The organism is Roseburia sp. AF42-8 (genome assembly GCF_003435965.1).
Lineage (GTDB): Bacteria > Bacillota > Clostridia > Lachnospirales > Lachnospiraceae > Roseburia_C > Roseburia_C amylophila.
Genome location: NZ_QTVB01000021.1, coordinates 1 through 44,894 on the forward strand (window position 1 = coordinate 1; position 44,894 = coordinate 44,894).

Here is a 44,894-nt window from a genome sequence, read left to right on the forward strand (position 1 = left end):
TTACTTTTGACTGAATAAGGATATATCTATTTAAGAAAAAAAACAACGGTAAATCTCGATAAAAATTTATTAATATTTCATTAAAAAGAATCCAAAATGTATAATAGAAGGGAAAGAAGTTGGCAAAAAAGCCATTTTGTGCTATCCTTTTTTTATAAAACCAGGTTCGCAGAGAGGCAGATAGGTGAATCTGATAGTAAGGTGAGGAAAGAGAAATGCTGGAATTAAAAGACATTAGTTTTCAGGTAAATGATGAAACAGCAGACAAGGAAATATTAAAAAATATCAATCTGAAGATAGAAGACCGGTTTGTGGCAATTACCGGACCAAACGGTGGAGGTAAATCCACGCTGGCGAAGCTGATTGCCGGAATAGTAACACCAACTTCCGGACAGATTTTATTGGATGGAGAGGATATTACAGGATTATCCATTACCGAACGGGCAAGAAAGGGAATCAGCTTTGCGTTTCAGCAGCCGGTAAGATTTAAGGGATTGACCGTAAAGGATTTGATTACACTGGCATCGGGAAAAGATATTTCCATCAGCCAGGCATGTTCCTATCTTTCAGAAGTAGGACTTTGCGCAAAGGATTATATTGGCAGGGAGGTAAATGACAGCCTTTCCGGTGGGGAGCTAAAGCGTATTGAGATTGCAATGATAATTGCAAGAGGAACCAAATTATCCATATTTGATGAGCCGGAGGCAGGAATTGACCTTTGGAGTTTTAACAATCTGATTCAGGTATTTGAGAATATGTATCAGAAAATCAATGGCTCGATTCTGATTATTTCACATCAGGAGAGAATCTTAAACATTGCAGACCGGATTATTGTAATTGCAGATGGAGAAGTAAGCACAGCCGGAAGCCGGGAAGAAGTGCTTCCAAAGCTGTTAGGCAGCAGTGAAGCCTGCTCTACTTTGATGGAAAAATTAGTCTAGGAAAAGGTGAGAAAATGGACAGTATAGAAAAGAATCTTTTAGCAGAGATATCAGATTTGCACAGCGTGCCGGAAGGTGCATATAACATCCGCAACAACGGAAAACTGGAGGCAAGAAATACAACTGCAAATATTGATATTGTAACTAAGAAGGACAAGCCGGGAATTGATATCTATGTAAAACCGGGAACAAAGAATGAGAGTATGCATATTCCGGTTATCTTAAGTGAAAGCGGCTTAAAGGACCTGGTGTATAATGATTTTTATATCGGGGAAGGTGCAGATGTGACAATCATTGCGGGATGCGGTATCCACAACTGCGGAGACCAGACATCACAGCATGATGGAATACACACCTTTTATATAGGAAAGAATGCAAAAGTAAAATATGTAGAAAAGCATTATGGTGAAGGGGATGGAAATGGAGCCAGAGTCTTAAATCCAACTACCGTGATCCACATGGAAGAAGGCGGATTCATGGATATGGACAGTGTTCAGATTAAAGGAGTAGACTCCACAATCCGTACAACCGAAGCAGATCTTAAAGAAGATGCGTCCCTTGTGATTCATGAACGTATTATGACTCATGGACAGCAGAAGGCAGAGACAGATTTTACGGTAGATTTAAATGGAGCACATTCCAGTGCAAATGTGGTATCGCGTTCGGTAGCAAAGGGAGATTCCCACCAGAAGTTTGTTTCTTATATTCGTGGTAATAATGCATGTAGCGGACATACAGAATGTGATGCCATCATCATGGACAATGGAAAGGTGGAGGCAATTCCGTCTCTTGCAGCAAATGATATCGATGCAGCATTGATTCATGAGGCAGCAATTGGAAAAATAGCAGGAGAACAGCTGATTAAGCTGATGACACTGGGACTGTCTGAAAAAGAGGCAGAGGAGCAGATTGTAAATGGATTTCTGAAATAGGATATGTATGGGGAATGAAGGGTGCAGGAAAGAACAAACAAGAGAAGAGGAATAAATATGTGGCTTGCATATGCATGTGGCTCTGCTTTTTTTGCAGGTATTACGGCAATATTGGCAAAAGTTGGAATTAAGAAAATAGACTCGAATCTTGCAACAGCAATCCGGACGGTTGTAGTATTGATTTTTGCATGGATTATGGTACGGCTTACCGGATCTTATACTCCAATCGGAAGTATAGGAATGCGGACGTTAATTTATCTTGCGTTATCAGGAATAGCGACCGGAGTATCCTGGCTTTGCTATTTTCGGGCATTGCAGCTAGGAGATGTAAATAAAGTAACACCGATTGATAAATCCAGTACAATCCTGACAATGATTCTGGCAGTCATTTTCTTAAATGAAGGACTGAACGAGAAGAAAATTATTGCCATGGTATTAATTGGCGTTGGAACGATGCTCATGATTACCAGAAAGAAAAGCGGTGGCACAAAGAGCCGGGCATGGCTTATCTATGCACTGCTGTCTGCAGTGTTTGCCAGCCTGACATCCATCCTTGCCAAGGTGGGAATAGATGGTGTGAATTCCAATCTCGGAACGGCATATCGTACTGGAGTGGTACTTGTTATGGCATGGGTGGTAGTATTTGTGACAAAGAAACAGAAGCAGGTCCGGAGTATGACCTTCCGGGATGGAATGTTTCTGATTTTATCCGGAATAGCGACCGGAGCATCCTGGCTTTGTTATTACCGGGCATTGCAGCTGGGCGAAGCCAGTGTAGTGGTGCCGATTGATAAACTAAGCATTGTAGTTACAATTGTATTTTCATCTGTGTTTTTAAATGAAAGACTACAGCCAAAGGCATTCTTTGGATTACTTATGATAGTGGGTGGCACATTGCTGCTGATATAAGCAAAAGCGGAGGAAAAAGTATGCTGGGAAAAAGAAAATCTTATTATGTGGAGAATGGAATCATTCATTTTGCATTTGAATATGGCAAGGGAAGTTTAGAGGTTCTGACAGATAACATTGTAAATGTGTTTGTTCCGTTCGAATGTGAGGAACATCGTTCAAAAGCCATCGAGGGAGAAAAGTCAAAGCATATACATTTTGATGTGCAGGAAGGAATTGACTATCTTGAGGTTCGGACTGCAAAATTAATCATACGCGTATATGATAATTTTATGGTGGATTTTTATGATGTGAATGGACAGCTTCTCTGTGCGGACTATCGTGGTGGAAGGAAATTTGCAACACAGATTAGTGAGAAATTTATCGAATTCTTAAAAGCAGAGGGACATGAGGTGCCACAGGCGACAGATAAGAATTATCATGTGCAGGCTGTAAAACGCATGGAAGGAGACGAAGCCTTCTATGGCTTTGGTGATAAAGCAGGGGTATTAAATAAGAAGAATTACGATTATGAGATGTGGAATACGGATAATCCGGCGGCGCATACGGAAGCCTTTAAAGCATTGTATAAATCGATCCCGTTCTTTATAACATTGCGTGAAAGCTGCGTATACGGAATCTTTTTTGATAATACCTGTAAGACTTATTTTGATCTGGCAAAAGAAAATAAGGAATACTATTTCTTTGGCTCAGACCGTGGCAATCTGGATTATTATTTTATTGCCGGGGATAATATGCCGGAGGTAGTAGCTGATTATACTTATCTGACCGGAAGAACACCGCTTCCGCAGCTTTATACATTAGGCTATCATCAGTCGCGCTGGGGATATGAGACTTCCGCAGAGATCCGCGCAATTGCGGATAAATACCGTGCATTAAAGATTCCGATTGATACGATTCATCTGGATATTGACTATATGGATGGCTACCGGGTCTTTACCTGGAATGAAAAGGACTTTGGCAGGCCTGGTGAAGTGATTGCAGATTTAAAGAAAAAAGGATTTAAAATTGTTACCATCATTGACCCGGGTGTCAAATTAGACCCAGGTTATGATATGTATGATGAAGGCATGGAGCAGGGATATTTTGCCAAGACACCGGAAGGGGATACCTATGTAAATGCAGTATGGCCTGGAGATGCGGTATACCCTGACTTTGGAAATCCGAAGGTAAGACAGTGGTGGGGAGAGAAACAGAAATATCTTGTGGACTTAGGAGTCCGCGGTGTATGGAATGATATGAATGAGCCGGCAAGCTTTCGTGGAGAACTGCCGGAAGATGTGGTATTTACAGACGAAGACAGACCATGTGACCATGGCCAGATGCACAATGTCTATGGACATCTGATGGCAAAGGCTACCTATGAAGGCTTGAAGAAGCAGGACGGCAGAAGACCATTTGTAATCACCCGTGCCTGTTACAGTGGTTCCCAAAAGTATACCACAGCATGGACAGGGGATAATCAGAGCCTGTGGGAGCACCTGCGGATGGCAATTCCGCAGATGTGCAATCTGGGATTATCCGGTATGGTATTTATCGGAACAGATGTAGGTGGATTCGGTGCAGATGTGACGCCGGAGCTGTTGTCAAGATGGGTACAGGTCGGCTGTTTTTCACCGTTGTTCCGGAATCATTCTTCCAAGGGTTCTACCAGACAGGAGCCGTGGCTTTTCGGAGAAGAGGCGTTAAATATTAACCGGAAATATATTGAACTTCGCTATAAATTACTGCCATACCTTTATGATTTATTCCATGAGACGGAGCAGAATGGTATGCCGGTAATCCGTCCACTGGTATTGCATTATGAGAAAGATAAAGAAACCTGGAATCTCAATGGAGAATTCCTGTTTGGAGAGCATATGCTGGTAGCCCCTGTAGTAGAGCAGGGAATGACGAAGAAGCTTTTGTATCTGCCGGAGGGAATCTGGTATGACTATGATACAAGGGAAAAATATACCGGAAAGCAGTATATTGTAAAAGATGCACCTCTTGATGTATGTCCGGTTTTTGTAAAAGCAGGAAGCATTATCCCATGTTTTGAACCGATGCAGTATGTGGGAGAGATTGAACTGGATACCCTGATTCTTGATGTATATCCGGGAGAAGGCCGTTATGTGCATTATCAGGATGACGGAGAAGATTTTACATATCAGGATGGTGAATATAATGAATATGAGATGACCGTCACAAAGGATGAGACATTAACGGTCCGGATGCTGCATAAAGGTTATGAAAAAGTATATAAGAAATTTGTGATATGTTACAAAGGGCGTAAAAATGAGTTCGCATTCAATGGCGAGAAACTGACAGTCTGGCTTTCTTAAAAGAAAGGCAGAAGCCGGGAGATAACCGGAGGAGGACTTATATGAAACGTGGAATTGCATTAAGTGGAGGCGGTACGAAAGGCTCTTATGAACTGGGAGTCTGGAAAGCATTAAATGAACTTGGCATTGATTATCAGATTGTAACCGGAACATCCATAGGTTCCATTAACGGAGCCTTAATGGCAACGGGAGATTATGACAGAGCGTATGAACTATGGAGCACCATAACCATGGAAGATATGATGGAGGATGGAATCAATCTGACGGATACCATAGAGGGCATGTATGACCAGAGAGAGACAATTGGTCCATTCCTGAAAAAATATATAAAGAATAAAGGTGCAGATATTTCACCTTTTACTGCTTTTATTGAAACACTGATAGAAGAGGATAAGATTCGGAAATCAAAGACAGACTTTGGATTGGTTACGGTGGAATTTCCGTCTTTAAAACCCTGTGAACTGACAAAGAGTGACATTCCGGAAGGACTTATGAAAGATTATATTCTGGCATCTTCTGCAATTTTTCCATTATTTCCGATGCATAAAATCGGAGAGACAACGTATCTGGATGGATGCTATTATGATAATCTTCCGATTGACCTTGCTATCCGAATGGGAGCACAGCAGATTATTGCTGTTGATTTACATACATCACCGGCACACGATGCCTATGCAAAGCGGCCGTATGTAACTTATATCAAGCCAAGCCGCTCCCTTGGAACCATGATGAATTTTGCCCATGCTCTTTTAATGGCAAATGCCAGAATGGGATACCAGGATACCATGAAGGTTTATGGAAAATATTATGGCTATGTATATACCTTTGAAAAGGAATCCATGGAGAAATACCGCAGGGCAATGGATCACTTTTTGTATCGGATGACAGAACTGGATTTACTGGTAAGGGATGAAATGCCGGTAAAACGTTTTGCTAAGAAAAGTGAATTTAATAAAGTACATACACTTCTGGCAGAACGAAGTGAAAAGGAGAAAATGTCACCGAGGGAATATTTCCTTGCAGCGGCAGAAATCTGTGGAGAGGTATTTGATGTAGATGCAGCAATTGAATATTCCATGGAACATTTTGTGGAAACACTTCATAAGAAGTTGGCAGATGCAGAGTTGAGACAGGTGACAGAATGTATCATTGCACATAAATTAAGGGAGCCGGCAGGACTGATTGCAGAGGTTAAAAACTTTGGAAAAGAAATGCTGGTAGCTGCGGCTGCATATTATGCGGCACAACAGGACACACTGACGTCAAAAGAAATTCTGAAACTGCATGCCATGTTCCCAAAGGAACTGACAGCGGTATTATTTCTGATGTCGTTGGAAACAAACAGATAACAGCATTTTTGCCGTCAACAAACAGTCTCTGCTGCATATATTATACTGATGAGAATCAGGAGAGAAGGAAACATTGGATTATAATCAGGATATTTTCTTTAAGATGCAACAGCAGCAGATGCCAGGCAAACAGCCCTTTTACATGACAAATCCAATCCAGAATCTTTACATGACGGAGTTAGAATATCAGAGGGATTTAGACCGCATGAAAGAGATGTATCCGCTGGAGATAAGAAAAGTGCAGGAGCTGGTGGAAGAAGAATGCGATAAGATGGAATATGAGGGAAGTCTCATGTTTGACGAGTATCCGGACCGGCTGATGTTGCGGCAGATTTGTAAGAGAATCCGTGATAAGGCGGGACTTGGGGAAAGCCGGGAAGGAATGGATGCTCCGGAAATTCTTCTGTTTCATGAGATGTTTTACCGCAGATGCCGTTACAGACGCTGCCGCAGATGCTGGTAGCGGATAATAAAATAGAGGTTGAGCTTTTGCAAAAAAGGAATTACAATATAGCTGTCGTTTTTTGATGGCTATATTGTTTGTTTACGTGAGTAGCGAGAAAAATCGCATGCCTGCATGCAGATTTGACGAGCACCGCGATAACTCGAGAAACTCGCAAAGCGTGTTTTTCGTAGTTTAGGAAGATGAGGAATACAGATGAATAAAGGAATGATTCGGGCACTGGTGTTAGCAGGTGTGTTTCTGGTATCAACCGTAGTGTTTAGCTTTTTGACAAATAAAACAAATCCCGATATGACAACAGAACTGGAGGAGGCAACGCTGCCGACTGTCCAGCTTTATTATAAAGAGCAGAAAATCAATGAACTCTACGGGTATGTAGATGAAATGAATGCAGTTTACATGAGGGACAGCATTACGCCGATTGATACGGACAGGCTGCTTCCAATCCGCGTTCAGAATGGAAGCTATGCAGTGGATGAACTTTCCTATGAGATCCGGAGTATGGATACTAAGCGTCTTATTGCAGATGCGAAGGTAGATAGTTATTCCCAGAAGAATGGAGTGATTACAGCAGACCTTCCGATTCAGAATCTTCTGGATTCCAATGCAGAATATCTGTTGATTATACATTTACTGCATGGGGATGATACTTTAAATTATTATACAAGGATTATTGAACCGCAGGATTGTTATGTGAAGGAAAGCATTGATTTTGCAAAAGATTTCCATGAAAAAACATTTCAGGAGGATGGAAGCGGCTCTCTGGCAACTTATATGGAACCGGATTCTTCTGCGGATAATACCACACTTGCCAATGTCAGTATTCATTCCACACTGCGACAGGTAACATGGGATAAATTCAATGGGACCGTTCTGACGGACCCATCGGTAAGCATCAAAGAAATCAATAATTCCTATAATGTAATTCTATTGGATTATGTAGTGACGGCAACCGGAGATAATGGGGAACTGGAATATTATAATGTAGAAGAATATTACCGTGTCCGTTATACCAATGACCGGATGTATCTATTGAATTTTGAGAGAACCATGGATGAAATTTTCCGGGCAGAGAATGATGATTTTTATGAGAATTATTTACAGCTTGGAATATGTTCGTCCGATATGGAATATAAGAGTAATGAGACAGGAAGTATTCTCTGTTTTGTAAAAGAAGGAGAACTCTGGTGTTACAATGCGACAGAAAAAAAGCTTTCCCAGGTGTTCAGCTTCCGTGGTTATGAGGGGATTGATTCCAGGGAAAATCATAAGGAACATGATATCCGGATTATTAAGGTGGATGAAACAGGAAGTGCTGATTTTGTTGTGTATGGTTATATGAACAGGGGAAACCACGAAGGTCAGGTGGGTGTAGGTGTTTATCATTATGACAGCGTGGCAAATACAGTAGAAGAGGAACTGTTTATACCATCCACCCACTCTTACGAAGTGCTGAAATCAGAACTGGGACAGCTGATGTATGAAAATGAAAGTGGAATGTTCTACATTATGATGGGTGGGACACTGTATGAGATTAATCTTGCTACTACCAAAGAAAAGGAAGTAGTCAGCGGATTTGAAACAGGAAATTATGCGGTATCAGAGAATAACCAGTTTGTTGCTTATATTGCAGATGGCAACAGTGACAGCGGTTCGAAAATTACTGTTCTGAATCTGGAGAATTCGAAAAGCTTTGAAGTGGCAGCGGCAGCAGGAACGTATATCCGGCCACTGGCATTTATGGAAGATGATTTTATCTATGGAGAGGCAGATGACAGTGATGTGTATACAGATTCTGCCGGAAATGTACAGTTCCCGATGAATCATATTTATATTGTAGATACGGATGATGAAGAACACGGAGTGTTAAAAGATTATCATAAGGATGGATATTATGTAGCGTCTGTAGAAGTTGTGGATTATACTATTTATCTGAACCGGGAACAATATAACGGTATGGCTTATGTTCCGGCAGAACAGGATACGATTATGAATCGTGAGGGAGATTCTGCAGAAGTAGTCAGCATTCACAGTACGGTAACGGAACGAAAACAGACGCAGCTGCAGCTGCAATTATTACAGGAAGAAGAGATAAGCTCGGATCGTCTTCTGACTCCGAAACGGATTGTATTGGAGTCACCGAGAAATGTGAATCTGAAAGAGCCGGAAGAGACAGATTATTATTATGCTTATTCTGCCGGAAGAGTAGTGCTGGCAACAGATAATGCGGCAAAAGCCATTGCAGTGGCAAATGATAATGTGGGCGTTGTGGTAGGAAGCAGACAGCAGTATATCTGGAAGAGGGCAAGAAAATCTTCCCAGTCACCACTGACGATTACAATAGGTGATGCAGACGCATCCGGAACAACGATAGCAAAAGCAATCAATGGTATGCTTTCGATGCAGGGATTAAATGTTGGTGTAGGAGAATTGATGACATCCGGAAATACACCAAAACAAATTTTAAAGGATACCCTGCAGGACTCTGTAGTCATTGATTTGACCGGAAGCGATCTGGATGCAGTGTTATATTATGTCAATCTGGGAACACCGGTATTTGCCATGAACAGTGGAAGCGAAGCTGTATTGATTACAGGCTATGATAACGCAGGAGTCTATATTTATAATCCGGCAACCGGTGCAACAGAGAAGATGTCAATGACGGATGCACAGAATTTATTTGATACAGCAGGTAATGTATATTTTGCTTATATGAAAATGGCAGAATAGGGATGCAGGCAGAGACAGGCGTGAAAAAGACGCAAAAAACGTATAAAATTGCCTAAAAAAAGCCGAAGTTTTTTGGCAGTTTCGGTATTAGTGCTGTATTTTCACAAAGTCTATTGCAAAATCTGTTCGTGTAGGATATATTAACTTTTGTACTAATTGTACTACTTAGAAGCGAGGAAGATAACATGAGTAGAAAAGAAGTTACAGTTTCAAACGTTTCAAAAAAACACGATAATCCAATTGCAGAGTTGGTTCAGGTTGCCTGCCAGTTTGACAGCAATATTACTCTGGAAAGTGATAACCGTAAAATTAATGCCAAGAGCATCATGGGAATTATGGCATTTAATCCGTCCAAAGGAATGACGGTTAACATTGTTGCAGAGGGAAATGATGAAGAAGAAGCCCTATTAGCAATGGAGAAGTTTTTAGTGTGTGATTAATTTTCAGGGAGGGAATTATAATGCAGAAGAGACCAGTTGAAAAAGCAGCCGAAGTAAAGGCAGCAGTAAAAGCTACAGAGACAAAGGCAGTAGTTAAGGCAGAAGAGGTTAAGGCAGAAGCAAAAGAAGTTGTAGCGAAGAAAGCAGAAACCGTAGTAAAGAAAGCGGAAGAGACAGTTAAGAAGGCAGAGGAGACAGCAAAGAAAGCAGAGACAACTGTAAAAGCAGCAGCAAAGACTACCGCAAAGAAAGCAACCAAGAAAGCAGCGGCTAAGAAAACTACTAAGGTAGAGAAGAAAGAACTTGTACCGGAAGTATTTGTTCAGTTTGATGGTAATGAAGATGTTGTTGCAAACGTGATTGAGAGAGCAAAAGAAGCTTTCACAGCAGACGGACACAGAGCATCCAGCATCAAGTCTTTAAAGGTTTATTTAAAACCGGAAGAATATGCAGCATACTATGTTATAAACGATACATATGCAGGCAAGGTTAACTTATTCTAGTTTTATTTTGCCCATGATATTAAAATGGCTTCGGAATTCCGAAGCCATTTTTGCTGTTGTTATTTATTTCTTTTTCTGATTAGCTTTATATTTCTTTATAAGCTTCTGGATACGCTCGTTTGGATCTAAGAGCTCGCTGATAGAAGCATCATGATTCAATGTATCAATAATATAAGCAATATATTTGCTCATGTCACAGTTGATATAATATGGACGGCTTAAAAGCTCCGGAGTCTGATAAGTCAGGTTGGTGGTAACTACACGGTAGATAGTTCCATCTTCTACAGCTTTATCGAATTTTTCCAGACCATTGGTGAAAAGTCCGAAGGTTGCAACGACAAAGATTCTGTTTGCTTTTCTCTTCTTTAGTTCGGTTGCAACGTCAATCATGCTTTCTCCGGAAGAAATCATATCATCGATAATCAGAACATCTTTTCCTTCTACGGAAGAACCTAAAAATTCATGTGCGACAATAGGGTTACGTCCGTCAACAATTCTGCTGTAATCACGACGTTTGTAGAACATACCCATATCCAGACCAAGTACACTGGAAAGATAAATTGCACGTCCGGTACCACCCTCATCCGGGCTGATAATCATCATGTGGTCAGAATCAATCTGTAAGTCAGGAACGTTTTTGCAGATACCTTTGATAAACTGGTATGCAGGCTGAACAGTTTCAAAACCACCCTTTAAAGGAATTGCATTCTGGACACGAGGGTCATGTGCATCAAATGTAATAATGTTGTCAACGCCCATGGCAACCAGTTCCTGTAAAGCCAGTGCACAGTCTAAAGATTCCCTGGTGCTTCTTCTATGCTGGCGGCTTTCATAAAGGAATGGGATGATAACAGTAATTCTTCTTGCCTTGCCGCCAATTGCAGCAATAATTCTCTTTAAATCCTGATAATGATCGTCTGGGGACATATGGTTTGTCTGACCGCACAGAGAATAAGTAAGGCTGTAGTTGGTGACATCAACCATAAGATAAAGGTCATAACCACGAACCGTTTCTTTGATCATTCCCTTTGCCTCGCCTGAACCAAAACGAGGGGTAACTGCTTCAATGATATAAGAATCACGTTTGTAGCCCATAAAAGCTGCATCATTCTGGTGCTGATGCTGTCTTTCGTCTCTCCATTTGACAAGGTATTTGTCAACTTTTTCTCCTAATTCCTGGCAGCTCTGTAATGGAATAATTCCAAGAGAACCAGTAGGAAGGGTTTCTAAGTTTCTTTCACTGTTTGACATGAATAGGTTCCTCCATAGAAATAATTTATCTTATATAGTTCAATAGATATAGCATCTAATTGAATGCGTAATTAATGCAGCTTTTTCTTAAGACGGATATCGTCCCCAAAAAGCTTAATCATCGTATAGCTGCTGAAGATGCGGGAGCAGATACGCTCGGAATATACATCAGCAAGCTGGTCGATACTTAAATTCGTAGAATCAATGTTGATTTCTGACGCAGCATACGTTCGTTCAGACACAGGAAAAGCCGGGATGCCGTAAAGGAGTTGGCAAGCTCGGTTCCAAGGTCATCAATGATTAAAAGATCACAGTCGAAGATATTCTGTCCGGCAGCAGAAGCTGCAGCGTCCTTCTGGAAAGTGTCCTTTTCAAATATATCAAATAATTGGAAGGCTGTAAAATAAATAACGGAATGTCCTTTATCTAAAAGCTCTTTGGCAACGCAGTTTGAAAGAAAAGTCTTACCGACACCGGTTGCTCCATAGAAAAAGAGATTTTCAAAAGAGGTATCGAAATGCTCAATAAAGGACTTACAGTCTGCAACAGCTTTTTTTGCAGTATCATAAGCAGATAATCCGGTTGTGGGATTTATCTGCTCTTTGGAATAGTATGCATAAGAGAAATTCGAAAAATTCTCTTTGGCTAAAATATCTTTTACATTAGACTGCGTATAGACTAAATCAATGGCAGCCTGTACAAAACAATGACAGCGTTCATTCCCAATATAACCGGTATCCTTACAGTCCTTACAGGTGTAAACCGGTTCCAGATAATCAGCCGGATAACCCAGAGAAGCAATCAGATTCTGTTTCTCCCTGCGAAGAGCAGCAAGCTGTTCTTTTAATGAAGAGAGAACAGAGGAATCTTCTGCTCCATCATCAGATAAAAGCTGTTTTGCACTTGCTACTGAGATGGAAGAAATCTCGTTGTCTATTTCTGTAAGGCGCGGACATTTTCCGTAGACTTCCTGAATGCGTTCATCCAGAAGATGCTGATTGTGAAACTGTCTGGCATTATATTGCCGGATTAAAGTATCGTATTGTGAATTATTAAGAGACATGAAATGCTCCTTTAGTATTCCTGAAAAAAGTGTCTTAATTATTTAAGAGCTGTTTTTCAAGCTGTTCAAAATTATAGGTACGCTGTGAAAAATTGTTAAACCGGTTGGCGGCAGTCTTGTTTACGGTGACATTGCGGGAAGAAGATGCCTTGCTTTTTTTGTAAGCAGTGTCTAATATAGCAATATCCTCTAAATGGTGGATATTGCATTTATGCCAGTTCTCTAAGATGGTATCGGCATACTGGAAGCTTGGCTGATTTGTCGCCTGCAGTGTCCGTTTGCATGCCTCGGAAATGATATCCAGTGTAAATCCAAACTGGCTGGTCCATTTATCTACCAGTTCAAGTTCGTATTCAGCCAGTTTTCTGCCGCTGATTCCAAATGCCTTCATGACACCATAATGTGTCTGCTTATAGGCACTGGAAGAACGTCTGGCATCCTCCGCAGTACGGATAGAAGAAGCAGACCAGGAAAGGGCAATCTTGTCCATATAGCGGATGCTCTTATGACCGTTGTCCACACAGGATTCTACCAGATATTCAATCAGGTCTGTGGAGAATTTCAATTCATCTGACCAGTAAAGAATGGTTTCATAATCCTTGATGGACAAAGGATGTCCGATATAGCGTTCAATAATGAATAATAAATCACTGGAAGCCTCATCGTTCTGGAAAGACAGAATCTGGTCTTTCGTATAGGATGGACGGATATCTACAGAAGATACTTCCGTAGGCTTTTCCACATGTTCAGAATCCTGCGTAACCGCAGAAACAGGCTCACACAGGCAGATGCCGGTAAGCTGTTCGCCGGAATTATATTCTAACTGGAGTAAGTGTTTCTTCTCCCAGTATTTTAAGGCACGTTTAATATCCTTTTCTGTATGGTCAAATTTATCAGCCATCTTAGAAATGGAAAAATTCTCAGCTGCGTTGATGCAGCGGAGTAAATATAAATAAATTTTTACAAATTCTCCATTGGCATCTGCCATATACTCATCAATAAAGGTATTGGATACGCAGGTAACCGTGGATTTGCTTTTCGTATGTAATGTTATGTCTGTCATAAGAACTCCCTCTTTCACCGACCACATTATAGCATATGAATCTAAAATTGAGAAGTCTTATTTTAACCAAAAATCCAGTAAAATCAAGGGTTTCCACATTTGCACAGAATTGTGAATAATGTGGATAACTTTCTTTTGAAAGTGCATTATGGTAACTGAAATGGGAGCAGTTTGGCGGTTAATGCAGATAGAATGGCGATTTTCAAAAATACATTATGTAAACAAAAAAATCCACATCCATAATTCACAAAAATGTGAATTACGATGTGGATAATGTGGATAACTACTGCTGAAGCAGGTGTTCTCCTATAAGATACACGTCTCCGGCCCCCATAGTTATCAACAAATCATTGTTTATGCATTTTTCCGATAAAAATTTTTCAATCTCATCAAAAGACGGGAAGTAATAACTTTCCTGACCGTTTTTCTGAAGCTCTGCCAAAAGGTCTTTGGAAGAAATTCCGATCGTATTTTTCTCTCTGGCTGCATAGATGTCTGCAAGGACTACAATATCTGCCATGGAAAGTACCCGGGCAAAATCACTTAAGAATGCCTTGGTTCTGGAATAAGTGTGTGGCTGGAAAACGCAGATAATCCGTCCGTGTGGATAATTCCGGGCTGCGGTTAATGTAGCAGCTACTTCAGTCGGATGATGGGCATAATCATCGATAACGGTGATACCGTTTTTTGTTCCTTTGTATTCAAAACGACGTTTGGTGCCGCCAAACTGAAGCAGTCCCTTTTTGATAACATCCAAAGGAAGACCGAGATTTAAGCAAAGTGCAATGGCAGCCAGCGAATTGGAGACATTATGCCTGCCTGGAACGCTTAAGGAAACGGTTCCTAAGTCTTCGGTTTTGTGCATCAGAGTATATGTGCCGCAGGCATGGTCATTATAAGTAATATTTTTAGCATAAAAGTCATCGTTTTCGCATAAACCATAAGTAGTGACGCTACAGGACAAATTGTTGGTAATCTGATCTAAAGCTGCAATCTGACCGTTGATGATTAATACACCATCATGTGCAGTATTTCCGGCAAATTCATGGAAAGAACGGCGGATATCATCGATATCTTTGAAGAAGTCGAGATGCTCAGCTTCCACACTGGTGATGATACTGTATTTCGGATGAAAATGCAGGAAACTGTTGGTATATTCGCAGGCCTCGGTAATGAATACTTCTGAACCACCTACGCGGATATTTCCGCCGATTGCTTCTAAGATACCGCCAACACTGATTGTAGGGTCAGCCTTTGCAACAAGAAGAATCTGTGAAATCATGGATGTGGTAGTGGTTTTTCCATGGGTACCGGCAACTGCAATGGATTTCTCATAGTTATCCATAATCTGTCCAAGCAGTTCTGCACGGGAAAGCATTGGAATACCGGCATCTACGGCTGCTTTAAATTCCTCATTGTCCTCGCGGATGGCAGCAGTATAGACAACCAGTGCAGGACGGATGGATAAGTTAGATGCTTTCTGGCCAATGTAAATGGTTGCGCCTTTTTGGGCAAGGCTGTCGGTAAGCGCAGACTGCTTTGCATCAGAACCGGAAATGGTAAAACCTTCTTCCAGCAAGATTTCTGCAAGACCACTCATACTGATACCGCCAATACCGATAAAATGTACATGAATAGGTTCTTCAAAATTTAATGAATACATAATTCTTTACCTGCCTGACTTATAATTTCGTTTCTTGAGAAAAGATTTCTTCCTAATATTATAACCATATGCAGGGAATTTGCAAATCTATTTTGTCTGTCAGGAAAAAAGAATGCAAAATAATGGAGGTGATTTTGTAAAAATGACAAGAAATGTTCAAAAATTGTCTAAAATGACTAAAATATGCGAAAAAAGATAAAATAATTATACAGAATGCTGTACAACATATGGGCAGTGTGTTATACTTTTGTTATACCAAAATGACCTGATTTTATGACGAGAGGTGAATGACGTGATTAAGAAAGAAATGATAGCCATGCTTTTGGCGGGCGGACAAGGAAGCCGTCTTGGAGTATTAACTTCCGGTGTAGCAAAGCCTGCAGTCGCATTTGGAGGAAAGTATCGTATTATCGACTTCCCATTGAGCAACTGCATCAACTCAGGTATTGATACCGTTGGAGTGCTGACACAGTATCAGCCATTGAGATTAAACAGACATATTGGAATTGGAATTCCGTGGGACTTAGACCGTAATAACGGAGGAGTAACGGTTCTTCCACCATATGAGAGAAGTGATAACAGTGAATGGTATACTGGTACAGCAAATGCGATTTACCAGAACCTGAAATATATGGAGACTTATAATCCGGATTATGTGCTGATTTTATCAGGCGACCATATTTATAAGATGGATTATGAAGTAATGCTTGATTTCCATAAGGAAAATAATGCAGACGTAACAATTGCAGCAATGCCTGTTCCAATAGAAGAAGCAAGCCGTTTTGGTGTAGTTATAACAGACGAAAATAAAAAAATTAAAGAGTTCGAGGAAAAACCGGAACATCCGAGAAGTAACCTCGCATCCATGGGAATATACATATTCAACTGGAAAGTATTGCGTGACAGTTTAATTGCTATGAAGGATCAGAGTAATTGTGACTTCGGAAAGCATATTATTCCATACTGCCATGAGAATGGAAAGCGTTTATTTGCTTATGAATTCAATGGTTACTGGAAGGATGTTGGAACACTTTCCTCCTATTGGGAAGCAAATATGGAATTGATTGATCTGATTCCGGAATTTAACCTTTATGAAGAATACTGGAAGATTTATACCAAGAGCGATAATGTAGCTCCGCAGTATCTTGCAGCAGAGTCCAAGGTTGATACCAGCATTATCGGAGAAGGTGCTGAAATTTATGGAGAAGTGCAGAATTCTGTAATTGGTGCAGGAGTCCGGATTGAAAAGGGTGCGGTGGTACACAATTCCATTATCATGAAAGAATGTGTGATTGGAGAGAATACTGTGGTGGAGAAATCCATTATTGCAGATAAGACCATTGTTGGAGCAAACTGCCACTTAGGCGTAGGAGAGTATGCACCAAGCACATTGAATGAAAAAGTATATGCATCTGATCTGGTTACTATCGGAGAAGATTCTGTAATACCAGACGGAGTTTCAATTGGAAAAAATACAGCGATTTCCGGAGTGACGGAACCGTCAGATTATCCAGATGGAATGTTAGCAGGCGGTGGAGCTATTATTAAGGAAGGTGACAGAATATGAAGGCATTAGGATTAATTTTAGCAGGTGGAAACAATCATCGTATGCAGGAACTTTCCAGCAAGCGTGCAATTGCAGCAATGCCAATCGGTGGAAGTTACCGATGCATTGATTTTGCATTGAGTAATATGAGCAACTCACATGTTCAGACCGTTGCAGTGCTGACTCAGTATAATGCACGTTCTTTAAATGAACATTTAAGCTCATCCAAATGGTGGGATTTCGGGAGAAAACAGGGAGGTCTTTATACCTTCACTCCTACTGTAACCGCTGACAACAGCTGGTGGTACAGAGGAACTGCAGATGCAATGTACCAGAACATTGATTTCTTGAAAAAACGTCATGAGCCATATGTAATTATTACAGGTGGTGATTGTGTATACAAGCTGGATTACAATAAGGTATTGGATTACCATATTGAGAAGAAAGCTGATATAACTGTTGTGTGCAAGGATATGCCGGAAGGCGCAGATATCAGCCGCTTTGGTGTAATCCGCATGAATGAAGAATCCAGAATCACAGAGTTTGAAGAGAAACCTATGGTATCCAGCTCTAATACAATTTCTACCGGTATTTATATCATCCGCAGAAGACAGCTGATTGAAATGTTAGAGCGGAGCGGTCAGGAAGACAGATGGGATTTCGTTACAGATATTCTGATTCGTTATAAGAATATGAAACGAATTTATGGATATAAAATGGAAGATTACTGGAGCAATATTGCAACAGTAGATTCATATTACAATACAAATATGGATTTCCTGAAACCGGATGTGAGAAATTACTTCTTCCGTGAGACACCGCATATCTATTCGAAAGTAGATGATTATCCACCAGCAAAATACAATGCAGGTTCTGATGTGAAGAATAGCCTGATTTCCAGTGGATGTATCATCAACAGTAAAATAGAAAATTCTGTATTGTTTAAAAATGTGTTTGTAGGAAAGAATTGTGTAATCAAGAATTCCATTATTCTCAATGACGTATACATTGGAGATAATACGCATATTGAAAACTGTATCGTGGAAAGCCGTGGAACGCTGAAAGCCAACACGTATTATTGCGGTGACGACGGAGTAAAGGTTGTACTTGAGCGCAATGACAGATATGCACTGTAGGCAGAAGACTTAAGAGAAAGGCGTGAAGGGGGTAACATAATGCAGATTACAGATGTAAGAATACGTAAAGTTGAAAAAGAAGGTAAAATGAAAGCTGTGGTATCTATTACCATAGATGAAGAATTTGTTGTACATGATATCAAGGTGATTGACGGAGAGAAGGGGCTATTCATTGCAATGCCAAGCCGCAAGGCTGCTGATGGGGAATACAGAGACATTGCACATCCAATTAACTCAGATACCAGAAATAAGATACAGCAGATTATTTTAGAAAAGTACGAAAGTGAAATCGCAGCTGAGGAGGCGTAACACGTACATAGAATAAGGAAGACGAGCAGGCTGTCACAGAAATGTGGCAGCCTGTTTTTCACACTTCTTTTTTTGAACAATTGATAGAATGAAGTATAAATATGCCGTGGGGCAAATGAGAAAGCATGAAAAAGACTGTTAGGAGCACTTGGAATTTCGGGCGAAAACAGACAACGCCGGCACAGGGAAGTGCCGGCGAGGCGCAAGCAACATGGATGTTGATTTGCGCCGGTTGTCAGAACTGATAAAAATTTTTTCAAAATTCTTAGTGCTCCTTATAGTCTTTTTCGCTTTTCCATTTGCCCCACGGCAGATTTACATTGTCATCTATTTCATATTGTGGAAAAAAGGATGACAAATTTCTGAGAAAGAAGTATACTAAAATGTAACAGTATTTTCGGCAGAAAGCCGGAGAGGAATAAAGAGGATAAAAATATGGAAGCATTAAAAGCGGTAATATTGGCAGCTGGAAAGGGAACCAGAATGCAGTCAGACCTTCCGAAAGTAGTGCATACAATAGACGGAAAGTGTCTGGTAGATTATGTAATTGAAGCGGCAGAAGGAGCAGGAGCGGAGGATATCTGTCTGGTGGTAGGATATAAGCATGAAGAGGTAGAGAATACCATTTCACATAAAGATGATGTAACATTTGTACTGCAGGAGCAGCAGCTTGGAACTGGTCATGCGGTAAAATGTGCCAAGGATTTCCTGGGAAAAGAAGGAAATACACTGATTCTTTTTGGAGATGCACCACTGATTACATCTGCAACCTTAAAGCAGCTTTTGGAGCATCATATCCAGCATAAAAATGCAGTAACCGTATTGTCAGCAACGATAGATGACCCGACCGGATACGGAAGAATTATCCGCAATGAATCAGGAGAATTTATAAAGAGCGTAGAACATAAGGATGCAAACGAGGAAGAGTTGAAATCCCATGAGATTAATTCCGGAATGTATGTGTTTAATACCTGGGAATTATCACAGGCATTGGATAAGATTCAGCCGAATAATGCACAGGGTGAATATTATCTGCCGGATACGCTTACGATATTAAAGGATAAAGGACTTCGTGTAGATGCATTTGCACTGGAAAGCCCGGAAGACATCAATGGAGTAAATGACCAGAAGCAGTTAGAATCAGCTGCAGAAATCATCAGAAGAAGGAAGAAAGAATGTACATTATAGCGGGACTTGGAAATCCTGGAAAGAAATATGAACATACCAGACATAATGTTGGCTTTGATGTCATGGATGTACTGGCAGAAAAATATAATATAAGGATGGACGAAAAAAAGTATAAAGCAATCTGCGGCAAAGGAATGATCGGAAGTGAAAAAGTTGTTCTGGTGAAGCCACAGACTTTTATGAACTTAAGCGGAGAAAGCATCGCTGAAGCAGTAAATTTCTATAAAGTGGATCCGGCCAGTGAATTGTTAGTGATTTTTGATGATATCAGCCTGGCACCGGGAAGAATACGGATTCGTAAAAAAGGCAGTGCCGGCGGACACAATGGAATTAAAAATATCATTGCGCAGGTGGGAACAGAGCAGTTTGCTAGGATCAAGGTAGGTGTCGGTGAGAAACCACAGGGCTGGGATTTGGCAGACCATGTCCTTGGCCATATGGATAAGGCAGACCGGAAACTGGCAGAGGAAGCATTTTTAGATGCGGTATCTGCGGTAGAACTGATTGTCGATGGAAAAATCGAACAGGCAATGAATGACTATAATTAAAGGAAGAACATTATGAATGTATTTTTGCAGCCCCTTTCGGAACTGGAAGAATTGCAAAATGCCTTAAAGCAGCTAAAGAGCAGTCCGGGTATCGTTCAGATATCCGGATGCATGGATGCGCAGAAGGCACATATGGTATTTGCGGCGAACGATGGTTTTAGAAATAAAATCATCGTTACTTTTAACGAACAAAAAGCAAGGGAAATCTTAGAAGATTATCGTTTTTTCGACAGGGAGACTCTCTATTTCCCAGCGAAGGATATTTTATTTTATCAGTCGGATATCAGAAGTAATCAGCTTACCGGAGAGCGGATTGCCCTGTTAAAACGTTTATCCGAAAAGAAGCCGGTTACAGTGGTATTGACTTTTGACGGACTGATGAACCGGATGGCAGGACTGGAAGCCTTTAAAGAAGCGGTGCGTACTTATAAGGTGGAAGACGAATTAGACTTTGAGGCAGAGACAAAGCGGCTTTTGCAGATGGGGTATGTGCGCAATTATCAGGTGGAAATGCCGGGAGAATTTGCGGTGCGTGGAGGAATCCTTGATATATATCCTCTGACGGAAGAAAATCCGCTGCGTATTGAAATGTGGGGAGATACCATTGATTCCCTGCGAAGCTTTGAGGCTGAGAGCCAGCGTTCCATAGAGAATTTGGAAGAAATTACGTTGTATCCTGCAACGGAACTGGTGCTGACGGAAGAACGGAAGCAGGCGGGCTTGAAGAAAATTCGACAGGAAGCGGTAAAAGCAGAAAAGAAGTTCCGCGACCAGATGAAAAATGAAGAAGGCCATCGCATCAAACAGACGGCGGCTGCTTTGGAAGAAGAGATAGAAGAATTAGGTGGTGCAGCTAATTTGGACAGCAGCCTTGCATATTTCTTCCCGGAGGCGGTAAGCCTTTTGGATTATTTTGGCAAAGACGAGACTCTTTTAGTCCTGGATGAACCTGCCCGGCTGATGGAAAAGGGCAGAGTGACAGAGCAGGAATTTGAAGAGAGCATGAAGCAGCGCTTGGAGAAGGGTTATATCCTGCCGGGACAGGCAGAAACGCTCTTTACCGGAAAGGAAATTACTGCGAAGATGCAGAGTTTCCACGGACTTGCACTGGCAGCACTGGATATGAAGGTGCGGGAGTTAGACATTACGAACCGTTACCATATTCAGGTGCAGGGTGTGAATTCCTATAATAACAGCTTTGCAACGCTGGTGAAGGATTTAAAGAATTATAAGAAAAACGGATACCGGGTCGTTGTATTATCCGCATCTAAGACAAGGGCAGAGCATCTGGCGAAGGATTTACAGGAAGAAGAGGTAAGCTGTTATTATGCCAAAGATTTTGAACGGGAATTGCAGCCGGGAGAAATCTTAACTGCCTATGGAAAAGTAAAACGTGGATACGAATACCCGCTGATTAAATTTGCGGTTATCACAGAAAGTGATATATTCGGGCAGGAAAAGAAGAAACGGAAGAAACACCGCCTCTATGAGGGAGAAAAGATACAGAGCTTTCGTGACCTTCATGTAGGTGATTATGTGGTACATGAAAATCACGGCCTTGGCATTTATCGTGGAATCGAGAAAATCGAAGTCGATAAAAAAGTCAAGGATTATATCAAGATTGAATATGCCAGGGGAGGCAATCTTTATATTCTTGCAACCCAGCTGGAACTGATTCAGAAATATGCCGGTTCCGATGCCAAGAAACCAAAACTAAACCGGCTGGGCAGCCCGGACTGGGATAAGACAAAAACCAGAGTGCGTGGTGCGGTAAAAGAAATTGCCCACGAACTGGTGGAACTCTATGCTATCCGGCAGAACAAAGAAGGCTATGTCTATGGTCCGGATACTGTATGGCAGAAGGAATTTGAAGAGATGTTTCCATTTGAGGAGACAGAAGATCAGGAGCTTGCCATTGAAGCAACCAAGAAGGACATGGAAAGCACCAAGATTATGGATCGTCTGATTTGCGGAGACGTAGGATATGGCAAGACGGAGGTGGCAATCCGTGCTGCCTTTAAGGCGGTGCAGGAGGGAAAACAGGTAGTTTATTTAGTACCGACCACAATCCTGGCGCAGCAGCACTATAATACCTTTGCCCAGCGGATGAAAGATTTCCCGGTAAGAGTAGATTTGCTTTGCCGTTTCCGCAGCCCAAAAGAGCAGAAGAAAACCATCGAAGATTTGAAAAAAGGCATGGTGGATATTATTATCGGAACCCACAGAGTGCTTTCTGAGGATGTGAAATTTAAGGATTTGGGACTTCTCATTATCGATGAGGAGCAGCGTTTTGGTGTGGCTCATAAAGAGAAAATCAAGCAGATGAAAAAGGATGTGGATGTGCTGACTTTAACGGCAACACCAATTCCAAGGACATTGCATATGAGCCTTATCGGAATCCGTGATATGAGTGTTTTAGAGGAGCCGCCGATGGATCGTGTGGCAATCCAGACTTATGTCATGGAATATAATGAAGAAATGGTGCGGGAGGCAATCTGCCGGGAATTAGCAAGAGACGGACAGGTTTATTATGTATTTAACCGGGTAAACCAGATTGCAGAAATGGCAGCGAAAATTTCAGAACTGGTGCCGGATGCCAATGTGGCATTTGCCCACGGACAGATGAAGGAACGGGAACTTGAGGATATTATGTATCAGTTTATCAACGGAGAGATTGATGTGCTGGTATCCACAACGATTATCGAGACGGGGCTTGATATTTCCAATGTAAATACCATGATTATTCATGATGCGGATAATATGGGACTGTCACAGCTCTATCAGCTTCGCGGAAGAGTAGGACGTTCCAACCGGACGGCATATGCGTTCTTAATGTACCGCCGGGATAAAATGTTAAAAGAAATCGCAGAGAAACGTCTGGCTGCAATCAAGGAATATACAGACTTAGGAAGCGGCTTTAAGATTGCCATGCGGGATTTGGAAATCCGTGGAGCCGGAAACCTGCTGGGTGCCCAGCAGAGCGGACACATGGAGGCAGTCGGTTATGACCTTTACTGCAAGATGCTCAATGAGGCTGTCAAACAGGAGAAGGGAATCGGAGTGGAAGAAAGCTTCGATACAACAGTAGATGTGGAAATGGATGCATTTATCCCGCCATCCTATATTCCAAACGAGACACAGAAACTGGATATTTACAAACGAATTGCAGCCATTGAAAATGATTCGGAAAGTGATGAGATGCTTGATGAGCTGACAGACCGTTTTGGAGACCCGCCAAAATCAGTGACAAACCTTCTTTCCATTGCATTGATAAAAGTGCTGGCGCATCAGGCGTATATGAAGGAAGTGGTAGAGCGTGGCAATACGGTGCGTTTTGTCATGTATGAAAAAGCTGCGGTGAATCCGGCAAAAATACCGGAACTTCTGTCAAAATATGATCATGCGTTGAAATTTATCCCGGATCAGAAAGGACCGTATTTTGTGCTGAACCGGGGAACTAACAGCCGGATAGCATCAGGCAGCAGTATCGACTATATCCGCCAGTTTGTGTTGGATGTGCAGACGATTCTGGTAGAAAAAACCATAAAAAAGGATGCTTAACTGCATAAAAATCTTGCGGCATGTACGAAAAAGCACTATAATAGAACGATGATAAATATTTTGGAGGAACGTGATATGAGATTTAAGAAATTCACAGCACTTGCATTGGCGGTTGTTACTGCAGCTTCCGTAGCTATGACAGGATGTGGCAGCAGAATCGATGAAGATGCAGTTGTTGCTACATTAGGAGATAAAGAGATTTCACTTGGACTTGCCAACTTTATGGCACAGTATACAGCAGTATCCTATGACAGCTATATTACCATGGGATATGCTAAGGAAAATATGTGGTCACAGGATTTATCCGGAAACGGTAAGACTATGCAGGATAATGTAAAAGATGGAATCCTGACACAGATTCAGACCAATTATCTCTTAGAAGACCATATGAAAGACTATGGTGTGGAAATAACGGATGAGGAGCTTTCTGATATTGATACTGCAGCACGGCAGTTCATGGATGACAATAGCAAGGAAGCAATCAAGACCATGGGTGCCAAGAAAGAATATGTAGCAGAAATGCTTCGACTGAACCTGATTCAGAAGAAGATGCATAATGCAATCATTGCAACTGTAGATACCGAAGTTTCTGATGAAGAAGCGGCACAGAGAACCTTCAGTTATATCAAGGTTTCTACCGAGGCACATTATGATGACAGCAAGAATTATGTGGAATATACCGATGATGAGAAGGCAGAATTAGAAAAAACTGCAGAGAAAATCGCAGAAGAAGCGAAAACCGATTTTGATGCAGCAGCAACAGACAACGGATATACTGTAAGCACTTATTCATACGGCAGTGATGAAATCGGTGAAGATGGAACAGCAACCGGAAGTATGGATGCATCCATTATTACAGCAGCAGATGCGTTAAAAGAGGGAGAAGTTTCTTCCATGATTTCCGTAGATGGAAAAGGATATTATGTTATCCGCTTAGACAGTGAATTTGACCGTGATGCAACCGACAAAGAGAAAGAAACAATTGTTTCCCAGCGTCAGTCCGATAAATATACTGAAGTATGCGACAGCTACAAGGAAGAAAAAGAATGGACGGTAAATGATGATGTATGGGCAGCTGTTAATTTTGATAAGCTCTATACCATCAAGAAAACAGATACAGAAACAGAATCTGTAAGTGAGACAGAGACAGCATCAGAGGCAGCAACAGAATAATTGCAGAAATTACAAAGTGACAAGAACATAGAGAAGCAGAAAATTTATTTTTCTGCTTCTTTTCTATCACATAGATACAGGAGTATGGAATGAAAGACAATATCGTATTAATCGGAATGCCGGGCGTAGGAAAAAGTACTGTAGGTGTCGTATTGGCGAAGGCATTAGGCTATAATTTTGTGGATGCAGATTTAGTCATCCAGCAGCAGACTGGAAAGCTTTTGTGTGAGCTGATTGCAGAGCATGGAACAGAAGGATTTCTTGAGATTGAGGATGAGGTAAACAGCAGAATAGAAGGACATAAAGCAGTCATTGCCACGGGAGGCAGTGCAGTATATTGTGCAAATGCCATGGAGCATTATAAAGAAATTGCAACCGTACTTTATCTGAGCGTATCTTATGAGACATTAGAAGAGCGTCTTGGTGATTTGAAAAACCGCGGTGTGGTATTGAATGATGGCCAGACGCTGAAAGATTTGTATGATGAGAGAACTGCATACTATGAAAAATATGCGGATGTAACAGTAAACGAAGAGGGATTGTCAATTCGTGAAACAATCGATGCAGTAAAAGAAAAACTCGGGATGGAATAAAAGATGCAGATACCAGGGAATGCACAGGAACCTGTGAAGATACAGGAATCAGATAAAATGAAGAAGTCAGATAAGATGCAGGAGCAGAAAAAGAAATCAACAACTTTAAATAGAATTGGAAAAGTCGATAAAAAGATTCGTATCCGCATGTGGGCAGCAGGCATATTTTTCGTCTGTCTGGTACTGGTGGTACTTTTACAGAAATTTTCGCTGGGACAGAATTATTTTGTGGTAACCGTAAATAATAAAGTGGTAGGCTGTGTCAGCAGCAAGACAGATGTGGAAAAGGCAGTACATGAAAGCCGGCGGCAGATGGCAAAAGAGAGTGAAGGCTATCTGATGCAGGAGATTTTTTATGAGACAACAGAAAGCCATAAGCCATTTCAGAAGCTGTTAAGTGAAACTGCATTAAAAGAAAAGATTACAAAGGAGCTTAAGAAAGACAATTCCGGAGAAATCTTTGCATATACGGTAAGTGCCGGTGAAAACCAGCTTTCTTTTGCAACTTTAGATGAAGTAGAAACGTTTTTAGGACGTTTGAAGGAAGAACAGGATACGGACAATCGGTTTGAGATAGAGTTCAAAAAGGAAGCGGATCATCAGGAGGGAATGCTTCTTGCAAACTTAAAAGAGGCAGGCGTTTCAGAAAAAACAGAAGATTCTGCGGATGCCGGTATTGTGCAGCAGCTTGGGACCTATCTTTCCGATGCACAGGAGAATCCCGGGGAAAATAATTATGAAACCGGAATTCTTTCGATGGAATTTGCACAGGATGTGGAAGTGTTTACCAATCTGGTAGCAGCGGACACTCTGACGGATATAGATGCCGCGGTGGAAGAAGTAACAAAAGAGAAAGAAACGAATAAAATATATGAGATACAGCCGGGAGACTGTCTGTCGGTCATTGCACAGGAGCATGATACATCGGTGGCAGCAATTATCGCACTCAATGGATTGTCCGGGGAAGATGCAGTAATCAGTGCCGGTGAAGAACTGATTCTGTCGGTTCCTCAGCCGGACATCAGCTTACGGATTAGCGAAGGCGTAGTATATGAAGAGGATTATACCGCAGAGCCGGAGATTGTACCGAATGATTCCTGGTATACGACCGACGAAGTGGTGCTTGCAGAGGGAACTACCGGACATCGCGAGGTTAATATGGTGGTGACAACAGAGAATGGAATTGAGACGGAGCGGAGTATGATCCACCAGATCATACTGACAGAGTCAACGCCGGCAGTTATTGAGCGTGGAACCAAGATACCGCCAACTTACATTAAACCGCTGATTGGCGGAAGAGTTTCTTCCGGTTTTGGAAGAAGATGGGGCAGAATGCATAAAGGAATTGACTGGGCATGTCCGACCGGAACCAAGGTATTTGCATCCAGCAATGGTGTAGTGGTCAGTGCCGGCTATGTTTCCGGATATGGCAACTGCGTCTTAATCAGCCATCCGGATGGAAGAATGACACGATATGCGCATAACAGTAAATTACTGGTAAAAGCAGGACAGAGCGTATCGCAGGGTGAAGTTATCGCATTAAGCGGAAGTACGGGGCGTTCTACAGGTCCGCATGTGCATTTTGAGATATTAATTAATGGCTCCCAGGTAAATCCGGTGAACTATCTGAATTAATTTCGATTTACAAGTTAGTGAATATATAATATAATAATACTATTGTAGATAATTCTTTTGAGGTACGAGAAATACTTGACAAAAGAGGAAATAAGTTACTATAATATTTTGTTTGCAATTTTGTAGGGAATCTAAGCATAGAGGTGCGAGATGGAACAGTATGTGATTAAAGGTGGAAATCCTTTGGTTGGCGAAGTTGAGATTGGTGGAGCTAAGAATGCTGCACTGGGAATTCTTGCGGCAGCAATTATGACGGATGAGACCGTAATAATAGATAATTTACCAAACGTTCGTGATATTAATGTGTTATTAAGTGCCATGGAGGGAATTGGTGCTAAGATAGAGCGTCTTGGAGAACATAAGGTAAAGATTAACGGTTCACTGATTCATGACTTGAGCGTGGACTATGAATATATTAATAAAATCAGAGCTTCTTACTATCTGTTAGGAGCATTACTTGGTAAATATAAGAAAGCAGAAGTAGCTTTTCCGGGTGGCTGTGCAATCGGAACCCGTCCGATTGACCTTCATCTGAAAGGTTTCCGTGCGTTAGGAGCCGATGTTGATATTCAGCATGGGTTAATTTCTGCTACTGCAGAACATCTGGTGGGAAACCATATTTATTTAGATAAAGTTTCTGTAGGAGCAACCATTAACATTATGATGGCGGCATCCATGGCAGAGGGAAAGACAATTATTGAAAATGCAGCTAAGGAGCCACATGTCGTAGACGTAGCAAACTTCTTAAACAGCATGGGAGCAAATATCCGTGGTGCAGGAACAGATGTCATCCGTATTGTGGGTGTAGAGAAGCTCATAAAACAGAATATTCTATTATTCCGGATCAGATTGAAGCAGGAACTTTTATGTTTGCAGCGGCTGCAACCAAAGGTGATGTAACTGTTAAAAATGTTATTCCCAAGCATTTAGAGGCAACCACAGCAAAATTAATTGAAATTGGTTGTGAAGTGGAAGAATTTGATGATGCAGTACGTGTGGTATCCAGCAAGCCATTGCATCATACCCAGGTAACTACTTTGCCGTATCCTGGCTTTCCAACAGATATGCAGCCACAGATGTCGGTGCTTTTAGCATTAGCAGAAGGAACAAGTACCGTAACGGAGAGTATTTTTGAAAACCGTTTCAAATATGTAGATGAACTGACCCGTATGGGTGCACAGGTGAAAGTAGAGAGCAATATTGCAATTATTACCGGTGTTGAAAAATACACAGGTGCAAGAGTCAGTGCTCCGGATTTAAGAGCAGGTGCAGCCCTTGTAATTGCAGGTCTTGCAGCAGAAGGCATCACCATTGTAGATGATATTTATTATATTGAACGTGGATATGAACATTTTGAAGAGAAATTAGCTTCCCTTGGTGCAATGATTGAAAAAGTAAGCTCCGAGAAAGAAATCCAGAAATTCACATTGAAAGTATCATAAGATAAGAGCATCACAATATAGAAAGTTCTGAATATAAATACTAATATGAATATTGCAATGAGACAGAAGTGTTAAAAAGCGTTATCATAACCAAAAAAGAATATCTGGTAAATATGCTGCAAATGAGGCATAGTTATCAGATATCTTTTATACTTTACAGGAAATTGCTTTCCTGTAAAGTATAAAACGCTCCGCGAGGATGCGCACTGCGGCGTATAAGGCAGATGTCGCAAGCGACCGCCGCAGGCGCTAGAATGTGCCAAGGCACATTCTTTTTATATGATTGCTTTGATATATAAAGGACTTTTCTCAAGGTCGATACAGGCTCCATCATCTAACTGAACCAGTGGCTTGGAAAGACGACGATGATTCAATAAAACAATGCGGGCGGAAGTACCATCACTTAACATAACCCGGTTGTTCTGGTATGCATTGGCAATATTCTCTAAGAAGGTCAGAATATACTTTGGCTTATATTTCTGCAGACCATCTTTTTCAAATTCGGCGATTACCTCAAACGGACAAAGGGGAGCACGATAGGAGCGTGCTGCTGTCATGGCATCGTAAACATCGGCAATCGCAATGATGAGTGCATAGTCATCGATTTCTTCCATGGTAAGCCCCATTGGATAACCGGAACCATCGCAACGTTCATGGTGCATGAGAGCTGCCTTTTTAATATGGGAATTTAATGGCTGGGATTTTAAAATATCATAGCCATATTTCGGATGATTACGAATCATCTGGAATTCTTCATCTGTTAATTTTCCGTCTTTATTTAAGACCTCATCCGGAATTTTTGTCTTACCGATGTCATGAAGCAGACCGGCAAGGGTGAGAGTGTCTAATTCTTCATTGGAAAAATGCAGCCATTTTCCGATAATACGGGAGATGATGGCAACATTCAGACTGTGTGCATAGGTGCTGTCGTTGACCTGACGCATATTATGTAACATATCAAAGACATCCAGAGTGGTCTGCTTTGGACTTACTAAAGAAATGGTCTTTGATAAAAGCTCTTCTTTGTTTACGGTTCCTCCATCGGAAAGGTAAGCATCAAAACAGTTCTTTAAATCCTGGGAACGCAGGGTGAAATCCACCTGAAAACGCTGGAATTCCGGAGAACTTTTGAGCTTCTGTGAGTAAGAAGCATCAGAAACCGGACTTGGTGCAGAAACCGGGCTTTTGGCAGGAAAATATGCCGGATCTTTTGGCTCTTCCATTGGAGCAGTGGTCTGTTTATTTTCTGTAATCTGCACACTGGCGATGCCATAAAATTCCAGTCTGGAAATCAGGGTACGCGTAAGTTCTACATTCGGATTAATAATAAGCTGTCCACGCTTGGTGCGGACAGGAATTGCTGTAACCATACCTGGTAACAAATCTTTTGTCTGATATTCTTTCATGCATGTGGTCCTCGTTCTGGATGGATTTTATAATTATGATAGAACAAATCACAATTATATTCCTATTTAAGTATATTCTTTTTGCCAAAAATGTCAATCTTAACAGTAAAAACCGTTAAAATTTGTCAAAAGGATACAAAAAGTAATAAGGAATGTTTTCTCTGTTGATGAGAAAATATGGTGCTTGACATTTCGATATAATAGGTGTATTCTCTCCCATAGAGATTTGAAAATTCAATATTGTAATTTCTCTTATTCAGAGTGATGGAGATACATAGGATCAATGAAGTCACGGCAACCCCACAGCATAAGGAAGGTGCCAACCTGAGCGAGCAAGTCGAACAATAAGAGGATTTGATTATCTTTACCGTTATCGGGTCCGCTTATGATGTAAGCGGTTTTTTTTTATTTTATGTGAGCAGCGAAAAAAGGTCTGGAAGAAAGAGGAGCCAAGCGCACCCACCAGATACTTAATAAGGGAATCAACAAAACGAGAGGAGAAAACGATGGAAAAAAGATTATTCACATCAGAGTCCGTAACAGAAGGACATCCAGACAAAATGTGTGATGCGATTTCAGATGCAATTCTTGACGCATGTATGGCAGAGGATCCAATGAGCCGTGTTGCCTGTGAGACAGCAAGCTGTACCGGATTTGTACTTGTAACAGGAGAGATTACTACAAAGGCAAAATTAGACATTCCTGCAATTGTAAGAAATACTGTAAATGAAATCGGTTATGACCATGCAGAAACCGGATTTGACGGACATACCTGTGCTGTTATGGTAGCATTAGACCAGCAGTCACCGGATATTGCAATGGGTGTTGACAAGGCTTTGGAAGCAAAAGAAAATAAAATGACTGATGAGGAGATTGAAGCAATCGGTGCCGGAGATCAGGGTATGATGTTTGGTTATGCAACTAACGAGACACCGGAATATATGCCATATCCGATTTCTTTAGCCCACAAACTGGCATTACAGTTAACCAAAGTTCGTAAAGATGGTACTTTAAAATACTTAAGACCAGACGGAAAATCACAGGTTTCTGTAGAGTATGATGAGGCTGGAAAACCAAAGAGATTAGAGGCAGTTGTACTTTCTACACAGCATGACGAGGATGTAACCCAGGAACAGATTCATGAGGATATTAAGAAATATGTTTTTGACCCAGTCCTTCCAAAGGAATTAGTTGATGAGAATACTAAATTTTTCATCAACCCAACCGGACGTTTCGTAATCGGTGGACCACACGGTGATGCAGGTCTTACCGGACGTAAAATTATCGTAGATACATACGGTGGATACGCCCGTCACGGCGGCGGAGCATTCTCCGGTAAGGATTGCACCAAGGTTGATCGTTCAGCAGCATATGCAGCACGTTACGTTGCTAAGAACTTAGTAGCAGCAGGTCTTGCAGAGCGTTGTGAGATTCAGTTATCTTATGCAATCGGTGTAGCACAGCCTACTTCTGTTATGGTTGATACTTTTGGTACCGGAAAAGTTTCTGATGAGAAATTAGTAGAAATTATCCGTGAGAACTTTGACCTTCGTCCGGCAGGAATTATCAAGATGCTTGATTTACGCAGACCGATTTATCGCCCGACAGCAGCATATGGTCACTTTGGAAGAACCGATGTTGCACTTCCATGGGAAGCGTTGGACAAAGTTGATGAATTAAAGAAACACTTATAATATTGGAATAGATTCCAGAATAGTATAAAGAAGAAAGACCTCTTTTCGGAAAAGATTTATTTCTTAAGGGAAATGATTGAAATGCCGGAAAGAGGTCTTTTGGCATTTTAATGAGAAAACCAGCAAAGAGTTTTGGGTGGTTGGAAAATAATTTATAAATTCTTTAGAATAATTCTCAGAATTTTCATGGGAAAAGAGACTGCATGTGGTATACTATGATTATGAAAAACTGGAGGCTTGAGAATGAAACTAAGGACAAAGCTGATTATATCATTTTGTATTATCATATTTGTGCCGGTGACATTGGCCGCGTTGGCAATGTGCGGATTCCGTTATTTTCAGTTAAGAGATATTGCCAACACCTATCAGGTGGAAGATGGAAATATTAGTTATCTGACCAATACGGTGCAGATGTGGAACCGGGTGACAAAGGACAGTTGTCAGAAGTTACTGGATACAGCGGAAAGCGACCCGGACAAATTCCTGGACATGAAATATTTAATGCAGGTTAATGAGACTCTGCAGGGGAAAAACTCCTACCTGATTGTCATGAGGGATAATGAAGAAGTCTATGTGGGAACGAATGATTTGAATACGGTTCCGGAAAATCTGCCGGATTACATGGATACAAAGACAGGGGGAGAGACCGGCTATTTCATTGACAGTGATAAACAGGAAATGATTAAGCGGATTGACTTTGATTTTTCGGATGGTTCGGAAGGAACGTTGTTTGTAATTACATCTATTAAATCACTCGTGCCGGAAATGAAGGAACTTCTGATAGATATTATTATTTCTGTGTTATTGATACTTTTGTTGACGGCAGGTATGCTTACCATATGGAATTACCGGAGCATCATTACTCCGATTAAGAAGTTAGAGATGGCAACCCAGAATATCAAAGAGGGAAACCTTGATTTTACTTTGGAAATAGACAGCAATGATGAAATTGGCGAGCTGTGCCGGAACTTCGAAGAGATGCGGCAGAGACTGAAAGATTCTGCAGAAGAGAAGCTGGCATCAGAGAAAGAAAACCGTGTTTTAATCAGTAATATTGCCCACGATTTAAAGACCCCGATTACTGCTGTGAAAGGTTATTCGGAAGGTCTGATGGATGGTGTGGCAGATACGCCGGAAAAAAGGGATAAATATATCAAGACCATTTATAATAAAGCCAATGAGATGGATTTACTATTAAATGAGCTGACACTTTATTCAAAGATTGATACTAATCGAATTCCATATAATTTTAGCAAGATAAATGTAATGGAATATTTCGATGACTGCGTAGAAGAAATCGGCCTGGATTTAGAGGCAAAAAATATTGGTTTATCGTATTTTAATTACGCCGGGGATGATGTGCAGATTATTGCAGACCCGGAGCAGTTAAAGCGTGTCATTCATAATATTATTAATAATTCCATCAAATATCTGGATAAGCCGAAGGGCTTTATCAATATTCGTGTAAAGGATGTGGGTGATTTTATCCAGGTAGAGATAGAAGATAATGGAAAAGGAATTGCAAAGAAAGACCTGCCATATATCTTTGACCGGTTCTTCCGGGCAGATACTTCAAGAAATTCTGCAACCGGCGGAAGTGGTATCGGTTTATCCATTGTCCGTAAAATTATTGAAGACCATGGCGGAAAGATATGGGCAACCAGTAAAGAAGAAACAGGTACAATCATGTATTTTGTACTGAGAAAATATCAGGAGGTTCCAAATGAGTAAAGTATTGATTATTGAAGATGAGGTTTCAATTGCAGAACTGGAGAAGGATTATTTAGAGTTAAGCGGTTTCGATGTCGAAATCGAAAGTGATGGAGCAAGGGGCTTAGAGAAAGCACTGGCATCTGATTTTGACATGTATATCTTAGACCTGATGCTTCCGGGCATGGACGGCTTCGAAATCTGCAAACGTATTCGTGAAGTAAAGAATACACCGATTCTTATGGTATCTGCCAAGAAGGACGATATTGACAAGATTCGCGGACTGGGACTAGGTGCAGATGATTATATCACAAAACCATTCTCCCCAAGCGAGCTGGTAGCAAGAGTAAAGGCACACCTTGCCCGTTATGAAAGACTGATTGGCAGCAATGTGCAGGAAAATGATATTATTGAGATTCGTGGAATCAAGATTGATAAGACAGCACGCCGCGTCTGGGTAAATGGCGAGGAAAAAGCATTTACCACAAAGGAATTTGATTTACTGGTATTCTTAGCACAGAATCCGAATCATGTATTTACCAAGGAAGAACTGTTTAAAGAAATCTGGGATATGGAATCCGTTGGTGATATCGCAACCGTAACGGTACATATCAAAAAGATTCGTGAGAAAATTGAAATGGATACCGCAAAGCCTCAGTATATCGAGACAATCTGGGGGGTAGGTTACCGTTTCAAATTATAGGAAAAACATATGTATAAGATTGCAGAACATATTTTATATGAGGATGATAAGCTGCTTGTCTGTGTAAAACCGGCAGGGATTGCAGTGCAGACGAAGCGTATGGGCGAGCAGGATATGGAGAGCCTGCTTCGGAATTATCTTGCTGCAAAAGGAGAGACTCCCTTTATTGGAATCATCCATCGCTTAGACCAGCCGGTGGAAGGCGTAATGGTCTTTGGAAAGACCAAAGAAGCCACAGCAGAGCTGAACCGGCAGATGCAGAAAAACGGTTTTGGAAAATATTATCTGACAGTGGTATATGGAAAAGCAGAACCGAAAGAAGGACAGCTTATTGACTTTCTTAAGAAGGATGGCAGAAGTAATACTTCTTCTGTCGTAAAACAGGGAACCGCAGATGCAAAGCGGGCGGCGTTAACCTATCGGGTGCTGGAATGTAGTACGCTTGATGATAGAGATAGCAGAGATGGAAAAGCTGCTTCAGGAGCGGGTACAGCGGATGGAACATCGGAAAAAACTGAAGCTGCGGAAGAAATCAGTCTTCTTGAAGTAAAATTAGAGACCGGGCGGCATCACCAGATCCGTGTGCAGATGTCGCATCATGGCTGGCCATTGGTGGGAGATAGAAAGTATGGAAGGAAGAATGAAAGTCTGCCGGGAATGAGGCAGATGCCACTGGCACTTTGTTCTTATCGGCTGGAATTTCTGCATCCCACTAGCAAAAAGAAGATGCAGTTTCAGATAACACCGGAAGGTCAGGCATTTCATTTATTTTCAGATTTATAATACATAAAAAAGTCCGGGATGCCACATACTGATGGTATGACTGGAAAAACAAGACAACTTATAAAAAAGATTATATATTTAGCAGGGATTACAGTTGCAGTATATTTGGGAATGCGTTTCGCACTGCCGATTGTAATTCCTTTTTTACTGGCAATCCTTATTGCAAGAACATTATGTAAACCAGTAGCTTTTCTGTCAGAGAAAACAAAGCTTCCCAAAGGAATTGTAAGTACGGCGGCAGTGCTGTTGCTGCTGGCAGTGATTTTTCTGCCGATGGGCTATCTTGTATACAAGGGAATCTGCGAACTTGCATCATTGATAACGAATTATCCGGAATTATTTGGAAAAGCAGATACGCTCTGGTGCAGTTGCTGTGAGCGGGTTGCGGAAATCACCGGCATGAAAGCAGAGACAATGGTGCAGTGGGGAAAAAACTGCGCGGCATATGTCAGCAGTCAGGCAGAAACGAAGCTGATTCCGGCAATGATGAATGGCTCGCTGGCATCTTTGCGGGGACTGGCAGCATTCTTTGGTATCTGCATTGTAACTGTTGTGGCGGCAGTATTGATACTCTGTGATTATGATAATCTGGTGCAGCGTTGGAGAAAAAGCAGCTTTTATTCCTGGGGTGGACGGATATTTCAAAATATGTGTCATGCCGGCGGAACGTATCTTAAAGCACAGTTTACTATTCTGGCACTGATTAGTGGCGTATGTATAGCAGGTCTGTTCCTTACCGGAAATTCTTATGCCATTCTGGTGGGAGTGCTGATTGGAGTAAGTGATGCACTGCCTTTTATTGGCACAGGACTTGTCTTTATTCCATGGCTGATTATCGATTTGTTTCGTGGAAAGTATTTTGCGGCAGTGATATATGGTATACTGTTTATATTGAGTACCTTTATCCGGGAATTTATGGAGCCAAGGCTTATGGGAAGAGGGCTGGGCGTGCATCCGCTGGCGGTTATCATCAGTATTTATGCAGGTCTGAAAATATATGGAACAGCCGGTGTTATTTTAGGTCCACTTTCCGGATTTTTAATCTGGGAAATTTATCGCAGTATCTGTGGAAGAGAGGAAAAAGAGATAACATGAAAATTGTGTGCATTTATGGACAGAATCATAAGGGTTCCACCTATCATATTGCAAAAATCCCATGGGATAATCCCATGGGATTTTTAAAAGTTACGTGGTTATTTGTTGCTTCTTCTCCAGATATGCATTTTCTCTGCATCAGCAATTAATTCATCACGGAAGTCCGGATGTGCGACAGAGATAATTGCTTCACATTTCTGCCAGGTAGAAAGTCCCTTTAAGTTGACTTTACCATATTCTGTTACCAGATAGTGGATGTTGGCACGGGTATCGGTTACGATAGATCCTGGATCTAAGGTAGGAAGGATACGGGATTTTAACTGACCATCCCGGGTTGTAAAGGTAGAAGAACAGCAGATGAAGCTCTTACCACCATTAGAAAGGTACGCACCCAGAACGAAGTCTAACTGTCCGCCGGCACCACTGATGTGTTTGATTCCAGCAGACTCTGCATTTACCTGACCGAAGAGGTCTACATTTACTGCATTGTTAATGGAAATAAAGTTATCCAGTGCGGAAATGGAACGGATATCATTGGTATAGCTTACCGGAGCACTCATAAGTTCCGGGTTTTCATCTAAGTAGTCATACATTTTCTGAGTTCCTGCACCGAAACCATAGGTCTGACGGAAACGGTCGATGTTTTTCTTGGAACCGTTGATTTTTCCTGCTCTTGCAATATCAACGAATGCATCAACGTACATTTCGGTATGTACACCTAAATCTTTCAAATCAGATTCTGCAATCATGGAACCAACAGCATTTGGCATTCCACCGATACCAAGCTGGAGACATGCACCATTTGGAATCTCATCTACGATTAATTTTGCAACTGCCTGATCGATTTCAGTAGCAGCTCCGCCACCACCTAATTCACCGATAGCCGGATTCTCGCCTTCTACGATGAAATCAACATCGGAAATATGGATGCTGTTTTCAAATCCGCCTAAGCAGCGAGGCATATTTTTATTTACTTCAACGATAATTTTCTTGGAAGTCTCGCAAACTGCCATCATATGAGAAGCGTTTGGTCCAAAGTTAAAATATCCATGTTTGTCCATTGGAGCAACCTGGAACATTGCTACATCATCCGGAGTAGCGGAGTCACGATAGTATCTTGGAAGCTCGGAATAACGGATTGGAGCGTAGTAAGAAAAACCGCGGTTGATATATTTACGCTCGATTCCGGACATATGCCAGGAGTTCCAGGTAAAGTGTTCGCCGGCATCTTCACGTTCGAAGACAGCTAACGGTTTTAACAGAATACCACCTCTTAAGTTGACATCCTTTAATTCATCCGTACGTTTTGCAAGGGCTTTATCCAGTGCATCCGGAGTTCCGGTACACCATCCATAATCTACCCAGTCACCGGATTTGATGACTTTGACAGCCTCATCTGCGGAGACTAATTTCTGTTTATATTCCTGTGTGTAATCCATGAAAAACCTCCTGTATATTTTGTTTGTTAAATTATTATCATAGTACACTTCGTACATGATTATTCAAGTCGAAGGGACTAAGAATTATCGTCTGGGAGCTGCCATTGTCTGGCTGCATTTCTATATTCTTCCGCCTGGGCTGCATTTCCGGATTTTTCGTAGCAGTCAGCCAGTCCGTTCAGCGGAATATTTCCACTGGTATGGACATCAAGAATGCTGGCAGTTTCAAAGGCAGCGTTGTAGTACCATACGGCTGCTTCATCATAATCTTCTGCGTCAAAAAAATAATTTCCCAATTCGCAGCAGATTTCTGCACAAGGGGTAGTAATCATATCCTTCAGTGCCAGCTTGAAAAATTCATTGACATTTCCGGTAATCCGGTAGCAGCGGCTTAAGATACAGCCGGCTTCCTTGCGGGCATCCCCAGAAGCGGTTTCATCCTGCAGGGTAGCAAGAAATACTTTTGCGGCGGCAATGAAATCTTCTTTCTCCCCGGTCATGAGGAGCTCTTTGGCATACATCCGCTGCAATTTTTCGGAAAGCCGTCCGTCCCGGTCAAATGCCAGTAAGAAGCCTTTGAAATCACGGCTGCTGTGCAGGGACTGCGGAAGATGCGTAATAGCAATATCACTGTCAAAGACAACCGGGTCTAAGCGAACCGTTTCGTGAATCGGGTCAATCCAGGTAAAGGTACGGAGTCTCCGGTAGAGCTTCGGACGGTATTCTTCTTTAAAGTTAAGCACCGTATTAAATTCATTTTTGGTCACATATTTCATCTGTACAATTTCGACCTCCGGAACCATGGCTTCTTTTAAAAGCCGGAACTGTTCCCGGTTCTCATCATCTAAGACTTCATCTGCATCTGCGGTATAAATGTATTCCATGGAAGCTTTGGAAAAAGCAAAATTTCTGGCATCTGCAAAGTCATCCTTCCAGATATAGTCATAGATTTTATCGGTATAGCGGGCAGCAATTTCCCTGGTGCGGTCGCAAGAGCCGGTATCCACGATAATGATTTCGTCCATCAGACCGGCGAGTGAATCCAGACAGCGGGAGAGAACCTGCTCCTCGTTTTTTACAATCATGCAAAGGCTTATTGTTATCATCAAATGATCTCCTTTCGCAAGCACCTATACAAACATATTTATTATCGCATATTTCAGGGAAAAAGTATATCTGTAGGGACAGAATTTATTTGACAGAGCCGGCACTGGTGTCTATGATGAAATGAGACAAGAATGAGAAGAAAAGCGAAAGCTTGAGAAAAGGATGAAAGCAATGGAAACAAAAGAAAAATTCATGCAGAAAACCATAGTAGTCTGGCTGGGAGCATTGGTGTGCTGCCTGTTGTGGGGCAGTGCATTTCCGTGCATTAAAATTGGCTATCAGATGATGCACATTGCATCGGATGAGGTGGTGTCCCAGATTCTGTATGCTGGCTATCGGTTTACGCTGGCGGGAATTTTAACAATATTATTGGGAAGTATTGGAAACAGACGGTTTCTGCGTCCGACAAAGGGCTCCATTGGAAAAGTTTTTAAATTAAGCAGTCTGCAGACTGTGGGACAGTACCTGCTTTTCTATATCGGACTTGCGCACACCTCCGGGGTAAAAGCATCCATTATTGAAGCATTAAATGTATTCGTGGCAATTCTGGTGGCAAGCCTTTTATTCCATCAGGAAAAATTATCGGCGCGGAAAATAGCAGGCTGTATCATTGGATTTGCAGGCGTGGCACTGGTAAATATGGGAAGCAGCGGATTTGATTTTCATATGAGCGTGACCGGAGAAGGATTTATTTTCCTGTCAACGGTAGCGTATGCATTTTCTTCCGTGTTGTTAAAGCGGTATTCCAAATCTGAAAATCCTGTCATGCTGAGTGGATACCAGTTCCTGGTGGGTGGAATTATTATGGCATTGTGCGGCTTTGCAGCAGGTGGACGGGTGAGCGGATTTACGGCGTCATCCTTTGGACTGCTGTTTTACATGGCATGCATTTCTGCCGTCGCATACACGCTGTGGGGCATTTTATTAAAATACAATCCGATTTCCCGTGTAGCGGTATTTGGATTTATGAACCCGGTGTTTGGTGTGATTCTTTCTGCATGGCTTCTGGGAGAAAAAGAGCAGGCAGCAGGCATCAAAAGTGTGATTGCCCTGATACTGGTATGCATTGGTATATTTGTGGTAAATTATAAGAAAGAGGTTACGAAGGAGGACTAACATGAGTGCAGTTGTAACATTGAAAAAAGGCGAAGGAAGAATGGTAAAATCCGGCGGCATGTGGATTTTCGATAATGAAATAGAAAGTATCATGGGAACATTTGAAAACGGAGATCTGGTGCTGGTACACGATTTGACGGATATCCGATGGGCATTGGATTTATCAACCGCAATTCCAAAATCCGGGTGCGCCTTTTCAGCAGAAAGGAAGATACAGTTATTGATGAAGCATTTTTCCGGACACGATTGCAGCAGGCATGGGAATACCGGAAAAAGACGGTAGACACCTCATCCTGTCGCGTGGTGTTTGGAGAGGCAGATTTCCTGCCGGGACTGGTTATTGATAAGTTTTCGGATGTGCTGGTAGTGCAGTCCTTAGCACTTGGCATCGACCGTTACAAAGAGCTTATTGTAAAGCTTTTAAAGGAAATTTTAGCAGAGGATGGCATTACAATCCGCGGTGTATATGAGCGGAGTGATGCAAAAGTCCGCAAGCAGGAAGGTATGGAGCTTAAGAAGGGGTTTATCGGAGAAGCATTTGATACCAATGTGGAAATCGTAGAAAATGGTGTGCATTATATCGTAGATGTAAAGGATGGTCAGAAAACCGGATTTTTCTTAGATCAGAAATATAACCGTCTTGCCATTCAGAAATTATGTAAGGATGCAAGAGTGTTAGACTGCTTTACCCATACCGGCTCCTTTGCATTGAACGCCGGAATTGCCGGAGCAAAAGAAGTCACCGGAGTGGATGCTTCGGAACTTGCCGTACATCAGGCAGAAGAAAATGCAGCATTGAACGGTCTTTCCGGCACGGTAAAATTCCTGTGCAGGGATGTCTTTGAACTGCTGCCGGAATTAGAGGAAGCAGGCGAAAAATATGATGTGGTAATCTTAGACCCACCGGCATTTACCAAGTCCAGAAATTCTGTTAAAAATGCCATCAAGGGCTATCGCGAGATTAATCTTCGTGCCATGAAGCTTGTGAAAAATGGCGGATTTCTTGCGACCTGCTCCTGCTCCCATTTTATGACGTATGAGTTGTTTACCAAGACAATCGGACAGGCAGCTCACAGCGTCCACAAGCGTCTGCGTCAGGTGGAATTCCGCACCCAGGCACCGGATCATCCGATTCTCTGGGCGGCGGACGAATCCTATTATCTGAAGTTCTATGTGTTCCAGGTTGTTGATGAGATGTAAAAATTTTTGAAAGTGGCAGGTCCTAAGTGGATTGCCACTTTTTTGTGTGTAAAAACACGTTGATTCGTACGGAAAAATGTAATATAATACATTAAAAGATGCGATGATATTTTAAAGAAGGGAGAGAGCACACACATGAAGCGTAAAATAACTGCTAAATTATATGAATGGAAAAATATGAAAAAAGGCAGAATGCCGTTACTTATTTATGGTGCAAGACAAGTTGGAAAAACGTTTGAAATGCGTGAATTTGGAGCATTATATTATAAAAATACAGTCTATGTAAATTTTGAAACGGACGAAAGAATTGGGAAGTATTTTGATACAGATATTCATGCAGATTATATCATCGCCATATTAGAAAAATATTATCAGGTAAAGATTGTACCGGAAAATACGCTCATTATTTTTGACGAGATACAGATGTGTGAAAGAGCATTAACTTCTTTAAAATATTTTTCAGAAGAGACACCGGAATACCATGTAATAGCTGCCGGAAGTTTGCTGGGTGTAGCAGTCAACCGTGAAAAATATTCATTTCCGGTAGGAAAAGTTCAGATGGTTACCATGTACCCGATGGATTTGGAAGAGGTATTGTGGGCTAAGGGAAAGCAGATGCTTTCAGATACCATACGGGAACATTATGAAAATAATCAGCCGTTAGATGAGATATTGCACGAGGAAGCTTTGCAGGAATTTTATCATTATTGCGTCGTGGGAGGAATGCCGGCAGCAGTAAAGGCAGACCTTGCAAAAGACAGTCCATTGGAGCAGACGGAAATTCGTCAGATGCTGTTAAATTCTTATATTGCAGACATGACAAAATATGCAAATCAGACGGACACCGTGCGTATTTTTGAAGCGTATGATTCCCTGCCGGCACAGTTGGCAAAAGATGCAAAAAAATTTCAATACAAGCTGATAAAATCAGGAGCACGGGCATCTCAATATGGAGATGCAATTGATTGGCTGATTCGGGCTGGAATTGTGAATAAATGCATGAAGTGCAGTCAGGGATTTTATCCGGTTGCGGCATATCAGGATGTAAGTGCATTCAAATTATATTACAGTGATATGGGTATTATGTCTGCAAGAATAGGAATGACGTTGGAAGCATTACAAAGCATGGAAACAGAGCATTTTCGTGGCATACTGACAGAAAACTATGTTGCAATTGCTTTGAAAACAAATGGTTATGATCTTCATTATTGGGAGTCTGATAATACGGCGGAAGTGGATTTCCTGATACAAAAAGAAAGTCACGTTATTCCGGTAGAGTGTAAGGCTGGTAACCATGTAAAAGCCAAAAGCATGATGGTTTATATGGAAAAATATAATCCTTCGTATGCAATCCGGATTTCAACAAGAAATTTTGGGATGGCAAAAGGAATAAAATCAGTTCCGCTATATAGTGTATTTTGCATCTAAAGTTTTAGTTGCCTTATCGTACAGCAACAGTAAGTTGCTTTTCTGAAACTGAATTTACCGGTATGATATGGATGAATTAATCGACATATGCGTTAAAAACATGGTAAGCGATGATTTTACAGAGGAGCAGGCGCGCGCATATATGAAAGAAATGCTCCCAAAGTTAGATTATTGGAAAAGATATGATGAGCTTAGCGACTATGGAGAGTTTGAGGAGTTTAAGAAACAGCTAATAAAGGAAATAAATGAACTTCACATAGACGGGCTTCCTAAGGTTGAAAAATTAAATGCACTGGTAGGAAAATGGCGAAAATCCGGAATTACTTCTTTACAAAAAGAGATGATTGCAGTTTGATTGCAAAAATTAAATAGTGTGAAGTGTTGAAGGAACGTCGGTACAGCCTGTATCGGCGTTTTTGTGTATTTGTAAGAAGCTGCAAGTAGCAGGCTCGGCAGGTGCCATTATTTCGCATTTTATTTTAATTCATTTATGAAAATATTTCTGCAATAACCATAGAAAAAGGCTGCTAAATGCGTTAAACTAAAAAATAGTATAGTATTTGAAAAATAAGGAACGGTACAGAAAATGAGAAAGCCAGGAGAGAACAATAAATTTAGAAAAAAGGAAAATGCAAAAAAGCAGCATGGTTCGAAATCGGAACGTCCGGAAAAACACATCTGCCCACCGGGAGAATGTGACCTTGCAAAAAAATGTGGCGGCTGCCAGTATCAGGGAATGGATTATGAAAAGCAGCTCAACAAGAAACATCGGGAAGTAAAAGAGCTTTTAGGCAGCTTTGGAAAAGTGGAGCCGGTTATCGGAATGCAGGAGCCATTTCATTATCGGAACAAGGTCAATGCTACATTTCAGCGGCTCAAAAACGGAACAGTGATTTCAGGGGCATATCAGCAGGGAACACATTCAGTGGTAAAGATTGATGAATGTCAGATTGAGGATAAGATTGCAGACAGCATCATTTATGATATTCGTGGAATGCTTCGCTCTTTTAAAATAAAAGTATATGACGAGGACAGCGGGTATGGATTACTGCGCCATGTTCTGGTAAGAAGAGGTTTCCGTACCGGCGAAGTTATGGTTGTTCTGGTGCTGGCATCCCCAATTCTGCCGTCAAAAAACAATTTTGTAAAAGCACTTCGTGAAAAGCATCCGGAAGTTACAACGGTGGTGGTAAATGTGAATGACCGGCGCACCAGCGTTGTCTTAGGGGAGCGGAATATTACTATTTATGGAAAAGGATTTATCGAGGACGAGCTGTGCGGACTTCGTTTCCGCATTTCTCCATCCTCATTCTACCAGATAAATCCGGTGCAGACAGAAATCCTTTATGGCAAAGCCATTGAGTTTGCCGGACTGACCGGAAAAGAAAAGGTAATTGATGCGTATTGCGGCATTGGTACCATTGGCATGGCAGCAGCAGGCAAAGCCGGCTCTGTCATTGGCGTGGAAGTGAACCGGGATGCGGTGCGTGATGCTATCACCAACGCAAAGCGCAATAACATGAAAAATATCACATTTTACAATGAGGATGCCGGAGAATTCATGGTCAAGATGGCAACGCAGGGCGAGACTGCAGATGTGGTATTCATGGATCCACCTCGTGCCGGAAGTGATGAGGCATTCTTATCCTCACTGCTGCAGCTTTCCCCAAAGCGTGTGGTCTATATTTCCTGCAATCCAGTCACCCAGGCACGGGATTTGAAGTATCTTACAAGCCATGGCTACCGGGTGGAGCGGTGCCAGCCGGTGGATATGTTCCCGTGGACGTATCATATAGAAGTTGTGTGTGTGCTTTCAAAACTTAAATCAGGACATCATATATCGACAGAAGTTAACTAGATGATATGAACATGATTTGTGCAGAGAAAAAAGCAATATATGAAGAGCAGATTTAACGTAATTATTAAAATAAATTTTAGTGAGAGGAAACTTTAAAATTTTGTGGGAGGGATGGAATTATGCCATTTGAAAAAGGTGGAAGAGCAGACAAACAAGGGAATAGATATGAGATAAACTGTATAATTTATGAACTTCTCAAAATTTTGAATGAAACAAATTATAGTGTTATTGTTGAAGCACTTGGTATAGATGAAGTTGGTACTGATATATTAGTAACGACTTTTGATGGAAAGAAAGAGCATCAACAATGTAAAGCACGGAATGCAAGTAAAGAGTATTGGGATATTTCGGATTTAAAAGGGAAAGGTATATTTTTTTCGTGGAAGACTCAGTTAAATAGGGATAACAATAGAAGAGTGTCATTAGTTAGTCCTATGACGTGTTCCTTTTTGTTTGATTTACATAATCGAGCATGCAATACTAGTGGTAATGCAGAAGATTTTTATGATATAACAAATCATGAAAGTAGTAAAGAATTTCGAAAATTCTACAAAAGTAGTAAAGAATTTCGAAAATTCTACAAAAGTTTTTGC

Annotated in this window: 34 protein-coding genes, 3 pseudogenes and 1 riboswitch; of the genes and pseudogenes, 30 read left to right on the forward strand and 7 right to left on the reverse strand. The window is 41.4% G+C overall.

Annotation, left to right across the window (positions count from 1 at the left end; translation table 11 throughout):
• Positions 1–215: 215 nt before the first annotated feature.
• The 9 genes from DW059_RS09755 to DW059_RS09795 all read left to right on the forward strand — a co-directional run bounded on the left by DW059_RS09755 (position 216) and on the right by DW059_RS09795 (position 10,591).
• Positions 216–941 (forward strand): ABC transporter ATP-binding protein, encoded by a 726-nt coding sequence (locus tag DW059_RS09755; protein ID WP_117698644.1) that lies wholly within the window; start codon positions 216–218, stop codon positions 939–941.
• 14 nt (positions 942–955) lie between these two features.
• The gene (locus tag DW059_RS09760) at positions 956–1,873 is read left to right on the forward strand and encodes a SufB/SufD family protein (protein ID WP_117698645.1); all 918 of its coding nucleotides are present in this window, start codon (positions 956–958) and stop codon (positions 1,871–1,873) included.
• A gap of 57 nt (positions 1,874–1,930) precedes the next feature.
• A complete protein-coding gene (locus tag DW059_RS09765; protein WP_117698646.1) occupies positions 1,931–2,782 on the forward strand; it encodes an EamA family transporter in 852 nt (283 codons plus the stop codon).
• A gap of 20 nt (positions 2,783–2,802) precedes the next feature.
• Positions 2,803–5,106 (forward strand): glycoside hydrolase family 31 protein, encoded by a 2,304-nt coding sequence (locus DW059_RS09770; protein ID WP_117698647.1) that lies wholly within the window; start codon positions 2,803–2,805, stop codon positions 5,104–5,106.
• Between the two features lie 41 nt (positions 5,107–5,147).
• Positions 5,148–6,455 (forward strand): patatin-like phospholipase family protein, encoded by a 1,308-nt coding sequence (locus DW059_RS09775; protein ID WP_117698648.1) that lies wholly within the window; start codon positions 5,148–5,150, stop codon positions 6,453–6,455.
• Between the two features lie 73 nt (positions 6,456–6,528).
• Positions 6,529–6,918 carry a hypothetical protein gene (locus DW059_RS09780; protein ID WP_117698649.1) on the forward strand — a complete coding sequence of 130 codons (390 nt, stop codon included), beginning with the start codon at positions 6,529–6,531 and terminating at the stop codon, positions 6,916–6,918.
• Between the two features lie 195 nt (positions 6,919–7,113).
• The gene (locus DW059_RS09785) at positions 7,114–9,648 is read left to right on the forward strand and encodes a hypothetical protein (RefSeq protein WP_117698650.1); all 2,535 of its coding nucleotides are present in this window, start codon (positions 7,114–7,116) and stop codon (positions 9,646–9,648) included.
• 185 nt (positions 9,649–9,833) lie between these two features.
• Positions 9,834–10,088, forward strand: coding sequence for an HPr family phosphocarrier protein (locus DW059_RS09790; RefSeq protein WP_117698651.1), 255 nt, complete (start codon positions 9,834–9,836; stop codon positions 10,086–10,088).
• A gap of 20 nt (positions 10,089–10,108) precedes the next feature.
• Positions 10,109–10,591: a DUF6465 family protein gene (locus tag DW059_RS09795; protein WP_117698652.1), complete on the forward strand. Its 483-nt coding sequence runs from the start codon at positions 10,109–10,111 to the stop codon at positions 10,589–10,591.
• Positions 10,592–10,654: 63 nt separating this feature from the next.
• Here the strand turns inward: DW059_RS09795 and DW059_RS09800 are convergent, their stop codons facing one another.
• The 4 genes and pseudogenes from DW059_RS09800 to murC all read right to left on the reverse strand — a co-directional run bounded on the left by DW059_RS09800 (position 10,655) and on the right by murC (position 15,631).
• Positions 10,655–11,842: a ribose-phosphate pyrophosphokinase gene (locus DW059_RS09800; RefSeq protein WP_022243630.1), complete on the reverse strand. Its 1,188-nt coding sequence runs from the start codon at positions 11,840–11,842 to the stop codon at positions 10,655–10,657.
• A 71-nt stretch (positions 11,843–11,913) separates the two neighbouring features.
• Positions 11,914–12,905, reverse strand: a pseudogene (locus tag DW059_RS09805) (ATP-binding protein).
• Positions 12,906–12,939: 34 nt separating this feature from the next.
• On the reverse strand, positions 12,940–13,968 hold the full coding sequence (locus DW059_RS09810) for a DnaD domain protein (protein ID WP_117698653.1): 1,029 nt from the start codon (positions 13,966–13,968) through the stop codon (positions 12,940–12,942).
• Positions 13,969–14,251: 283 nt separating this feature from the next.
• Positions 14,252–15,631 carry a UDP-N-acetylmuramate--L-alanine ligase gene (gene murC, locus DW059_RS09815; protein ID WP_022243627.1) on the reverse strand — a complete coding sequence of 460 codons (1,380 nt, stop codon included), beginning with the start codon at positions 15,629–15,631 and terminating at the stop codon, positions 14,252–14,254.
• A gap of 292 nt (positions 15,632–15,923) precedes the next feature.
• Here murC and DW059_RS09820 point away from each other — a divergent pair, with 292 nt between their 5' ends.
• The 10 genes and pseudogenes from DW059_RS09820 to DW059_RS09865 all read left to right on the forward strand — a co-directional run bounded on the left by DW059_RS09820 (position 15,924) and on the right by DW059_RS09865 (position 28,762).
• Positions 15,924–17,198 carry a glucose-1-phosphate adenylyltransferase gene (locus DW059_RS09820; protein ID WP_022243626.1) on the forward strand — a complete coding sequence of 425 codons (1,275 nt, stop codon included), beginning with the start codon at positions 15,924–15,926 and terminating at the stop codon, positions 17,196–17,198.
• Positions 17,195–18,313 carry a glucose-1-phosphate adenylyltransferase subunit GlgD gene (gene glgD, locus DW059_RS09825; protein WP_117698654.1) on the forward strand — a complete coding sequence of 373 codons (1,119 nt, stop codon included), beginning with the start codon at positions 17,195–17,197 and terminating at the stop codon, positions 18,311–18,313. The genes DW059_RS09820 and glgD overlap by 4 nt, the downstream gene beginning before the upstream one ends.
• 39 nt (positions 18,314–18,352) lie before the next feature.
• The gene (gene spoVG, locus DW059_RS09830) at positions 18,353–18,622 is read left to right on the forward strand and encodes a septation regulator SpoVG (RefSeq protein ID WP_117698655.1); all 270 of its coding nucleotides are present in this window, start codon (positions 18,353–18,355) and stop codon (positions 18,620–18,622) included.
• Positions 18,623–19,057: 435 nt separating this feature from the next.
• Positions 19,058–19,810 carry a sugar phosphate nucleotidyltransferase gene (locus tag DW059_RS09835; protein WP_117698656.1) on the forward strand — a complete coding sequence of 251 codons (753 nt, stop codon included), beginning with the start codon at positions 19,058–19,060 and terminating at the stop codon, positions 19,808–19,810.
• Entirely contained in the window at positions 19,798–20,358 is a 561-nt protein-coding gene (pth, locus tag DW059_RS09840; protein ID WP_117698657.1) for an aminoacyl-tRNA hydrolase, read from the forward strand. The genes DW059_RS09835 and pth overlap by 13 nt, the downstream gene beginning before the upstream one ends.
• Positions 20,359–20,370: 12 nt before the next feature.
• Positions 20,371–23,919, forward strand: a complete 3,549-nt coding sequence (gene mfd / locus DW059_RS09845; RefSeq protein ID WP_117698658.1) for a transcription-repair coupling factor — start codon at positions 20,371–20,373, stop codon at positions 23,917–23,919.
• 75 nt (positions 23,920–23,994) lie between these two features.
• On the forward strand, positions 23,995–25,092 hold the full coding sequence (locus DW059_RS09850) for a peptidyl-prolyl cis-trans isomerase (protein WP_158552099.1): 1,098 nt from the start codon (positions 23,995–23,997) through the stop codon (positions 25,090–25,092).
• Positions 25,093–25,181: 89 nt separating this feature from the next.
• Positions 25,182–25,685, forward strand: coding sequence for a shikimate kinase (locus DW059_RS09855; protein WP_117698660.1), 504 nt, complete (start codon positions 25,182–25,184; stop codon positions 25,683–25,685).
• Between the two features lie 3 nt (positions 25,686–25,688).
• Positions 25,689–27,320 (forward strand): M23 family metallopeptidase, encoded by a 1,632-nt coding sequence (locus tag DW059_RS09860; RefSeq protein ID WP_242986199.1) that lies wholly within the window; start codon positions 25,689–25,691, stop codon positions 27,318–27,320.
• Between the two features lie 150 nt (positions 27,321–27,470).
• A pseudogene (locus DW059_RS09865) lies at positions 27,471–28,762 on the forward strand (UDP-N-acetylglucosamine 1-carboxyvinyltransferase).
• Between the two features lie 275 nt (positions 28,763–29,037).
• Here DW059_RS09865 and DW059_RS09870 read toward each other — a convergent pair.
• Positions 29,038–30,168 carry an HD-GYP domain-containing protein gene (locus DW059_RS09870; protein ID WP_117698661.1) on the reverse strand — a complete coding sequence of 377 codons (1,131 nt, stop codon included), beginning with the start codon at positions 30,166–30,168 and terminating at the stop codon, positions 29,038–29,040.
• A gap of 249 nt (positions 30,169–30,417) precedes the next feature.
• Positions 30,418–30,519, forward strand: a riboswitch (SAM riboswitch).
• Between the two features lie 155 nt (positions 30,520–30,674).
• On the opposite strand from DW059_RS09870, the gene metK reads away from it, so the two are divergent.
• The 5 genes from metK (at position 30,675) to DW059_RS09895 (ending at position 36,153) form a co-directional block, all read left to right on the forward strand.
• Complete coding sequence (gene metK, locus DW059_RS09875) at positions 30,675–31,862, forward strand: methionine adenosyltransferase (protein ID WP_022243616.1); 1,188 nt, start codon at positions 30,675–30,677, stop codon at positions 31,860–31,862.
• Between the two features lie 243 nt (positions 31,863–32,105).
• Positions 32,106–33,593, forward strand: coding sequence for a sensor histidine kinase (locus DW059_RS09880; protein ID WP_117698662.1), 1,488 nt, complete (start codon positions 32,106–32,108; stop codon positions 33,591–33,593).
• Complete coding sequence (locus DW059_RS09885; protein ID WP_022243614.1) at positions 33,586–34,275, forward strand: response regulator transcription factor; 690 nt, start codon at positions 33,586–33,588, stop codon at positions 34,273–34,275. Before DW059_RS09880 ends, DW059_RS09885 begins: the two co-directional genes overlap by 8 nt.
• A gap of 9 nt (positions 34,276–34,284) precedes the next feature.
• A complete protein-coding gene (locus tag DW059_RS09890) occupies positions 34,285–35,058 on the forward strand; it encodes an RluA family pseudouridine synthase (RefSeq protein WP_117698663.1) in 774 nt (257 codons plus the stop codon).
• A gap of 18 nt (positions 35,059–35,076) precedes the next feature.
• On the forward strand, positions 35,077–36,153 hold the full coding sequence (locus tag DW059_RS09895) for an AI-2E family transporter (RefSeq protein WP_117698664.1): 1,077 nt from the start codon (positions 35,077–35,079) through the stop codon (positions 36,151–36,153).
• Positions 36,154–36,251: 98 nt separating this feature from the next.
• Here DW059_RS09895 and DW059_RS09900 read toward each other — a convergent pair whose 3' ends face one another.
• The gene (locus tag DW059_RS09900; protein WP_117698665.1) at positions 36,252–37,592 is read right to left on the reverse strand and encodes a butyryl-CoA:acetate CoA-transferase; all 1,341 of its coding nucleotides are present in this window, start codon (positions 37,590–37,592) and stop codon (positions 36,252–36,254) included.
• A 77-nt stretch (positions 37,593–37,669) separates the two neighbouring features.
• Positions 37,670–38,698 (reverse strand): glycosyltransferase family 2 protein, encoded by a 1,029-nt coding sequence (locus DW059_RS09905; protein WP_117698666.1) that lies wholly within the window; start codon positions 38,696–38,698, stop codon positions 37,670–37,672.
• Between the two features lie 163 nt (positions 38,699–38,861).
• On the opposite strand from DW059_RS09905, the gene DW059_RS09910 reads away from it, so the two are divergent.
• The 6 genes and pseudogenes from DW059_RS09910 to DW059_RS09935 form a co-directional block, all read left to right on the forward strand.
• On the forward strand, positions 38,862–39,815 hold the full coding sequence (locus DW059_RS09910) for a DMT family transporter (RefSeq protein ID WP_117698667.1): 954 nt from the start codon (positions 38,862–38,864) through the stop codon (positions 39,813–39,815).
• Between the two features lies 1 nt (position 39,816).
• Positions 39,817–41,015 (forward strand): annotated as a pseudogene (locus DW059_RS09915) (class I SAM-dependent rRNA methyltransferase).
• 135 nt (positions 41,016–41,150) lie between these two features.
• Positions 41,151–42,443 carry an ATP-binding protein gene (locus DW059_RS09920; RefSeq protein ID WP_117698668.1) on the forward strand — a complete coding sequence of 431 codons (1,293 nt, stop codon included), beginning with the start codon at positions 41,151–41,153 and terminating at the stop codon, positions 42,441–42,443.
• 67 nt (positions 42,444–42,510) lie between these two features.
• A complete protein-coding gene (locus DW059_RS09925) occupies positions 42,511–42,798 on the forward strand; it encodes a zinc ribbon domain-containing protein (protein WP_256385513.1) in 288 nt (95 codons plus the stop codon).
• 231 nt (positions 42,799–43,029) lie between these two features.
• Positions 43,030–44,301: a 23S rRNA (uracil(1939)-C(5))-methyltransferase RlmD gene (rlmD, locus tag DW059_RS09930; protein WP_117698669.1), complete on the forward strand. Its 1,272-nt coding sequence runs from the start codon at positions 43,030–43,032 to the stop codon at positions 44,299–44,301.
• A 119-nt stretch (positions 44,302–44,420) separates the two neighbouring features.
• A partial coding sequence (locus DW059_RS09935; protein ID WP_147326040.1) for a hypothetical protein occupies positions 44,421–44,894 on the forward strand: 474 nt, incomplete at its 3' end.

Coding starts and splice junctions, on each gene's coding strand:
- DW059_RS09880 (WP_117698662.1), top strand. CDS start 32,106: ATGAAACTAAGGACAAAGCTGATTATATCATTTTGTATTATCATATTT.
- DW059_RS09890 (WP_117698663.1), top strand. CDS start 34,285: ATGTATAAGATTGCAGAACATATTTTATATGAGGATGATAAGCTGCTT.
- DW059_RS09925 (WP_256385513.1), top strand. CDS start 42,511: ATGGATGAATTAATCGACATATGCGTTAAAAACATGGTAAGCGATGAT.
- DW059_RS09795 (WP_117698652.1), top strand. CDS start 10,109: ATGCAGAAGAGACCAGTTGAAAAAGCAGCCGAAGTAAAGGCAGCAGTA.
- murC (WP_022243627.1), bottom strand. CDS start 15,631: ATGTATTCATTAAATTTTGAAGAACCTATTCATGTACATTTTATCGGT.
- DW059_RS09900 (WP_117698665.1), bottom strand. CDS start 37,592: ATGGATTACACACAGGAATATAAACAGAAATTAGTCTCCGCAGATGAG.
- DW059_RS09910 (WP_117698667.1), top strand. CDS start 38,862: ATGAAAGCAATGGAAACAAAAGAAAAATTCATGCAGAAAACCATAGTA.
- DW059_RS09850 (WP_158552099.1), top strand. CDS start 23,995: ATGAGATTTAAGAAATTCACAGCACTTGCATTGGCGGTTGTTACTGCA.
- DW059_RS09785 (WP_117698650.1), top strand. CDS start 7,114: ATGAATAAAGGAATGATTCGGGCACTGGTGTTAGCAGGTGTGTTTCTG.
- DW059_RS09800 (WP_022243630.1), bottom strand. CDS start 11,842: ATGTCAAACAGTGAAAGAAACTTAGAAACCCTTCCTACTGGTTCTCTT.
- glgD (WP_117698654.1), top strand. CDS start 17,195: ATGAAGGCATTAGGATTAATTTTAGCAGGTGGAAACAATCATCGTATG.
- metK (WP_022243616.1), top strand. CDS start 30,675: ATGGAAAAAAGATTATTCACATCAGAGTCCGTAACAGAAGGACATCCA.
- DW059_RS09775 (WP_117698648.1), top strand. CDS start 5,148: ATGAAACGTGGAATTGCATTAAGTGGAGGCGGTACGAAAGGCTCTTAT.
- DW059_RS09885 (WP_022243614.1), top strand. CDS start 33,586: ATGAGTAAAGTATTGATTATTGAAGATGAGGTTTCAATTGCAGAACTG.
- DW059_RS09835 (WP_117698656.1), top strand. CDS start 19,058: ATGGAAGCATTAAAAGCGGTAATATTGGCAGCTGGAAAGGGAACCAGA.
- DW059_RS09760 (WP_117698645.1), top strand. CDS start 956: ATGGACAGTATAGAAAAGAATCTTTTAGCAGAGATATCAGATTTGCAC.
- DW059_RS09920 (WP_117698668.1), top strand. CDS start 41,151: ATGAAGCGTAAAATAACTGCTAAATTATATGAATGGAAAAATATGAAA.
- spoVG (WP_117698655.1), top strand. CDS start 18,353: ATGCAGATTACAGATGTAAGAATACGTAAAGTTGAAAAAGAAGGTAAA.
- rlmD (WP_117698669.1), top strand. CDS start 43,030: ATGAGAAAGCCAGGAGAGAACAATAAATTTAGAAAAAAGGAAAATGCA.
- DW059_RS09855 (WP_117698660.1), top strand. CDS start 25,182: ATGAAAGACAATATCGTATTAATCGGAATGCCGGGCGTAGGAAAAAGT.
- DW059_RS09895 (WP_117698664.1), top strand. CDS start 35,077: ATGCCACATACTGATGGTATGACTGGAAAAACAAGACAACTTATAAAA.
- mfd (WP_117698658.1), top strand. CDS start 20,371: ATGAATGTATTTTTGCAGCCCCTTTCGGAACTGGAAGAATTGCAAAAT.
- DW059_RS09770 (WP_117698647.1), top strand. CDS start 2,803: ATGCTGGGAAAAAGAAAATCTTATTATGTGGAGAATGGAATCATTCAT.
- DW059_RS09870 (WP_117698661.1), bottom strand. CDS start 30,168: ATGAAAGAATATCAGACAAAAGATTTGTTACCAGGTATGGTTACAGCA.
- DW059_RS09755 (WP_117698644.1), top strand. CDS start 216: ATGCTGGAATTAAAAGACATTAGTTTTCAGGTAAATGATGAAACAGCA.
- DW059_RS09810 (WP_117698653.1), bottom strand. CDS start 13,968: ATGACAGACATAACATTACATACGAAAAGCAAATCCACGGTTACCTGC.
- pth (WP_117698657.1), top strand. CDS start 19,798: ATGTACATTATAGCGGGACTTGGAAATCCTGGAAAGAAATATGAACAT.
- DW059_RS09765 (WP_117698646.1), top strand. CDS start 1,931: ATGTGGCTTGCATATGCATGTGGCTCTGCTTTTTTTGCAGGTATTACG.
- DW059_RS09790 (WP_117698651.1), top strand. CDS start 9,834: ATGAGTAGAAAAGAAGTTACAGTTTCAAACGTTTCAAAAAAACACGAT.
- DW059_RS09905 (WP_117698666.1), bottom strand. CDS start 38,698: ATGATAACAATAAGCCTTTGCATGATTGTAAAAAACGAGGAGCAGGTT.
- DW059_RS09860 (WP_242986199.1), top strand. CDS start 25,689: ATGCAGATACCAGGGAATGCACAGGAACCTGTGAAGATACAGGAATCA.